This is a genomic window from Halopseudomonas sp. L-58, assembly GCF_056859475.1.
Genome location: NZ_JBSXON010000084.1, coordinates 1 through 57,671, shown reverse-complemented (window position 1 = coordinate 57,671; position 57,671 = coordinate 1). Strand labels below are relative to the sequence as shown.

Here is a 57,671-nt window from a genome sequence, read left to right as displayed (position 1 = left end):
AACAACAATGGCGACAGCTTCTCACCCGTCGGCCCCATCGCCCTAAAGAACGCGTTAGGCTTGGAAGTAAACTGGTTTGGTGGCGGCTACGAAGGGCCCGGACCACTTGCCGGCGTCATCAACGGGGCGATGGCCATTACGAGCGGCCTTTGCAAACACGTGTTGGTATTTCGAACCATCACCGAGTCATCCTCGCGCCTCATAAATAAACAGGCTTCGGCGCTCACCAACAAGACTGCTGGTCGCGACAGCAGCTTTGCCTGGCAGTGGTATACCCCCTTCAACGTCCTATCTGCAGTGAACTTGATGGCGATATATGCCCAGCGCCATTTCCATGAGTACGGAACTAAGCCGGAGCAGCTTGCACAGATAGCATTGACCTGTCGCAAGCATGCGCAGCTGAATCCAAAAGCGGTTTATCGCTCGCCCATGAGCATGGACGACTACATGCAATCAAGGATGATTTCATCGCCCTTACGCATGTTTGACTGCGACGTACACTGTGACGCTTCCACTGCAATTATTCTGTCTCACAAGGACGCTGCCCGGGATACAAAAAACCCTCCCATTCGTATCGAGGCAATAGGTGCCGCGCTGCACCAGCCTTGGTCATGGGACCAAATATCACTCACTGAGGGCGCAGCATTCGATGTGAGTAAAATGATGTGGAGCCGCACAGACCTAAAACCCAAGGACGTGAAGTCTGCACAGCTTTATGACGGCTTCTCCATTTTGACCATGATCTGGCTTGAAGCTCTTGGACTATGCCCACGAGGAGAAAGTGGTAACTTCATCGAGGGGGGGCAACGGATTTCGCTGACCGGCCAGCTGCCGCTCAATACTAACGGCGGCCAACTCTCAGGAGGGCGTACCCACGGGCTCGGCTACTTGCATGAGGCCTGTCTGCAATTATGGGGAAAGGCGGGAGAGCGACAGATTGCAGACCATCAGGTCGCAGTCACTGCCGCCGGCGGTGGCCCGCTCGGTGGCAGCCTACTGCTGGTAAAAGAGTGACTCATGAAAGCCTAGAAAAGGACAGACTCCAGTTCACTACACAGGCCTCCCAACATGCTGCCAAGTTCGGCAATACCGGCCTCATCACGCTGCCCACGGAACATCACCGCCGAAACAGTAAACTCGATACTATTACTCGGCGAAAATACTGGAGCTGCGACTGCAAGGATACCTATAGAGAAATAGCCATCATCCAGCGCCCAGCCGCGTTGCGAGGCATCGCTGACCTGCTTTTTGTAATCGTCGTAAGACAACGGAGCTCCCCAGCGAATTTTCTCGAAAATTTCCCGCGAGCTCTCGGACTCCAGATCTAGCTGCGAGGCGAAAAGTCTTCCGCTCGCCCCCATCATTATGGGCAGGCGCTGCCCCTCACTCATATCGATTCGCACGTCCGTCGGGCAGGCCGCGGAGCTGACAATAACGATGCGATCATTACCGATACGTCGCCAGAGCGTTACCGTTACGCGGACCTTGGCAGCAAAGCTTTCAAGCAACGGCTTGGCCAACTGAATCTTCTGACCTTGAGTAACAAACTGCTCCACGAGCCTAGCCAAACCCAGCCCAGCAGAATATCGCTTGGACATAGCATTGAACTCAACCATATCTTCCGCCGCCAGCGTGCGCAGAATATTGAAACAGGTGCTTGGGTTGATATCCAGCTGCCGCGCAATGTCCACTGCGCGCTCAGGCCTACCCGCCTGACTCAAGAGCCGCAATATACGTATGGCATTAACAACGGGTTTAACGGTTACCGGGGCATTTCCATGAGCGACGTCTGCTGGCATCTGATCATATTTCCTGAGCTAACTAAATTATGGGCCGCACTCTATGCGGCCCAATAATTTATTCTATATCAAGAATATGTTTTTTGAATACGCCTTTAACTGGAAAACTTTGCCCAGAATCAAGCCAAGTCACTTATCCGAAGTGTCCTGCGCACTCTGGGAGATATAGCGCCGGGTCGACACCACTCCCGGATCAATATAACCGCTCAGCCCGAGCTCAATCTGCCTATCTGCCTGCGTCACTCGTTCGCGTTGACGAAGATAGTCCAACCAGGATTCGACAATGAAACGCTCCACATAGCGATCCGGATCAGCCAAGTCGCGATACAGGCGCCAGTTTCTGGCACCGTTACGGCGGCGTGACTTACCAACCGCGTAGGCGATACGGAGGAAGTCAGCACGCATCGAAGGGACCGCACGGTAGACAGTCTCTACTGAAACCGGACCATCCGAATGCGCCACCGCGGTTGCGACCATCACCTTGTCCGCCTGCGCAATGACTCGATAGTCTGCTTCACTGCCCAACACGAAGACACCCCGTCGGGTTACCCACAGCCCTGCTAGCATCGCGACGGAGGAAACCAGTAGGCTCATCTGCAGGCCGGCAACCTCCGCGACAACACCCCACAAGAAGCCGCCAAGTGCCATCGCCCCCATATACATCAACAGGTAAACGGAGGCCACCCGCGCGCGCACCCAATCGGCAGCACAAGTCTGGACGATCGTTGAGGCTGTAGCATTCACTGCCATCCAGGCCATACCTGCCGCCACCAAAACTGGCCATACCGCCCAAACCGATTCCAGCAGTGCTGCTCCAGCCGTAGCTAACGCAAAAAACGCCACCCCGCCAGCTATCAGTTTACGCAGCGTAAAGTCACGATAAAGCCGCGGCAAATTGAGCGCAGCCAAAACAGCGCCCAAACCCAACGCGCCCATCAACAAGCCGTATCCATCGGCCGCCATTGAGAGGCGCTCCTTCGCTATTAACGGCAAGAGAGCCCAAAGCGAACTAGCACAACTGGTGAATACGAATACCTGGGTGAGCGAGCTGGTCAACTCTCGCGAGTGGCGTATATATCGCAGGCCACTGCGCATTCCGCCGAACAAGGTCTCCGGAGGCAAGGTGACAACCGGTTGCTGCTCCTGCCAGCGCAGCAAAAAGAGCGTAACACCGAAGAAACACAAGGCAATAACGAAAAACACAGCCGACTGCCCAACCGCCGCAATCAACAGCCCTGCAATCGCAGGCCCTACCGCCCTGGCCACATTGGTTGACACCGCATTCAAGGCGACCGCAGAGGGAACCACATCGCGGGGAATCAGGGTTAAAGTTGCAGCCATCCAAGCCGGCATATTAAGGGCGCTGCCAATGCCGAGCAGAAAGGTCAAACCAAGTAGCGCCCAAGGCGTCAAATACCCTGACACCATAAGAGCAAATAGACTGAAAGCCGCAAATAGCATCAATGACTGAGTAAAAAGGAGCCATCGACGCCGATCAACAAGATCTGCAATCACCCCTCCTGGCAAGCCGCACAAAAAAACCGGTAAGGTAATTGCGGTCTGCACTAGAGAGACCATCCAGGCGCTATCCGATAAGCCCGCCATGATCCAGGCAGCCCCCACCGTCTGCATCCAGATTGCGAGATTGGTTACCGCCCCTGCAGTCCAGAAGGGCCGAAACCTTGCTAGCGTCAGCGGATACCAGGGAGACTTCCGATTGATCAAACCACCCCCTCAGGACGCAGCACGACATTTACAAACACGCGATTTTTTTCACCCACGATCTGAGGGGAACCCCAAGCGACCCCGACGCCTGGACGCCGCTAATTGCCTGCGTGGACCGACCTGGTTTATTAGCGTGCCTATACCCTGAATCGTTGCCTCGATTCGGTCTCCCGGTTGAAGAAAAATACCCGACTCCAGACCTACCCCATGGGTAGAGCCGGTAAAAACAACATCTCCCGCACGCAGCTTCACACGGGCATCCAGGTAGTTCAGAATCTCGGCCAGGGAAAAGATCATCTCTCTTGTGTTGTCCTGCTGCCGGACTTCACCATTTACTGAGAGCTGCATGTCCAGTTCCGGCTGCCTATCCCCACCAGCCTCGGCTCTCAAGGTTAACCAGGGTCCGAGAGGTGTTGTCTGATCCAGCGCTTTTTGAGTAAAAAGATCTAGTCTCCCCAGCGCCCTGCCAGCGTCTCGCGCACTCACATCATTGCCAATGGTGTAACCCAATAGACATGACACCGCGTTTGCTTCATCCTCAAGCGGTCTACCCACTACCGCGACCAGTTCTATTTCGTAGTCAAGCTCTTGTGTCACCGCGGGATAAAGAATTTCACCCAGATGCGGGACCAGTGCGGACTCGGGTTTGATATAAGACAGCGGATGAGTTGGCTCAGAGCTACCAAGTCGCTCAAGATGCGTCCGGTAATTCAGGCCTACGCCAAAAACGCGAGCTCCTGATTCAGCAGGCGCCAAAAGCGTATAGCGTCCTGGTTGAACAGGCATCTCATCCACCGCGGGCGCTCTGGCTTGGCACCGCGTCAGCTTCTCAGCCCACTCGGTAAAACATCCAAGTATCCACCAAGCCTGTCCTGTCTCAAGGTCGAGTGAGGCCCAGCCGGTACGCCCGTACAGGTCTTGAATACGAGCGAGATGCAAGCGGCTTAGCCTTTCTTCTTGCTAAAAGCCGGATCACGAACCTCTTCAGGTGTTTTGACACTTGGCCCAAGTATCGGGCCTACAATTTCATGCCCCCAAACACTCATCACCTCAGGATTTAGCTCAAAGCCATCATCGTGCCACGGCTCAATCTCGCCTATGCACTCAAAAGCAAAACCTGAGGGCGTGAAGTGGTAGAAAGATACATGGGGATCTTGCGCATGTTGCCCCAGCGTCATCATCATTGGCAGCTCACGCTTTTTGACGAGATCGTAGGTTTCACCTACATCCCTGATACTGCTTACGAATAAACCAATGTGCTGTATTCCCATACGGCCCGGCGCGTGACCATACGCAATGTCATGGCTGGTGTAAGTGTTCAGTTTGGAGCGGAAAAAGCCCGTGCGCCCCTTACCTGCGCCAGATCCGTACCAATGAAAGCCCATGATATTGATAAGAAAGTGCTCCAACTCATCAGAGTACTCAGGGGCCATTAACACGACATGACCCAACCCCCGATGGTTGGCGAGGAATCCACCATGTCGCCGACCAGGCACAAAGGAGTCCGGCGTCCACTTTTGTCCATAGAATAATTCGTGCTGAAACCCGACTGGATCAAAAAATCGAATTAACTCTTTGACGCCGCGCATTTCACACAGCGCCTGATCGCCAACTTCAAAATCGACCCCTTCCTCACGGAAACGCGCCAAGGCTTGCTTGTACTCCATACGACCTTTCGCTTCCCAGCCGATATAGGCCAGACGGTCCACATCACCTGGGTGAAAGGCAAAGCGATGACGCCGGTCATCTATACGGAAATAAACCGAATCGGGATCGCCATCAGGATTTTTGCTCATCCCGAACCCCATCACTGACGGACCATAGTCACGCCATGCATCCAAGTCCGTAGCTTCAAAGCCCAGATAGCCAATGCCAATAATATCCATGCTCTTTACCTCATGTTTTGTGTCGGCAGCGATCGTAATGGTTATCGCATAGCGCGATTGACTGATCAGATTGCCAGCAAACCACCGTCAATAACGATATCTGACCCGGTGATGAAGGATGCTTCTTCCGAGGCAATAAACAGAGCCATTGCGACAACCTCTTCCGGCTCACCAGGGCGATCCATCAGCACACCATCAAGCAGTGCGGCTCTGGCCTGAGGGTTTTCCATGAAAGCCGCCGTTCCCGGGGTGGCAATAAATCCAGGGCTGAGACAGACGGCTCGAATCCCCAAGGGCGCACCTTCCACAGCGATCTGACGAGTGAAAGACACCACTGCACCCTTAGCCGCAGAATGGGCGGAGATACCCGCCACTTTAGATCCTCCCCAGGCCGCGGTTGAAGACACGTTGATAATCACGCCTTTCTGCTTGGCCAAGTGGTTCCATGCATACTTGGTTGCATAGAAAATAAGGTCGACCTCGTTGCGGATGGTGAAATGCCAGTCTTCTATACTCATGTCCTGCACTGGAGCGAAACGCGCTGCCGAAGCGTTGTTGTATAGGACGTCGATCTTGCCGTGAGCGGCAACCGCACTTTCCACCCAACCGCGCACTTGCTCGTGGTCGCCCAGATCGATTGGCGCACTGCCATGCAGTGAATAGCCCTCCGCTTCCATCAATTGAGCGGTCTTGGCGTGCTCCTCACTGTTTGTGTCACAACCGACGACGATAGCGCCTTCACGTGCAAACCTCAGCGCAGCTACCCGGCCCTGCCCGCCGCCAGTACCGCTGATCAATACGACCTTACCTTCGAAGCGTTTCATAATGCTTGACTCCATGGTATTCAGGTGAGCGGTTGTTAGCTCTGGATTTCTTCCAACCAGATTGCCTCGGCAGGACAAGCTTCTGCGCCTTCTCGGGCCGCCTCTTCCAACTCCGGCGGGACTTTGTCGTCGTCGAAGTAAACCAACCCATCACCGTCCAATTTGTATACTTCCGGGCAAATGGAAGCACACAAACCATAGCCACAGCAGCGGCCACGATCCGCTACAGCGCGAAAAATAACCTTATCTGAACTCATATTTTTTCCTCTTGTCAGGCTCAGCGAAGACAAATAATGAACAAATTTTTCTCTTTTGTAAATTTTTGAGTTTTACCATTAGTAAAAAAGCCTAAAATATCGCTTAACCTTCGCAAAATAATTAAAATTAATCCTTTATTTTCAGATAGATACAGTCAACCCCGTTGAATAGCCGAACCATGAAATTAATGTGCAACTTTTACCGCGCACTCACTACCCAGACCAAACAACTGGTTTTTTCGGCCTTCAGGTTCTGAAGTGCCTCACTGATAGAGCAAGTTCTTCTGCGATCACACGCAGCGAAGCAACAGAAGCGGAGACCTGGTGCGAAATCTGGTCCCCCTCCTCAGCCATCTTCGCGATACGCTCAATACCCAGGGAAATGTCCTTGCTACCCTCATTCTGGACCTGCACCGCAGCGGCAATCTCACTGACGCCGGTGCTCGAGGCACCCACCAGTCGCGTGGCTTCCAGCAGCACCTTTTCCAGCTCTTCTAGTAACTCCTGACTGCTATCAAGGGCAGAAGCACCCTCGCCCAGAACCACACTAACGCTGGCAGACTGCCCTTCCAGTGCCCCCGTCAGCTCATTAATCGAGTTGGCCGCGACCGCAGAGCGCTGGGCTAGATTCCTTACTTCATCGGCCACCACGCTGAATCCACGACCGCTCTCCCCTGCACGCGCCGCCTCTATCGCCGCATTGAGCGCCAGCAAATTCGTTTGTGCCGAAAGCTCCTTGACCCGGTTGATACTGTCAGTAATGGCGGTGGTGCTGGCGACAAAGTCCCCTACCGAGGCCGTAATCGCATGGAATGCTTGCCTGACTCGCAGAATCTCATCAAGCAACCGATTGAGTGCGGACCGCCCCTCTTCCGCACCTTTCAAACTATCCGCTGCTGAATTGCGCAAACCTTCCGCGTGGGAGGAAATAGATTCGATGCCCTGGCTCATCTGCTCGACGGTGGAGGATGCTTGAACGGCGGCACTGGCCTGTTCATTCGCACCAACGGCGACATGGTTGGAAGTAACCACCAACTCCTCTGCCGAGGCTCTCACAGAGTCGGCAACACGCTTAACCTGCTCTACAGCCGTCTGCAAACTGGTAATCAGCGCATTGAAAGCCACCGCTGTCTGTGCGATTTCATCACGTCCTATCACTTCCACTCTATGAGTCAGATCGCCATCCTTGAGCTTCACCGCCGCTCGCTCTATGGCTTTGATCGAGCGCAGCAGCTGATAGCGCATCAACAACCCAACCAGCAGAGCCAAGACAATGGCAATAACAACGGCGATCGCAAGCGCCCTGGTCACCGATGCAGCTGTCATGTTTGCTGTAGCAAAAGCCTGCGCAGACAACTCTTCCTGGAGTACAAGCATGCGAGAAAGCAGGCCTTGCAGACGGGTATAATCCGCACGCACATAACCCAACAATGAGGGCGCCTGGTAAGGTGACGTCAACGCCGCTTCAGCCAGATCGTCGACTCCTTGCGCAAAGACCTTGGCCTGCTCTCCCATGGTTTGGTAAAGCGTCTGCTCTTCTTCACTAAAAGCCGCACTGTCAGCCATGCCACGCTCGATTCCAGTACTCATGTCATGAACACTGGCTCGCATATCCTCTACATAAAACTGCATTTCCTCCTGCGACGCGCCGCCTTCGGTCTGGATCAACTGAACCACCGCCGCGTAGGAACCCACCATAGCCGCCTGAGAAGCCGCCGCGATTTCTAGTGCGCGCTGGTACTGGTGGAAGCGAACCTCTTCGACCTCACGCAGCACTCCCTGCTGACGGGCGACACCGTCGTACGCAATCGCAGAGACAGCAATGAGTAAAACCACAATGAGGGCAGGAGCAAAAAGGAGCTTGGCACCCATGGAAAAGCTACTGAGCCATCGCATACAACGTTTTCCTTTAGTCACTTATTGTTTTTGTGTTCAAATCTTACAATGATCGGATAGACACAGCAGACTAGATCAAATATTCTGACATCAGCAACACATTCTTTATGCAGAACAGAAACTCAGAATTTTCTTAAGCAGCACTCATAAAAACAATGAAAGGCCGTCCCATGCATGCACCCAACAGCGAAGCAGCGATTGATCTAGCGGAGTTCCGCAGCGGATGGCGAGTCTTGATTCTTTCGTTAATCGGCATCGCCATCAGTATCAATGCGTCTCTTCTATACGGCTTCGGCACCCTGGTCATCCCTCTTCAAGAAGCCTTTGGCTGGGAGCGTGGAGCAATGCAAGCGGCTATTACGTTCTTGTTCGGCGGCGCGGTTATATCGCTGCAATTGGTCGGCTGGTTCAACCTCCGTTTCGGCATGAAGCGCGTTACCATTATCTCGCTTGTAGCCATTGCTTTCGGGTACCTGGCGACCACACAGATCGGCGGCTCTGTTTGGACTCTCTATCTAGCCTTCGCACTACTCCCCTTGTTGGGCATGGGCTGTCTCGCGGTCACCTGGACCCAGCTCTTGAACATGTGGTTCGACAAGAATCGCGGCCTCGCGCTCGCCATCGGACTTTCAGGTACCGGCCTCACTGCTGCTGTGGTTCCACCTTTAATGTCCTGGGGTATTGGCTTATGGGACTGGCGCGCAGCCTTCGTCATTCTCGCCCTGCTGAACTTGGCGGTGCTGTTACCGATAACGCTTTTTTGGTTTTCTCTGCCGCAAGGCTTGAAGGTAAGCGCAGAAGAAAAGGCGGGCCGTCTGGATACGAATCAATTGCCGGGCCTGACATTTGCTGAAGGTTTAGCATCTAGAAAGTTCTGGATCTGCAATCTCGCGTTGAGCCTAGTTATATCTGCCATCGTCGGATTGGTTACCAGCACTGTTCCCATGCTTCGTGACAAGGGTATTTCGGCAGAGAACGCCGGCCTGATATTTGGCTGCTTTGGCGTATCACTGACGGCCGGCCGGATACTTATCGGGTATCTGCTGGACCGTGTATGGCCGCCGCTGGTATCCGCCATCAGCCTATCCATGCCAGCCGTTGGCTGCCTACTGTTTCTCGGCGAAAGCAATGACTTTTGGCTGATGGCATTTGCCGCTGTACTAGTGGGTTTCGGTGCAGGTGCCGAGTTTGATATCGCCGCATTTCTAGTCGCCCGTTATTTCGGCATGAAGGAGTACGGGCGCCTGTTTGGCGTTCATCAAGGGCTGAATACCGTCGCCGCAGCACTAGCGCCCTTGCTATTTGCAGCATTCCTGAGCGCAACAGGCTCCTACTCATCGATGCTGATTTACAGCGTAGCTTGTACTGTCCTCGGCCCCTTATTAATTCTCACACTGGGTCGCGCACCCAACTTCAGGACTACCGGGGCTTTTTCCCGATAACTGCAAAAAAATAACAGGAGAGCACTCATGCCCACCATCACGCTCATTGAACACAATGGTACAGAGCATCAAGTAAACGCTGAGATAGGACAGTCTGTTATGCAGGCGGCGCTGGCTGCCATGGTTCCCGGTATTCAAGGCGACTGCGGCGGTGCCTGCAGTTGCGCTACTTGCCATGCGTTTGTGGATGATGCTTGGCTATCGGGCATGCCAGAGCTACAGGAGTCAGAGTCGGACATGCTTGAGTACGCAAGCGAGCGTAAGGCAAATAGCCGACTCACCTGCCAACTGACGGTGAGCGCCAATATGGAAGGGATGATCCTGCGGCTCCCAGAATCTCAATACTGAGCAGCGAGAGCAAACATGTCGATTTCTTCAGTAGTGATTGTCGGCGCAGGCCAGGCCGGCTTTCAGGTCGCAGCTTCTCTGCGACAAGGCGGGTACACCGGAGCCATCACTCTTATAGGCGATGAACCCGGCCTGCCTTACCAGCGCCCGCCACTATCAAAAGCCTACCTGCTGGGCAAGATAAAGGCGGACAATCTGGCATTTCGCCCGGCCACCTTTTTCAGCGAGCAGAATATCGAGCTGTTGCATACGCGTGCGGTCGAGATAGACCGCCAGAACCAAAATGTGGTGCTGGCCAATGGCAACAGCGTTGATTACGATCATTTGATTCTTGCCACGGGCGGTCACAACAGGTTGTTATCCATCCCCGGGGATGATGTTGAGGGGGTGTATGGAATAAAAACCCTGGCTGATGCCGATGCGCTCTCCCCCCGAATGAGCGCGGCGAGTAACGTAGTTGTAGTGGGCTGCGGATTTATCGGACTGGAGTTTGCCGCTGTCGCTGCGGCATTGGGAAAATCAGTCCAACTGGTTGACCGCGGAGACCGCCTCATGGCGCGCGCAATCTCCCATGAAATGTCGGCATTGTTCCTCAATGCGCACCAAAGCTGGGGGGTAAAATTTCACTTCAATCAAGGCGTCAGCCGAATAACCCATGCCAACGGAAAAGTAACCGGCGTGGTGAAGGAGAACGGCGAAGAGTTGCCGGCTGACCTTGTGGTGTATGGCATCGGCATCATCCCGAACATCACCTTGGCAGCCGAGGCTGGCCTTGAGATTGACAATGGTATTAAGGTCGATGCCAACCTCTTAACCAACGATCCCCATATTTCCGCTATTGGCGATGTGGCATGCTTCCCGTGCATACACAACAACGGCGAACACACCCGCATAGAATCCGTGCCCAACGCTATGGATCAGGCCCGGAGCGTTGCAGCAAGACTGCTCGGGAAACCGTCGCCGTTCATCGCCACGCCTTGGTTCTGGACCGATCAGGGGAATCTCAAGCTGCAGATCGTTGGTTTGTCTACCGGCTTCGACACCACCGTCACGTTAGGCGACCCGAGTTCGCAACAGTTTTCCGTGCTCTGCTTCCGCAAGGATCACCTGATTGCGGTTGAGTCCTGCAACCGGCCAAGTGATCACATGGCCGGGAAGAAACTGCTTTCTCGTCCAGCCGAACTCACCATCAGTGAGGCCAGCACCCCGGGCTTCGATCTCAAAGCCTGGGAAATAGCACACCGTACATAACAAGTTGATCGTGTAGCCCCCGATAGTCTGCTGGGCTTGAGGGGGCTTTTTTAACGTCCCCCACCAGCTGTCTCGCTAGCAAAAAACAATACCCACTCTTGAAACCGACACGGCGCCTGACTGAACGCCGCTTGCACGTGTCATTCGATAGGACTCTCCGCTATGACGCTTCCTGAGAAGGTACCGCTGCTCCCCGGCTGGCTATTTTTACTCGCCATGCTGACGGCCCTTTCGCCGCTCTCCGTCGACCTTTACTTGCCAGCCTTCCCGGTAATTGCGAGCCAACTGCAAGTCAGCTCGTCGGAGGTGCAAATCACCTTGGCCGTATTTCTTCTGGGAATGGCATTTGGGCAGTTGCTCTACGGCCCGCTCAGCGACCTCTACGGCCGCAAGCCACCGCTCTATGCAGGGTTAACCTTATTCTTCATCGCATCAATTGGCTGTGCCTTCGCAGCGGATCTGACAACGCTGACCGCCGCACGCTTTTGCCAGGCGCTGGGCGGGGGAGCTGGCGTAGTCATCAGCAGGGCTGTCATCCGCGACCGAACCTCCAACGTACAGGCCGCGAGAGCCTTTTCGATGCTAATGTTGATGTTGGGCCTCGGGCCTATTCTGGCACCGCTTGCAGGCGGAGCTTTGCTGCAGGTAGTCGGCTGGCGCGGTATTTTCATGACGCTGGCTGCCTGTGGACTGGCGCTGCTGCTGGGTGTCCATTTTTGCATGCGGGAAACCTCACCGAGTCTCGGCAACGGCAGCAAGCCGAAACTACGTTCCGCATTCAATCAATACCTGAGCCTGGCCTGTGACTGGAAGTTTATGCGGTTTGTCCTGGTAGGTGCGTTACCTTTTGGCGGGATGTTCGCGTATGTATCCGGATCCCCCAAGATCATCATCGACCTCTATGGTATCCAACCTAACCACTTTGGCTGGTTCTTCGGCCTCAACGCTTTTGGCATGATTGTTGGCTCACAACTGAACGCGAAACTGGTCGCTCGCTACGGCCCTGCCACTTTGCTCAAATATGTGCTTCTTGCGCCAGCAATCGCAACCCTAATGGCGACGCTGTCCACTTGGGCAGGCACTATCAACCTGTCGCAGCTTATGCTGTGCTTTTTTATCTACATGACCTCCATGGGCCTGTTGACACCCAACGCGGTAGCCTTGGCAATGGCAAGTCAGGGCCACCGCGCCGGCTCTGCCTCATCAGTCATTGGGTTCATACAGTTCTTGTTCGGCACTTTGGCCGTGGGCATCGTCAGCCTGTGGATGAGCCCAAGTGCATTGCCGGTTATCACTGTAATGCTTGGCCTCAGCGCCGCCAGTTTGCTATTGCATCGTATCAGCCAGCCAAACGCGCCCGGTCAAATCACCGAGCAATTTGGCAAAAGTTGAAGCCTCGCCAAAGCGTGAGTATGGCCCACAAAAAACCGCTGCCAGGGCAGCGGTTTTTTGCGGCTCAGTAGAGCAGGCACTATTGTTTTATAAAATAACGCACGCTCACTGTATCTTCCTCGAACCGGTACAGCTCAATCGTCTCAATTGAGCCACTGCCGTCCCGCATCACATTACGATGGTGACAGGCGGCTTCATTCGAGCCGAGAATACTCACCTCTACCTCCACCGAAAAGCGGCTATTTTGCTGGTCCCACATAGCTTCAAGTACAGGCCAGCCATCCGCCGCCGGGCGCCCGACGTACTCAATGCTCAAGCCCTTTGGGGCAACCTGCCGATAATGCTCGAAGAAGCCTTCACGGTTACCTGAATTCCAACAGGCGATTTGGCCGTGTAAAAAGGCGTCTATGTCTTTTTGGTTTAAGCCTGGCATCACATTCCGCTCCTGTTTTTGCCCTCGAACAGTCGGGCGATTGAGACTGTCATAGATCCGCACCGCGCACGTTACGCGCTGAGCCATTACGGCGATCGGACTCTCCCCACGCCAGCCAGTGGTCTGGTTCGCGTGTATCCCCTACTCTGCGCCAGCGACCTTCCTGCTGGGCTGTAATCGGAAAGCCGCCAACAAAGTCCGCCATTTCACCCTTTTCGTCCGGCAGAAACTCCCACTCTTCGCTGCCGTCCAAAACAATTCGCGCATTGTCCAGGAAGTAACTACCGTCCTTATGCACTGCCAAGCCCTCGATATCGGTGGTAGTACGCACCTCGCCTTTTTCATTGTTTAAGATGGCGTAACCAAGGTTGTCATGGCCGACCATGAAAGATCCCGAGTCGAATGTACCGTCCTTGTATACCGTGGCAAAAGACCACCAGATGACGTGCATTTTGTTGTTTACCACCAAGTCTTTCTTGAAATGTATGGCTCCACCTTCTGCCATATACACTTGGTCCAGTGCCATCAGGCCTTTCACTTTCCGCCCTTCGCACACGCCGGAAAGGCTCCACAGTTGCGAGACATAAAACGTGCCCCACTCAACACCAGGCAAATACCATTGCATACCGCAGCCAACCGGCTTCCCCTGCAGCTCATACAGCCCCTCTTCCACCCACTTGATATGCTCAGCAGAGGCTTCCAGTAACCAGGGGTTGCCCTCTTCTCCGGGTAGGCTGGTCCAGCGCACCGTATCCCCATCCAGTGTCTGCGTTGGCATTGGCGTCAACGCCTGCTTTGCCATTCGCTCGGTATCCATACGAATATGCTGGCCGTCAATCCGCGTAGACTGATAAAAAAACCGCGTCGGGTTGGGCGTACCTGTAGGGGCCATTACCGAGCGAACAAATGAGTAGATGTGCCCTTCATCATCACGTACAGAGCCAAAAGGCATGCTCTTGCTCAGCAACAGGCCGAAGAATGAGCGCGTTTCATTCAACGCCGGCCCAGTGGTTTTGCATGGGCCAACTAGCTGCTGGTAAACAAAGTCGCCACGCTCGGGGATGTTTTTGTAAGATTTCATACTGGTATTCCTCCGCTAAGGTTGCATCAATCCCAAATCACATGAATGGATTTCGCACCTCGCAGTTGAGCCCCTGCGATGACAGGCGCAGGCATACTTGGGTCCAATCGGATGTTTGGAAACAGATCCAGAATTGCGTTGATCGCGCAATTGATTTCGACCTTGGCAACAAACTGACCGATGCACATGTGCGCCCCCCAGCCGAAGCCGAAGGAAGGCTTCACCTTTCGATCAATATCAAACTGATCTGCGTTGTCGAAGACATCTTCGTCTCGGTTGGCGGATATCACCATGCACTGAACCAAGCCCCCCTTGGGAACCAGAACGCCACCCACCTCGACGTCTCTCGAAGCCTGACGAACCTTGAAAGTTGCTACAGGCTCATAACGCACAGTTTCGTCGATCAACTTGCCAATCAAACCCCGATCTCTTTTCACTCGTTCCAGCAGCTCTGGCCGCTCAAGCAACAGTGTCATGATCGAACTGAAGGTGCGTGTGGTTGTTTCTCCAGCGGCGGGTAACAAAGAGCGCACGAAGGTAGTTACCTCATGGTTATCCAGCGCACGGCCTTCATATTCAGCGTTGATCATTCGACTGATCAAGTCATCGCCCTTTGCGCCAGCAGCCCGTTTTGTCACCACAATTTCCATTATCGCGTCATACAGGTTCTTAACCGCTTTACCGGCAAAGGCACCATAGATACGCGCTTTCTCCGGATCGATCTGGTTGGCGGCCACCAGCGCGAGAGCCCAAGTAGCGTATTGTTTGAATTTATCTGGGTCGTCGCTTGGAAAGCCCATCAGCGCGTACATCTCACGGATGGGGAAATACAACCCGAAATCCATCAGGTTGGCTTTCTTGTCTGCCTGCATTGGCTGCAGAAACTCTTCCCGAATCACCCTGTCGATTTCCGGTCGCCACTTGTTGACCGTTTCCGGCATGAACACTGGCTGCAACAGGGCACGTGTACGACGATGCTGTTCACCGTCCATGGCTAACACAATCAAACCGTCGAAGAACGCGCCCAGCCCTTCGGCAATAAAACCGTTGGTGAAGGTTTCTGCGTCGCGCAGCACCGCCATCACGTCTTTGTGCTTGAACAGCGTGACAACGCATTTGGCCGCCTTGGCACCAGCATTGGTTGGCACACCCAGGTAACTATCTACGAAGTCGCCACGCATAACTGGGTCGTTAATCCGCTTATCCCTGCACAGCCCGTGGATATCGACTGCTGAGCCAAGATAGGTATCTGAAACCGCGTGATAAGCCTGCTCGATATCAAGCTCGTTCATTTCCGCTGACATTAGTGGTTCTCCCTGTGACCTTCAGGTCTTTTGTTATAGTCACGCTTGTAATCGCGGGTAAGCGATACAGCCGACTTAGGAATTATTCGACAAAAACTTGGACGCCCGCTTGGCTGCAAGCTTGCCGGCCATACCATTGACTCCTCCGCCCGGGTGGCTGCCTGCGCTACCCAGATACAGCCCGGAAACCGGGAGAGTATCGCCACCCAGCCCATAGGCTGGCCGCATAGTGCTCGAACGCATGGTGGTGGTGTCGATATGGACTACACAGCCATTCACTGTATTTAGCCGTTCTGTGAAGTCCGGTGCTGCCTCGATACGGCGGCCAATGACATGACCATCGATGCCATCCACGTAGTCAGCCAATTGGCGCAACACCTGGTCTGCCACAGTCTCCCTTAGCGCATCCCAGCCTGCTCTGGGGTTGACAGGCATGACTGGCGGATAGACATATACGATGTCCTGGCCGGCGGGCGCTTGAGCCGGATCCGCCGCACTAGGGACCGCAAGCGTAATGTAGGGGTACCTGGGAACTTCGCCACGCTCACAGGCGGCGAAGCTTTCAAGTACTGCGTCTTCCGTACCGATCAACATGACCGTCTTGCGCAAATCAATTCCGTCGCCGCGGATGGCCTCATAGCGTGGAACCGACAACAAACCGTCAAGCGCGACATCCACTTTCAGTGGGCCCGAGCCCTTCGCGTTGGCAGGAGCCATGGCTACCCGTGTGAGCAGGTGGGCAGGCATTTCGCCCGGGGTTACCATTTCCAGCGCTACCTTGGGGTGACAACCTGCTATCACCGCGGGCGCAGTGAAAGTGCGCCCATCAGCAAGCCGTACGCCTTCGATTTTGCCCTGCGAAGAGATGATTTCAGTCACAGTGGCAGACGTAATCACCTTGCCACCCAGCTCCTCGAGACGTGAGCACATTGCGTTACTCAATTGCTGCATACCGCCCCTGACCCGTCCCACGCCAAAGCGGTGCAGAAACCCAAGTAGCGCATAATAGATACCGCCGCCATCAGCCCGAATATCACCTGCCAGTCCCGTCAGCGCGCACATCGCGGAAACGGTCACCGGGTGCTCGAAACGTTCCTTGGCAGCCTGATGAGCGGACCCTGTCATCAGCGCCATGAGTTCAGGCTTAAGGCGCCGGTTCTTCAGCGCCACGCCTAGAACTTTAAGCTTACTTGTCAAGTTGAACCGCGCGGGATCTACCCGCATCATAGGCAGGGCTATATCCATGAACATGTCGATAACATCCATGAACTCAAGAAATGCAGCAGCATCCTTGTGGCTAAACCGCCGAATTTCATCTGCTGTTTTTTGCCGATCTCGCCAAAAGATCAACGAGCTTCCATCGGGGTGTAAATAGACATAACCCGGCGACAACTCGATAGAGTCAAAGCCGTGGTCGGCCAAGCCTAGCTCCTCCGGTACATGGGAGTGCACGCGCATCGACATCATGTCGAGCGCACAAGGATGCACCAGATGCTCCGGCGCCTCAGGGATGAGATAGCCGGACGACGCCATCCCACCCACCTTGTCCAACGCCTCGAGAACAAGAACACGCTTGCCCTCAAGGCCAAGATAGCAACCCGCTGAAAGGCCATTGCTTCCCCCGCCCACGACAATCACGTCGAAATCGGTATTTTTGTTATTCATCAAAGTATCTCCCTACTGGGCTGACTCAGGTTTTCCTCTACCAAACACCTGCCGACAGAGTCCTTGCTACGCCCAATAAACAATGCGTCCGATACCCACTGGCATCACCACGCATGAACATTCGCCGTCCGCTGTATACGGCAATCGGGAACGTAACAAGAAAGAACCGGAGGCGCTGGCTATCCGTTTTACCGGGCGTAAAACGGATAACCAGCGCCCTGACGTGCGAGCAAAGAGCAAAACAACCCTTCCTCTCGCTTCAAGCATCCCGACAGAATAATTCCAATTGTAGAATTTCAATCTGCATATGGAATTATTTTCAATGCTCTGCTAGGGTCTTAGGCAGGCAATCAGATTCGGCTGTACAGCCCATCCAGACTGGGCTGGGAGCACGATGAAAGCCTTTGAAAAATAAAAATAAAAGGACATAAAGTGAAAGCATCTCTGGTTTACATCCAGGGTGAAGCCGGTTCCGGTCAGCTCTGCCTACCGGAAGGCGTTCCTGCGCAGGGAAATCGGGATGCACGTCCCGCACCTTCATTGTTCTACTACCTAACCTCGAACTCGTTGCCTGGCAGCAGTGCCGGACAGCGATTTTTCGCGCTCTCTTTATAAAAACAAAAACGGAGAAAGATCATGAAACTGAAAATTGCTATTGGCTTGCTAGTTGGCGGCCTGTCCGCCACATCTCTGGCCGCAGTGAGCCCGGATGAAGCCAGCGCTATCGGCGATACCCTCACACCATTGGGCGCTATTCAGGCCGCGAACGCCGATGGCAGCATTCCGGCCTATGAGGGGGGTCTGCGAACCGCTCCCCCGGGATTCGAGCCAGGTACTGGGTTTTGGAAAGACCCCTATGCTGCGGACAAACCCCTGTATCGGATAACTGCGGCCAATCTAAGCGAGCACGAGCACCTGCTTAGCGCGGGGCAGATAGAGGTATTGAAGCGCAACCCTGATTACTACATGGACATTTACCCCAGCCACAGATCTGCTGCCTACCCGCAGGAAGTGCTGGACGCAACGGTGCGTAACGCAACTACCTGCCACACCCTGAAGGACGGCTTGGCGATTGAGCCAAATTGTCGTGGCGGCTTACCCTTTCCGATCCCCCAAACAGGCAATGAAGTAATCTGGAACCTGCTCGTGCGTTATAACGACGGCAAGTTTGGTACCACTACCTCTTCGTCCAACACCTGGGTCGTTGATAGAAACGGGTCAGTAACCCAGTCTGCCAACCAAGCTACGTTCGTTGAGCGCCCTTACTACCAGACAGATGTACCAGGCCGACCGGAGGATCTTTTTTACCGGGTTTACTCGTTGACCAAGCAACCCGCACGCAAAGCTGGAGAGCTCACTGGCCTGATGGACTTTATCGATCCGACCGACAAGCCGCGCCGTGCCTGGAGCTATACCCCTGGACAGCGGCGCATCAAACTCGCCCCCGAGTTCAATTATGACACTCCGGTGGGAAGCATGGGCGGCTTGGAGCTGTTCGACGAACTATTCATGTTCTCAGGCGTGCAGGATAGGTTTGATTTCAAGCTTGTTGGACGCAAAGAGATGCTGATTCCATACAACACTTACAAGTTCTACTTCGATTGTGAGGACCAGTTCCGCACCTCTCATGTAAACCCCGAATGCGAGCGCTGGGAGCTGCACCGTGTATGGGAGGTTGAAGCAACCTTGAAACCAGGTATGCGTCACGTTTACAGCAAGCGCACCTACTATCTCGATGAAGATACCTATGGTGCCGGCCTGTACGATGCCTGGGATCAGAACGGCCAGCTGTATCGCTCGATGATGCTTGGAGGTGTCCAATTCTATGACCACGACATCCCCTACATCGTGAAGCACTCCATGTACGACTTTAATAAAGGCATGTACGGCATCGTCAACGACGGGATGGATGGCGGCTATCAGGTTCTCACCGAAGCTCGCACTGAACGTGAGCTAAACCCCGAAGCCATCGTGATGCGCGAATCTCAACGCTAAAACCAACTCACCAATCCCCTTGAGCTTCGCGGCCAAGGGGAATTGCTAAGGCGTAACGGATGCGAACGATCAATCTATCCTGGGACGTAACTCACCTTACCCCCTTCATATCCAAAGTTGACCTATGCGGCTCTCTGTTCCTGCCGGACAAGTTTGGCGACAACGTACCAGCGTCACTGACCCTTGTTGTTTGCCTGCATGGCGGCAGCTGCTCACGCAGCTACTTCCATCCGCCATACCTTGACCCGAGTTACAGCTTTGCCGAGTTTATGACCGATAGAGGCTACCTGGTTCTAGCGCTCGACAATCTGGGCATGGGTGAAAGCAGCAGGCCTGAGCCCGAATCCAAGCTGACATTGAATGTGATAGCAGAGGCCAATCACCTTGCCACTCAACAGTGTGTTCAAGCCTTAATGTCGAACCAGTGGGGCACGTTGGCAGAATCAACAAGCCTGACAGTCGCCGGCTTGGGCCACTCCATGGGCGGTATGCTGGTCACCTATCAGCAAGCTCATTACAAGAGCTTTGATCGCCTTATCGTCGCAGGCTGGAGCAACCTGCCTCTGGAACTGGCCGGTGCCAAAGTAGAAGCGATGAAGGCGGCACTACCCCCCAGCGGCTACATACCCACGGATCGATCGCAGATGCGCGCTCTTTTCCACCTGCCGGATGTTGCTGAAGCCGTAATAACTGCCGATAACCAGCACTCGAGCCTGACGCCCGTCACTCTGGCCACCGCAGCACTCACTCCAAACGTGGTTGTCACCAGTGCCGCCAACATTTTCTGTCCGGTATTGCTGGCATACGGTGAAGTTGATGTCAGTCCTGCACCAGAGAAGGAACCTGAGTTTTTTTCCAATGCGTGCGACAAGACACTCTTATGTGTTGCCGGGAATGCTCACTTGCACAACTTTGCAAACGCACGGTCTGATATCTGGGAAGGGATCGCCGAATGGACTAAAACAGGCCAGCTTCCCCTGTCTTTAAGCTCCAAAATAAACTCCAGATCCAGCGATAAAGTCTAGGGCTTTGACTCCTCCACCTGCAGAACACAGAGAGAGCTTCTGGCATGATCACCAGCATGGATCATTTCACGATCGTAACCGATCAGCTTGAGTTAACGCGTCGTTTTTATACTGACCTGCTTGGACTCCGGGTAGGGCAACGACCGGATTTCCCGGTCCCCGGGATTTGGCTATATTTAAAGGATGAGCCGGTGCTGCATGTTATCGAAGTTAAAGAAATGCCCGTTCCACGCCGTGGCGTTCTAGATCACATGGCTTTTTCCGCCAATGATTTGATCAGGACCTTGGGGGCTCTGCAAAAGCACCAAGTAACCTTTCGCATCATACGTAGCCCCGACACCCTTACATGGCAGGTTTTCTTTTACGACCCGAATGGAGTAGAAGTCGAGTTGGACTTTGCACCGCACGAAGCCCCCCCTGCTAACTGGAAGACGCTGTCGTCTCGATGACCTATCAGATCAGCCCCGAATAGGCGCCACCATCTAGTTGTAGGTTCTGTCCTGTTATATAGCCTGCCTGCTGCGAGCAAAGAAAAATGCAGGCCGCGGCAAGCTCTTCGGGCCGACCAAAACGACCAGCAGGAATGGGGCAAAGCATCTCCTCACGTGCCTGCGCCAAACTAATCCCCTTGTGCTTCGCCAATTTGTCTGTCATGTAGCGCAGGCGGTCTGTCTCAATCCTTTCCGGCAGCAGGTTGTTGATCGTCACATTGTCCCGGATTACCTCCGCAGAGAGCGCCTTGGAGAACGCGGTAAGCCCGGCACGGGCAGCCGTTGACAGTCCCATGGCCAAGCGCGGAGTCTTCACCATTGCGGAGGTGATATTGACAATCCGACCAAACTTGCGCGTGCGCATGCCCGGAACAACGTCTTGAATAAGCGACACCGCAGACAACATGTTTGCTTCGAGGGCGGCATGCCAGCGCGCGTTGTCCCAATCAGCCATGTCGCCCGGTGGGGGACCACCATTGTTGGTCACCAGGATATCCGCACTGGCCAGCGGTTCAGCGAGTTTTTCTCGACCCTCTTCGGTGGCAATGTCAGCCACCACCTGCAACGGCCTTACGCCTGTGATCTGCGCAATTTGCCTGGCAGCGCACGCTAGGGATGCCTCATCACGACCATTGATCACTATGGCGCAACCTTCGAGTGCGAGCGCCTGTGCACAGGCAAAACCAAGCCCGCGGGAGGAAGCGCAAATTAGCGCTTTGCGCCCTTGAAGCCCTGTTTCCATAACTATACTCCCGTTGCTTTTCTCGACTAGCAAAGCGCTTGATTTCAGGGTGCCCAGTGCGCGTGCAATGCTTTATCCTGATTACCCAAAAGCGTCATGTATCAAGAGTGTGACATGCCTACTGATGACCTCCAGTCTTTCTCGGCTCGCGCCGAACCCAGCAAGCGAGATACCCTTGAGCGCCTGCTTTCAGCGGCCAAGAAGATCTTTGCCCAAAAAGGTCTGGCCGGGGCGCGAATGGAGGATATAGCGCGGCAGGCAGGAGTAACCAAGCAACTGGTTTACCATTACTACGGCTCCAAGGAATCCCTGTTTACAACAGTGCTGGATGACTCGTCACGGCAAATAATGGATGAGCTCGTCGCACTGAATGTAGAAAACCTGCCGCCACAACAGGCCCTCTTGACACTGCTCGACTGTACCTTCGAGCAGTACATGAACGACCCACTACTTGGCTCATTGGCGCTTGAAGGTATCCGCTATCATGAGTCAGCTCACGACGATCAGGTCAACAGTTTCTCCGGTCAATCGCCGGCGCTAAAAGCCAAGTTTGCCTCGCTACTGCAGCGTGGGATATCCGACGGAATTTTCCGTGCGGATGTAGATGCCCGTTTTCTGCTAGCCACATCAGCGCTATTGATGTCTGGCGGCTTTACCAACCATTACACCCTCTCGGTTCTGGTGGGTTTCGATACCAGGTCCACAGAGGGTATGAAAATTTGGCGAGAGCATGCGGCGAATTTCATTCTCGCCGCAATTATCAAACCTTGCTAAAACAAACCCTTTACAAGGTTTACATGCCCTTACGGTCGGACTGACTGAAGAACGCCTGCATCGCCACCAGCGAAGGCGTATGGCTTGAAAAGCCGCCATCAGCGACTAACGTTGTGCCCGTAACAAAAGACGATTCATCACTGGCAAGAAAGGCAACCACGTCGGCAATTTGTCTTGGCGTGCCGAGTTCAGGAGTCATGTGATTATCCCGCAGAATATCCAGCAGCTCTTTCGGCATGGATGAATGTGCGTTTTCTGCCGGAGCGAGCCCAATCTGTACCGCGTTACCCCGAACCCCCTGCTTCCCATACTGCGCCGCGACCAGTTTCGGCATCATGTTCAACGCCGCCTTGGAACAGGCATAACCCGTTAGCGAAAGGTCACCCTGAGCGCCCAGACCAGAGGTCGCAAAAATCACCGAGCCCTTTCCCTGTTTCACCATCACTGGTACGACGTGCTTGGTACATAGCACCGAACCGCGCAGGTTGACAGCAATGGCACGGTCCCACGCAGCAATGTCCAGGTTGCAGATGTCTCGATCATTCTGACGCTGGGCGACGTCAAGCACTGCAGCATTGTTGTGCAGTACATCGATACGGCCGAATCGCTCCATGACCGCACTGACCATCGCCTCAACACTTTCCTCGGATGAGACATCGGTCGCGACGCTCATCGCCGAGCCGCCTGACGCCTCAATCTCCGTTGCCACGCGCGCGGCAGCAGCTTCATTGATATCCACAATAGCCAGACTGGCACCATGCGCCGCCAGCACTCGCGCACATTCCGCGCCCAGACCACCGCCAGCACCGGTGACTATCGCTACGCGCCCATCAAGTTTTCCCGTCGTCATCTTGTAACTCCGTACGTTAAGGTCAGTATCACTCACCGGTAAAAACAGGCTGACGCCGCTCGCCAAATGCAAGCGCAGCCTCCTTGGCGTCTTTTGTGGTCGCCAACAAAGAAAACAGGTCGCGCTCCAGGCTCAGCCCGGCACCAAGCTCCATTTCCAGGGATGCGCGAGCAGCACGCTTGACAAAGGCCGATGCCATTGGCGGCTTTGCGGCGATCTTGTGCGCTAGTGCACTCACCTCATCAAGCAAGCTGTCGCTGCTCAAGGAGACTCTGGATACCAACCCGATACTCAAGGCCTTTGCGGCGTCCAGGCGGTCGCCAGTCAAAAGCATGTCCATTGCATGGCCTGGTGAAACAACCCGGCTAAGCCGCTGTGTTCCCCCACCACCTGGAATCAGACCGAGGCCCGTTTCGGGCAACGCGAGGATGGCGTCGGGTGCAGCAACGCGGATATCCGCAGCCAAGGCGAACTCCAAACCGCCGCCCATACAGTAACCGTGAATGGCCACTACCACCGGTTTGCTGACTCGATCGAGATAGTCTATCCAGCTCGATAACTCAATGCGTTTGCGCACATCAAGCGATGTCTCAACGCCGCGCTTCTCTTTGATGTCCGCTCCAGCGCAAAAACCCCGTTCACCTTCACCGCGAATGGCGATAGCACGCACCGCGCAGTCGCCTTCCAGCAAAGCCAGCGCGGCAGGTACTCCCTGACGGATATCATCATTAATCGCATTGATCTGGCCAGGCCTGGTCAGGACGACCCAGCCAACCGCACCATCACGAACAATCTTGACTGCGCCATTGATCGCGACCGCCGTGGCTTCTACGTCAACACTCATATCAGCACTCCTCAAACTCAAACAGCTGACCATTTAGATCGTTTGGATCGACGCGAATGAGTGCCTTGCCGGCTACAGCGTCGCTGGCCTCAATCCAGGTGAACTTGGTACCGCGAGCTCGCAGATCCTCTGCCTTAGCTGCTAGATCGTTGACTGCAATACGAATGTAGTAAGGTCCTGGCCCCCAGCTGTTCAGGTACAAGCCTGCTTCACTGTCCCACCGGGTTGCCTCGATCAAGTCTAAAGTGGCGCTATTGGGCAGGGTAAAGCCCATTCGAGCGCGACGGTAACCCTCGCTCTGAATGGTCTCGACAGGGCCACTCGGCTCCCAATCAAGATTTGTTGAGACACGGCGCAGCGTCTCGTTCAGATCGCGTACCAAGTACCCTCTTGCTGAAACCCGAACCATGTCACCTGGCTTGACATCACGCGGTTGTACCGGCGGCTGTGCGAAAGTCTCTGGCGGCATTTGAAGCGGCTCCACCGGCATTATCTCGATACACAACCCGCCATCTACTATAGGATCATAAATGGGCTTTTCCGGGGTCGCTCCCAACCATAGCCGGTCAAAGGGCATGTCAGGCGTGCGCTGAGCCATGCGAAATGGCAAACCTCGACGCATGAGCTTGCTGACCAGCGCATCAAACTTGTCACCATGCAAAGCAAGCACGATAGAGTGCGTCAGCATCGGTCTATGTTTGCCTTGAAACGCTTTCAGACTTTCCAGGAAATCATGAAACATCGGATCGCCTGGGTTCGGGCGATCAAGATGCCATTGCGGCTCAACCCGCGTCGGGGACACAGCAAGAGACTTGTGCACCCGGAGAAAATGAGCAATGTATGGGTGATCATCAAAAGCCTGGCGCCAGCGCTCGTGTTTATATATGCCCAACTTGTCGACCAGCAACTCGGTCATACCATCGGGGTCCGGCACCATCATGTCGGCACTCATCAAAAGCTCAAACATAGTCTTCTCCGTCTGTCGTTCTTGCCAGCCGAAACAACGGCGGCCATTCAATTCAAGGCGGTGACCTCAAACGCCACCCAGCTGGTACTTCAAAAACTTGCTACCTCTTCGCGCTTGTCAGATGACGGGGCCGCATGGCGCACTTGCCCAGAGGATAGCGAGACGTTTGCCTCGTCTGAGCTATCGCCTTGGCCATCTGAGCTTTGCTTTGGGTTGAGCAGAAAGTGCGATAGGGCTGGAATCAAAATCAACGCACCGAGCATGTTCCAGAGGAACATAAAGGTCAGCAGGATGCCCATGTCAGCCTGAAACTTGATAGGGGACCAAGCCCAGGTTATTACGCCGGCGGCCATGGTCAGGCCAATAAGCGCAACTACACGCCCGGTAAAGTCGAGTGACCTGCGATAAGCTACCGCCAGGCTTTCACCACGCTCCTGTACAGCCACCTGCACACTCAATAAATAAAGCGCGTAATCCACCCCGACCCCAACACCAACGGCTATCACTGGCAGGGTCGCCACCTTCAGTCCAATACCAAGCACGACCATCAGCGCCTTGCAGATAATCGTCGTCATGATCAGGGGAATAAGTGCAACGATGGTGGCACGGATACTTCTGAAAGTGAGCAGGCAAAGCAGCGCAGTTGCTCCATATACCGCGAAGTACATGGTGATAATACCCTTCTCTACTTCGATGTTGGTTGCCGCCTCGATACCCGCATTGCCGGCTGCAAGCAAGAACTCTACCGGACGCTCGGCATCCGGCGCAGTGTTGTACTGTTCAGCAAAGTCTTCTACCACCCCCATCACACGGTTAAGCGTCTCGGCCTTGTGGTCTGCCAAGTAAGCTACCAACGGCGTTACTGAGCAGTTCTGATTGGTGATGCCAGGTGATGAAATCATGGCTGCATCGACCGAGGCATTGGTGATCGCCTGGTCACGACTGATGGTCAGCCACTTTGCGCTGCCTTCAGCCATGCCTGAGGACACAACACGAACAGTGTCTGCCAATGAACTTGTCGTCTGCACACCCTCGGTCTGTCTAAGCTTCCATGCCAACTGATCCATAGTCTGCAACGGCCGGTAAAAGCGGCAGCCGTCCACGCCAGTTTTCATGATCACCGCAAACTGATCACTGGAAAGTCCATAGTGAGAGGTTATATAGGCATTGTCTTGGTTATAGCGCGAGTTCGGGCGCAACTCCGGTGCGCCCGGGTCGAGATCCCCAATCTGTAAATCCATCATCAAGACTGTGCTGATTGCCGTGACGAGAACAGAAGCACTGATTGCCATCAGAGCCCATTTTCGCTCGGTAAAGTAATCCAGCCTTTGCCATACTCTGCCCAGCCAGTTCTTGTTGGCCTGTCCAGCCTGGTCTTTATCGATGGCAATTTGCGCCGCTTTCTTACTCACTCCAATGTAAGAGAGCGCAACCGGAATAAGAATAAGCTTGGTAAAGATCAGGACCGCGACACCAATACTGGTAGTCAACGCCAAGTCGCGGATTACCGGAATGTCGATAATTGCCAGTACTGCAAAACCAACAATATTGGTCAGCAACGCGGTGAGCCCGGTCAGAAAAAGACGTCGGAACGTGTAGCGCGCAGCGACATACTTGTGAGTGCCGCGGCCGATGTCCTGCAGGATGCCATTCATTTTTTGCGTGCCGTGCGATAGGCCAATCGCAAAAATCAGGAAGGGTACCAATATCGAGTAAGGGTCGAGTTCGTAACCGAGTATCTGCATTAGCCCCAAAAGCCAGATCACACCGGTTACCGCAATTCCCACCAGCAACAGCGTGCTGCGTAAGCAGTGGGTGTACAGGTAGACAAATATTGATGCGATCACCACCGATATGGCGAAGAACAGCATCACTACTTTCAAGCCATCGATCAGATCCCCAACAAGCTTGCTGAAGCCAACAATGTGGATGCCAATGGAGTCACTTTCGTAGGCACGGATTTTCTGTTCCAGCTGATCGGAAAAATCGCCGTAATGCAGCGGCTCCCCCGTTTGCGGATTGGTATCCTGCAGTGGCGCAACAATCATGCTGGACTGACCGTCGTTGGCAACCAGACTGCCGGATATAGCGGCGCGCGAAATATTCCGGCGCAGCGCCTGTATACTGCTTTCGCTGCCATCATAGTTCGCCGGCATCACGGCCCCGCCGCTGATGCCATCCTCAGTCACTTCCCGCCAGCGCACAATGGGCATCCAGAGCGACCTCATCCAGGAGCGGTCGACACCCGGTATCAAATACAGAGTGTCGTTCACTTGGCGAAGCACCTCTAGGTATTCAGGGTCGTAGATATCTCCGTTCTTGTTTTCAACGACAACGCGAATGCTATTGCCCAGCCCCGGCAGCTCGGTCTTGTGATCCAGATAATTTTGAATATAGGGATTGTTGACCGGAATCATCCGCTCAAAGCTGGCGTTCACCTCAATGCGAGATGCAAAAAAACCAAGCACCAGCGTAGCAGCCAGACAGCACAGAATAACCAGGACTCGGTGACTGAAAATTAAGCGCTCAAACAGACCGCCAGACTTCTTGTCGAAATCCTCAACATTTTGGACGACAGGCATCCCATTAGTATTATTCTGATTGACCATCTCTATCTCCGAGGATCGACGCGTAGCGACACGCTATGCATGCCCTTCCACCTCGCCAACCTGACTATTGCTATCCGGGTCAGCCACGCAAGCAGCTAACCAGCGTCGATCGCACGTTAAATTAAGGCTTGAGTTGCGTGGTACGCACGCCGGAAAACTGAGCCAGCAGCAACTGATCCGGCGAGTTAAGTAACGCAGCGGAGAAAACCGTGCCACGGTAATCACCAACCAGTTGCGTGAGCTCCAGTGACTTGGTGTCTATCTGCATGACTCCGCCCCGTTGACTGATCAGCAGGGCCCTGCCCTTGCTCAGAGGCAGGCTTTGCACAATGGAAGATTCCTGGCCAGTCTCCACCTTGGTCCAGGTTTCGCCCTGGTCCTTACTCGCGTAGAGGTTGCCCCGCAGCCCATAGACCAGAACCGCGTCAGCCGAAGCCTGAACGCCAAAAAAGGTCCCTGTATAAGGCGTAGGCGTTCTAATAAAGCGCTGTGCCTCATCGTCCAGACGCATTACCAGCCCCTGCTCACCACTGATAAAGGTTTCCGCGCCCGACATGCTCACGGAATATAGATGCATCCGCCGGTCGTTATCTGTCCGCTGTATCCAGGGCTCCCAGTGAAGACCGTTATCGATTGTACGAAGGATCATCCCGAAAGCGCCTACGACATAACCTTCACCTTGCGCATTAATGTAGGCATCCAGGAAAGGTGTAGCCATCACGTCGGGGTCGGACGAGGTACTCATCGCCAGCTCGAATTCACGTAGCATGCTTTCAGATTCGAACTCTTCCAGATCATTAGCACTGGAGTAGTAGTTTTTCAGCAGCGTCAGGAGACTACGGCCATCCAGCACTACGGACCAAGTTTGTCCGCCATCCTCTGTGGCCAGAAAAACCGAGTCATGGCCAACGATCCAGCCATGTTGGTCATCACGAAAGCGAACCTGCACAAGATCACTACCCACCGGGCTAACAACTTGCTGCCAGGATTTACCCTCATCATTGGACAGCATGATCAACCCGCGCAGTCCTACACCGACAAGCCGGCTACCCGCTCGGGCAACACTCAGCGTCGGTTGGGATTGTGGAATCAACTGTTTGGCACCGGCATTGCTGAGCGGATCAAACAACCCCGTCTTGTCCGACTCAACCGTCTCCGATTCCGCTGCCATCGCTGAGATGGCAACTGAATAGGATGCAATGGAGCCAACATAAAACAGGCACATCAGCAGCCGCGGCAACCTGCATGGCAGGCACCCTCTCATCAGGTCGATCAAAGTCATTGTTTTTATCCTCTACGCAGCTCGCTCAAAACGCCGAGTACTGCGATTACATCGCCTGTCACGGTCCAACACGCAAGCGCCACCCATCGTCGGTGGCGCCAAACTGGTGCAATTACCGGGTGGTCTCGCGTGCCACCACTGCTTCTGGGTTCAAATCACGTTCGGAGCGCGGTGCGTCCAGCACTTTGTAACCGCCGCTGAGCGCATCATTGATCAGCCCGTACATACCCTTGTTAAAGTCGTAGATAGAGTGTTTTACGATGTAGGGAATGTCATGGTCGTAAAACTGCACGCCGCCCAGCATCATCGAACGATAGAGTTGGCCGCTTTGATCCCAAGCATCGTAAAGCCCCGCACCAAAGGTATCCTCATCAAGATAATAGGTGCGTTTGCTGTAAACATGCCGACGGTCTTCCTTGAGGGTGGCCTCAACGACCCATACACGGTGCAGCTCCCAGCGCTCGCACTCGGGATTAACGTGGTTTTCCATCAGTTGAGTTTTAGGATCACAGTCGAAGTACAGCTCATAGCTGTTATACGGGATGTACATCTCTTTTTTGCCGACCAGCTTGAACTCGAAGCGGTCCTGCATACCTGAGAACATGAAAAGCTCATCGAACAATTCCAGACCGCCCATACTGGCAACTGGCGTGTCGTAGGCAAACTCAGGGGCCAACTTGACGCGGCGCTGACCAGGCGTGTAGCTCCAGGCGCGTCGGGGCTGCTGGGTAGGGTCAAGGTAGTCCATATACCCGGTAAGCTCGCCTGCTCGGCGCGCGGGTTCCTTGGTGACCGAGTAAACGCGGGAATACATTTGCGGATCGCGACCCTCTACATCATCCTGATAATAGGGACGTTCAACAAAAGTAGCCTGTTCTGATGCCTTGGTTACAGCCCCATTCGACGCCACCAACCAGCTGTTGGATGAACTGGTGGTAGTGCCGTATTTACCGTCGTTGTAACGAACCTGTTGGTTCCACATGACCTCATGGCCGGTCTTAGGGATCGGGAATGGAACGCCACCACGGCATTCAGGCGACAACGTCAGGCCGTTGTTCAGCGTTTCACAGGTAGTTGCATTACGGACTGTAGCATCCAGCACATCCTGTGGTAGCGCGGCGGTACGATGACTTGGAAAGATATCCAGATAGTAATCGGGGTTACGCTTCAACAGCTCCAACTGACCAGCACTCAGCTTATCTGCATGCTCCTGATAGTTGCTGCTGTCGATGCGGAACAGCGGCTCTTCATCCTTGTAGGGATTCACCCAGTAGCCGCTGCCGGGCTCAAAACCGGCAGGGGCGGTCCGGAGTCCCCCTTCATAGGGAGGGATAGTACCCGCCTCATTGCCGGCTTGTTCAGCTCCAAACAAGGTAAGTGCTTTACCGAGCTGGGCAGCCTCCTCGGAAGAAACTGCTGCTACCGCATTGGCTGAAATACCACTTAAAGCCAGGCTGAAAGCGAGTGCATATCTCATAACAATCTCCGTTCTTGTGTTTATTAACTGGGAGCCAGTACTGCTCTATTAAAACGATGTCTTATAGGTGAGCGACAACCAACCACGGTCGGTACCACCAACAGCACCGTTACCATTTACCATGGTCTGGCCGTTGACCGGGTTGATGGTGTTTTTCTCCTGGGCCATCGTATCTGCATAACGCAAGCTGAACTCGTGCTGTTGCTGGTAGGTCATCTTGGCGCCGACCGACCATGACACGGCACCCTCCGACCCACCGCCGGCGTTAGCCGCGTTACCAGAAATACCGTAGTTCACGGTTAAAGGCACAGACAGATCCCACGACGGCAAAATCGCCAGATACTGGGGGGTATAGTTCACTGCCGCCGCCAGGTAATTACGAGTAGAGCAGCCGTCGGACTTATCGCCCTCGCCACCGCTGCGCAGGTCTCTGCAGGCAGCGGTGCCTTCACCCTTATACAACTCTTCATGTTCGGTCACCTTATCCAGGTGGCTGTATACCAGCTCGGCAACCAGCGTCGAACTTTCGGCCAGCCAAAAGCGAGGCACACCGTAAACAGCGTTTACCAATGCATGGTAGGTGTTACCGCGAGGACCTTCATCATCCACGTTGCTGACGCCAGTGGCGTTAAGTGCGCCACCTTTGCGGTAAGACACCTCTGCGCCAATGGAGGCCGAGCCAACGTTACCCGCATAGCTCAAGCCAACCAACTTCACGCCTCGCGGATAAACCAACCGATACCGGCCGGTTGCCATATCGATTTGCGGCGACAGCCAAGCTTGATAGTCGTCGAATTCGCGGTAATAGGCACCCAGCGTGGCGCCTACGCTTTGCAGGTCATAGCGGGCCATCACACCCCAGTTAGCAGAGTCACGACCAAATTTGGAATCGGCGTGTTGTAGGTTGAACCCCGGCGCCGCAGGCAAACGGTCGGGCCCCTCGAAGAAGGGGTCAGCAGCACCAAAATAGGTACCACCATAGGGGAAGCGAGTGTGATCCCACTCATAGAAATACTGTGCAGAAACGGAGAGTGCATTGGTCAACTGCGCTTTGGCAGATACCTGACCAATCGGCAAAAAGACCTCCTTGGTCTCAATCCCTGGACTGGTTACCGCCTTAACCGCGTCGGTAGGAGCCTGCGAATAGGAAATCGCGTGAGCACCAAACAGCAGGCCCTCCCCCCAATACAGGGTGTGCCGACCGACCTTCACGTTCACCGGTACCTGCCCGACATCAAAGTTAGCCCACACGAAGGCATCGAGAATTTCGCCAGAAGGGCCATAGACGTAACGCTCTACTTCGGAGCTGTATTTATCATTGTTATAGCTGGTGGAATAACCAGGCACATTGCTATCGACCGAACGGTCACTGTAGGCATCGTCATACCAGCCGGCGGCACTGACCCTCGCACCAAAGTGCCACTTGTAGGCCAAGTCAACCTCTGTCAGCAGGTCAAGACGATTGGTGACGATATCCCCACGGTCAAATTTGCCATCAGACTCGTCGAAATTAGGGTTGTTCATGATCGCGCTGTCCTGGCTTTCCGCCCGGATGCCGAGGTTGTAGCGAACAGTGTTATCCCAACGCATCCGAATATCTGGGTTACCCAGATCTATCTGCATCGCAGAGGCGCTGCCACTGGCGATCAGAACGGCAATAGCCAAGGCGCTGCGCGCCGCATTCATGTGACCAGTATTGTCGATAGTGTTCATCATTATTCCTTTTGTTTTTATTTTCAGTGACTTATAGAAATCATCCGATTACTGGCCTGACGTAACACTCTGACAAAGCCGCCTAAAAACAGTGACATTCGCCTAGCGCCTCTAAACCAGCGTCTCGCCATCCTAGCGGAGCGCTCCAGATAATTCCATATCAAGATTTAAATTCTACATACAGATTTTAAATCCAGCGCGCTGTCACTTTGCTCAGAGCTGTTACCGGGCACCGCCGCGTGCCCGTCCTTTTGGTTGCGAACCGTATACAGCCAGAATTAAACATAATTTTATACTTTGTTCAATTTATGATTTACTTTTTGTAATACCCTTATCAGCAAAATCGGCAAAAAAGTCGTTTATGCCTTGTAGAACGGGCTATAGCACTAGTTACAGATGAAGCATTCTGAAAACAAAATAACCGAGGAAAATGTATGAATATCGACTTAAAGGGCAAGCGTGTCATCGTGACTGGTGCGTCACGCGGCATTGGAAGAGCGATAGCTACCGCCTTCGCCAACGATGGGGCGAAGGTAGCCATCTGCTCGCGCAATTTCGCAGACATCGCAAAGGTGGGAGAAGCTCTAGCCGAGCGCGCGGACGCAGTCATAGCACGTGCCGTTGACGTTACTGACAGTCATAACGTGCGTACCTTTGTTGCCGAGGTAGCCGAAGCCTGGGGCGGCGTTGACGTACTGGTCAACAACGCCGGCCAAGGGAAAGGCGGCGACCTGGATACCCTCACACCCGAGGACATTCTTGAACACGCTAACGTGCTGCAAATGGGCCACTTTAGATTCACCCAGGCGGTTGTGCCTCACATGCGCAAGCAGCGCTGGGGGCGCATTATAGAAATCAACGCATTGGCCGGGACCATACCTACTCCCGAAGGCATCCCATCGGTCATCAATAGAGCCTCCTGTATCGCCCTTTCACGCTCCCTAGGCATGTCGCTACCGAAAGACAACATTCTGGTTAACACATTGAATATGGGCTGGATCGACACTGGTCAATGGGACCGCCACTTCAAAGAAATGGGTGAAGGCGTTACTCGGCAGGAATTCGATGCCATGGTAATGAAAGTGGTTCCAGCGGGCCGTTACGGCAAGCCCGAGGACGTAACGGGGATGGTTCTGTTTCTGGCAAGCGAATACGCCAGTTTCATCAGCGGTGCATCGATCGACATCGCGGGAGGGATGGGCGGTCAAATAGCCTACTACCCCACACTCAAGCGCGACTTTGCAGAGAGCATTCGACAACGGCGCGAGATGCAGAGCAGCATTTAATGAATTCGCCAGGCTCCCTGCGACAGCGACTGTTCCTATGCCAGGCTCACTCACGAGCCACAGGCATGAATCATGAACTGTTGAAAAGCGCTGCCTGGCTCGCTCATTTCTCGGCCTTGCGCCCAAATCAAGCCCAACTCCATCGAGGGCACAGCGTCGTTCAAAGGACGCACCTCAATTTTGCGGCCCTCAAGCGACCAGGCTCGGTACAGCATGTCCGACAACACGGTCACACCAAACCCGTGCGCCACCAGACCACGCAAAGACTCCACGGAGGAGGTTCGAAATGCGATCTTAGGCTCCAGCCCCTGCGCTTGCCAATAGCGCTGAACCGACTCCTCCCCCTCATCGACGGTGGGCAGAATGTAGGCATGCTCAGCAACGTCCTTCAGGGTGATCGACGCCAGCCCCATGAGCGGATGGCCGGACGCCAGCCACAACTGACGACGCGAGCGTATCAGCACGCTGGCATCCAGACCGGACAAGTCGGTCGCGTTCGAAACAACCGTCAAACCTACATCAAGCTCTCCTTGTCTGACCGAGCTCTCGATACTGACCCTGTCCATGTCGATCAAATCGATTTCCACATCGGGGTAACTGCGCTTGAAGCGCGCAAGCAGGTTGGGCAGGAAGTAACCAAGCACCGTGTAGGAGGCGCCGACGCGAACAACACCGGATACCGAGTGACTCATGAAAAATGGCTCGCTGATCGCATCCTGCAGCGTATCCAGAATGTGGCGAGCATGCTGAAAGAACTTGTTTCCTTCCGCCGTCAGGTTTACTCCGTTCGGCAAGCGCTCGAAAAGTTTCACGCCCAGTCGCTGCTCCAGCTGCATCACTGCAGTGGTCACGGCGGACTGCGAAACATGAACTGCAGCAGCGGCCTGCGAGAACTGACCGGTCTCAGACGCCGCAACGAAATAGCGCAATTGGCGCATGGAAATATCGGACCTAGACATAAATTTTTCAGATACCTGGCAGCAATTTTTAACAATTTACGATACCAAACCCAATTCATATACTCCAGCCCATCGTGTATTGCGCGCGCTGCGATACCCAATATCAGAATAAAAAGGTGTGAGTAGCCATGGGCAAATCTATCTCGCTGGATGACAAGTACACAGAGAATAGCGGTCTGCAGTTGATGACTGGTATTCAAGCACTGGTTCGGCTTCCGCTAATGCAGAAGCAGCGCGATCAGGCCAACGGGCTGAACACTGCTGGCTTTATTTCCGGCTACCGCGGCTCCCCTCTCGGCGGCCTGGACCAAGCTTTATGGCGTGCACGTAAGTATCTGGAGAAAGGCAGCACTCACTTCCAACCTGGCGTCAACGAGGAGCTAGCCGCTACCGCCCTCTGGGGAACGCAGCAGGTAAACATCTTCGAAGGGGCAACCTACGACGGTGTTTTCGGCATGTGGTACGGAAAAGGTCCCGGTGTTGATCGCTCCGGTGATGTATTCCGACATGCAAACGCTGCCGGTACCTCGCAATTCGGTGGAGTGCTTGCAGTTGCCGGCGATGATCACGGTGCCCGCTCTTCATCACTCCCGCACCAGACCGAGCACATTTTCAAGGCAGTAATGATGCCCGTACTGGCACCTTCGGGGGTGCAGGAGTATCTGGACTACGGTATCCATGGCTGGGCCATGTCACGCTACTCCGGTTGCTGGGTAGCACTTAAGGCAGTAGCGGACACTGTAGAAAGCGCTGCCATTGTCGATATTGACCCCTTTCGTGTGGAAAGCGTAATTCCTGATTTCGACATCCCCGAGGGCGGCCTGAACATTCGTTGGCCAGACCCACCGCTTGCTCAAGAGCAGCGACTACTCGAACACAAACTTTACGCCGCGCTCGCCTATGCCAAGGCAAACCGCATTGACCGCGTGGTCATGGACTCGCCCAAGGCGCGTATCGGCATTATCACGGCGGGCAAATCCTACCTGGACGTTTGTCAGGCTCTGAACATGCTTGGTATTGACGATGCCAAAGCGCAGGAGATTGGCTTGCGCGTTTACAAGGTCGGTATGGTCTGGCCGCTTGAAGCTGATGGCGTCAGGCACTTTGCCGAAGGTCTCGAAGAAATTGTGGTGGTTGAAGAAAAGCGCCACATGATCGAGTACCAAATGAAGGAGGAACTCTACAACTGGCGGGAGGACGTACGTCCGCGCATCGTCGGCAAGTTTGACGACAAAGGTGAGTGGACTATGCCGCACACCGATTGGCTACTGCCGGCGATCAACGACCTGACACCAGCGCACATTGCTCGCGCGCTGGCCAAACGAATTCTTCGTCTGCATGCAGACACCTCCCTGCAACTGCATCTAGATGATCTAGAGGCGCAGCTCACCACCAAGAGCGTACTGGGCTCGTTGATGGACCGAGTGCCGCATTACTGCTCCGGCTGCCCGCACAATATTTCGACCAAGGTGCCCGAAGGCAGTCGCGCCCTTGCCGGTATCGGCTGCCACTACATGGCTGCTTGGATCTACCCCCAAACCCAGACTTTCAGCCAGATGGGTGGCGAGGGTGTCGCCTGGATTGGGCAGGCCCCCTTCACCAAGACCAAACACGTGTTTGCCAACCTTGGGGATGGCACCTATTTTCACTCCGGTACCTTAGCGATTCGCGCTGCGGTTGCAGCGAATGTGCCGATTACCTACAAGATTCTTTACAACGATGCTGTTGCCATGACCGGCGGCCAGCCCGTGGACGGCACTCTGACAGTACCGCAAATCTCTCAGCAACTCGCTGCGGAGGGTGTCAAGCGCATTGCTGTGGTGACTGACGAGCCCGAGAAGTACAAAGCAATTCAAGGACTCGCTCCCGGCGTACCGGTGTTGCACCGAGAGAAAATGGAGGAGCTGCAGACTCAACTTCGAGAGTATCCCGGCGTCTCAGCCATCATTTACGATCAGACCTGCGCGGCCGAAAAGCGCAGACGCCGCAAGCGGGGGCAGTTTCCCGATCCAGCACGGCGGGTGATGATCAACCAGGCAGTTTGCGAAGGCTGTGGCGACTGCAGTAGTAAGTCGAACTGCATGTCCGTGGTGACGGTGAATACCGAGTTTGGTCAGAAACGCAGTATTGACCAGTCATCATGCAACAAGGATTTTTCATGCCTCTCCGGCTTCTGCCCAAGCTTCGTCACCATCGAAGGTGGCTCGCTACGTAAAGCCAAAGCGCTTACCGACCAAGCGGTTGACGAATGGAATCTGACCACGCCTAACACAGTGGCGCTCGATCAGCCTTACAGCATTCTAGTGACCGGCGTAGGTGGTACCGGTGTTGTAACAATTGGTGCCCTGCTCGGCATGGCCGCCTTCATGGAGAACAAAGGTACGCTCAACCTAGACATGGCCGGCATGGCCCAGAAAGGTGGTGCGGTCTGGTCGCATATCCGCATCGCAGCTGACCAGTCCCAACTGCATGCACCGCGTATAGCCGAAGGAGAAACCAGCTTGCTGCTCGGCTGCGACCTGGTGGTAAGTGCCAATCACGAGACCCTGGCCAAGTTGCGGCATGGGCACACTCATGCGTTGGTCAACTCGGAAGAAAGCATCACCAGCGAGTTTGTTCGTACTTTCGCAATGCAAGCTGAGAGTGGCGATCTGAAGGCGCACCCTGACCCCAAATTTCGCACACAAGGCATGTCTGCACAAATTGCAGAAGCTGTCGGCAACGACCACGCCATTTTCGTGGATGCCAGCAAAATAGCCACGGCGCTGATGGGCGACTCCATCGCGACCAATACCTTCATGCTCGGTTTTGCCTATCAGAAAGGCTGGTTGCCGGTTGGCGCTGAAGCGCTGATAGCCGCTATTGAACTGAATGGCACGGCCGTCGAGTTCAACCTCAAGGCCTTCACCTGGGGGCGCCGTACTGCGGTCGATCCCCTGCGCGTTCAAGGAATGATCGACAGCCAGGGCAAGCGCCCAGCCGAGGCGTTGTCACAGACTATTGAAGAGGTTATTCATAAACGCGTCGCTGCCCTCACCGAGTATCAGGATGCCAATCTCGCAGCACGCTATCGTGCCCGAGTGCAACAATTCCAGAGCGCTGAATCGGCCATTTCTGGTAATACCGGCGCCTTGGCTGATGCCGTCGCCCGCAACTACTACAAAGTATTGGCAATCAAGGATGAGTATGAAGTAGCTCGTCTTTATACCAATGGCGACTTCATCAAAAAAGTACAGGACAGTTTTGAGGGTGACTACAAACTCAAGTTTCACCTGGCGCCACCTGTGCTCAATAGTGCCAAGCCGGGGAAAGAACCTAAAAAGCGCAGCTACGGCCCATGGATGCTAACTGGTTTTAAACTCCTCGCTCGGATGAAGTTCCTCCGCAATTCGGTTCTGGATCCATTTGGCTACACCGCAGAACGCAAGCTCGAGCGGCAATGGCTGGAAAGCTACGAACAGCTTCTCGATCAAATCTTGGAATCACTCGACAGCGACAAGTTGCCGATTGCCATCCAGCTCGCGAGCCTTCCCGACATCGTACGCGGCTACGGCCCTGTGAAAGAGCGCTTCCTAGCGCAGGCCGAAAAACAACGCGAGAACCTTCTAAAACAATGGCGAGGAGAGCACCAAGCGCTATTCCGTGACGCCACGACACAAGAGCCAGCAGAGCGCATCAACGTCACTCAGCTGTAACGCCAATAACAAAAGGAGATAAACGTATGAGTGCAATACCTGGATTGGACTTTTTCCTCGGCGAAGAAATAGACATGCTGCGCGAATCAGTCGCTGGTTTTGCTGGCAAGGAAATCGCGCCCCGTGCGGCCGAGGCAGACCGCACTGATGAGTTCCCCATGGATTTGTGGCGCAAGTTCGGCGACATGGGGCTGCTAGGCCTAACCGTGGCCGAAGAGTACGGTGGCTCCGGAATGGGCTACCTCGCACACATGATTGCCATGGAAGAAATTTCCCGGGCGGCTGGTGGTATCGGACTGTCCTATGGTGCTCACTCAAACCTCTGCGTAAACCAGATCCACCGCAATGGTAGCGAAGCACAAAAAGCCAAGTTTCTACCCAAGCTGGTATCGGGGGAGCATATCGGCGCTTTGGCAATGAGCGAGCCAAACGCCGGTTCTGACGTCGTCAGTATGAAGCTGCGTGCCGACAAGCAGGGCGACCGCTACATCCTCAACGGCACCAAGATGTGGATCACCAACGGTCCAGACTGCGACGTCCTGGTGGTCTACGCCAAAACTGATGTTGCTGCCGGCGCCAAGGGCATGACGGCCTTCATCCTCGAAACGGACACTCCCGGTTTCTCCGTTGCGCAGAAGCTGGACAAGCTTGGCATGCGCGGATCACACACCGGCGAACTGGTTTTCGACAATGTTGAAGTTCCGGAAGAGAACATTCTGGGCGGCGTTGGTGAAGGTGCCCGTGTACTCATGAGTGGCCTTGACTACGAGCGCGCGGTACTCAGCGGTGGCCCACTGGGCCTGATGCAAGCAGCGATGGACATCGTCACGCCTTACATCCACGACCGAAAACAGTTCGGTCAAAGCATCGGCGAGTTTCAGCTCATTCAGGGCAAGGTTGCAGATATGTATACCACCCTGCAAGCCTGCCGCGCCTATCAGTACAGCGTCGGCAAGCACCTAGACGCCATGGGCAGTGGACATGTGCGGCAGGTGCGCAAGGACTGTGCCGGGGTGATCCTGTATACCGCCGAAAAAGCGACCTGGATGGCTGGCGAGGCAATCCAGATTCTTGGCGGTAACGGCTATATCAACGAATACCCGGCAGGTCGCCTGTGGCGTGACGCCAAACTCTATGAAATCGGTGCCGGTACCAGCGAGGTCCGCCGTATGTTGATTGGCCGGGAGCTGTTCAATGAAACACGTTAAACAGGTACGCGTCCCGACCTTCAGAAGCCAGCTTGCAACCCAAGGAGCGCCGGCATGAGTTCACTTAAAAGCCAGGTCAATACTCGCTCGCCGGAGTTCAGCACCAATGTGGCAGCGATGCAGGAGCTCGTGGGTAATCTTCGAGAGTTGCTAGGAAAAGTAGCAGAAGGCGGTGGCCCAGCGGCTCAAGCTCGGCATCTTTCTCGCGGCAAGCTGCTACCCAGGCAGCGCGTTGACGCCCTACTGGACCAAGGCTCACCATTTCTCGAAATCGGTCAGCTAGCCGCCCATGAGGTCTACAGCGAACAGGTGCCGGCAGCAGGGATAATTGCAGGCATTGGTCGGGTTGAAGGGGTTGAGTGCATGATCGTCGCCAACGACGCGACCGTGAAAGGCGGCTCCTACTACCCCCTTAGCGTAAAGAAACACCTAAGAGCACAGGCCATAGCACAACAAAACCGCCTCCCCTGCATTTATCTGGTCGACTCGGGCGGCGCCAACCTCCCGCGCCAGGATGAGGTATTTCCTGATCGTGAGCACTTCGGCCGCATCTTTTTCAACCAAGCCAACATGAGTGCCCAAGGCATTCCCCAGATCGCTGTGGTCATGGGGTCATGCACGGCAGGTGGAGCATACGTACCAGCGATGGCAGATGAGGCCATCATGGTGAGAGAGCAAGCAACCATCTTTCTTGCCGGCCCGCCTCTGGTCAGGGCAGCCACTGGCGAAGTGGTCAGTGCCGAAGACCTTGGCGGAGCCGATGTCCATTGCAAAACCTCGGGAGTGGCCGACCACTACGCGGAAAATGACGAACATGCGCTAGCACTGGCCCGGCGCAGTATCGCCAACCTTAACTGGCGCAAACAGGGCCAACTAAACCTCCGCGAGTCGGTGGCGCCACGTTATGCCGCGAGTGACTTGTACGGCATCATTCCTGCCGACCCGAAGCAGCCGTTTGATGTGCGCGAAATCATCGCGCGACTAGTTGACGACAGCGCTTTCGATGAATTCAAAGCCCTCTACGGAACAACCCTGGTGTGCGGCTTCGCCCACTTGCATGGGCATCCTGTCGCGATTCTGGCCAATAACGGCATCCTGTTTGCCGAGTCTGCGCAAAAAGGCGCGCACTTCATTGAACTTGCCTGTCAGCGAGGTATTCCTCTGCTGTTTCTGCAGAATATAACTGGCTTCATGGTAGGCCAAAAATATGAAGCTGGAGGCATTGCCAAGCACGGCGCCAAACTGGTGACTGCTGTGGCCTGTGCGCAGGTTCCAAAGTTCACGGTGATCATCGGTGGAAGCTTCGGCGCCGGCAACTACGGCATGTGCGGCCGTGCGTACGACCCCCGCTTCCTTTGGATGTGGCCAAACGCGCGTATTTCGGTCATGGGCGGCGAGCAAGCTGCAGGCGTTCTGGTCCAGGTCAAGCAAGAGCAGGCGGAGCGCAGCGGCGAAACCTTCAGCGCCGAGCAAGCCAATCACCTGCGCAAACCCATCCTCGAGCAGTACGAAGAGCAGGGCCACCCCTACTACTCAAGTGCCCGCCTATGGGATGACGGAGTCATCGACCCAGCGCAAACGCGCGACATTCTCGGCTTGGCAATTTCCGCAGCATTGAATGCGCCAATCAACCAGACACGCTTCGGCGTGTTCCGGATGTGAGACCAGCCATGCCAACGGAGGAGCCAATAAGCGTGAGTGCATTTAACACCCTAGAACTTGAGATCAACGCAGGCGGCATAGCTACCGTGTGGCTAAACCGCCCCGAAAAGAACAACGCGTTCAACGCTGAAATGATCGCCGAGCTTCTGAGGGCACTTAGCGAGATTCAGATGAACGACGAACTGCGCTTCTTGATTTTGCGCGGCCGCGGCAAACATTTCTCTGCAGGTGCAGACCTTTCATGGATGCAGGCCTGCGCGCAATTGGACTACGACGCTAACCTCAATGACGCCCGCGAGCTGAGCAAACTGATGGCCAGTCTGGCCCAGCTTAAAGTTCCAACCTTGGCCGTGGTGCAGGGTGCAGCCTTCGGGGGCGCGCTGGGCCTGATCAGTTGTTGCGATATCGCCATTGGCACCGAAGACAGCCTGTTCAGCTTGTCCGAAGTGCGCATAGGTTTATTGCCGGCCGTCATAAGCCCCTATGTTGCCCAGGCGATTGGGCCACGCGCCGCCAGGCGTTACGCCCTTACGGCTGAGCGCTTTGATGGCAAGCGCGCTCAGCAGCTGGGCTTGTTGGCAGAGGCCTATCCCGCAGCTGATCTGGAAAGCGAGTTGCATGGGTGGGTTGCCAACCTGCTACTCAACAGCCCGCAAGCGATGCGCGCCACCAAGGCGCTAATGCAGCAGGTAAAGCACGGCGATCTAACGCCCGATCTGCGCAGCTACACCGAGTCGGCAATAGCCAGTATTCGCGTCAGCAAAGAGGGTCAGGAGGGACTTTCGGCCTTCCTCGACAAACGCAAGCCACAGTGGCTGCTGACCTGACTGCGCTGCCCGAGGCAAACCAAGCAATCATGTGGATAGAAGAACAATGATCAATACTCTGCTAATCGCCAACCGAGGAGAAATCGCCTGTCGCATCATGCGGACAGCTCAGCGGCTGGGCATCAAAACGGTTGCCGTACACAGCGACATCGACCAGCACGCATCACACGCCAAGCTCGCCGACATCGCAGTCAACCTGGGCGGAACCAAACCCGCAGACAGCTATCTGCGTGCCGACCGCATCATTCAGGCCGCCAAGGCCAGTGGCGCGCAAGCAATCCACCCAGGCTACGGTTTTCTTTCTGAGAACGCTGACTTCGCTCGTTCTATTGAAGCTAGTGGCCTGATTTTTGTCGGCCCACCCGCCTCGGCGATTGATGCTATGGGCAGCAAGTCCGCCGCCAAGGCCTTGATGGAAAAAGCCGGAGTACCACTGGTACCCGGTTACCATGGCGACGATCAGCAACTCGATACTTTCCGGGCTGCATCTCAGGAAATTGGCTACCCGGTACTATTGAAAGCCACCGCCGGCGGGGGTGGCAAAGGTATGAAGGTCGTTGAAAGCGAACGAGATCTGGCAGATGCGCTGGCCTCCGCTCAACGCGAAGCCCAGTCTTCCTTCGGCGACGCCCGCATGCTGGTGGAAAAGTACGTACTGCAACCCCGCCACGTCGAAATTCAGGTTTTCGCAGACCAGCACGGTAATGCCGTTTACCTGCATGAACGCGATTGTTCCATTCAAAGACGGCATCAGAAGGTGGTTGAAGAGGCGCCCGCACCAGGACTGTCGGAACAACTGCGTAAAGCGATGGGCGAAGCAGCAGTCAAGGCCGCACAGGCTATCGGCTACGTCGGCGCTGGTACCGTGGAGTTTTTGCTGGATGCACGTGGCGAGTTTTTCTTTATGGAGATGAACACCCGCCTGCAGGTAGAGCACCCGGTTACCGAAGCCATTACCGGTCAGGATCTTGTAGCTTGGCAACTGCGCGTCGCTCAAGGCGAGCCACTGCCAATGACTCAAGAGCAAATTCCACTACACGGCCACGCCATTGAAGTTCGGCTGTACGCCGAAGACCCTGATCAGGATTTTCTACCTGCCAGCGGCACCCTCACCCTTTATCGTGAACCGAGTACCGGCCGTGGCCGCAGAGTCGATAGCGGCGTCAGTGAAGGCGATAGCATCTCTCCTTTTTATGACCCAATGCTCGCGAAGTTAGTTGCTTGGGGCGAGACCCGTGAGCAGGCGCGTCTCGAGTTGCTGGATATGTTGCGCAATACCTCAGTAGCCGGGGTAAAAACCAACCTGCGCTTTCTGGAAAAAATCTTAGCCCATCCGGCCTTCGCCGCGCAGGAGCTGGATACCGGATTCATTGTAAAACACACTGCGCAGCTACTGCCCAAGCCTGCAGAGTTGGACAGTAGCTTCTGGTACCTAGCAGCCAAAGCTTGGTTGCTTACCCGCCCAGCGGGTGACGACTGCCCGACACCTCCCGCCCTTTGGCAAAAACTGCCTGGCTGGCGCGCAGGCTTGCCAACGCAAAGTCGGCTACATTTGCGCTGCGCCGAGTTAGATCAGGTTTTCTCTAGCGTTAGCCTCAACAACGCCAGCTATTGTCCCAACAGTGAGCTACTGACGATTGATGAAGGAACGCAGAAGGTTCGCTACCGTGCGGTGCGCAAAGGTGCAGACCTTTACCTCAACTGGCATGGCGTTTGGCAACAGATCAACACCTATGACCCAATCGAGGAAGCCGGTCACGCTCAGCAAAGTGCGGGCGGCCTACAAGCGCCTATGAACGGCAGCGTGGTTCGAGTAATGGCGACAGTTGGGCAGCAAGTGGAAGCAGGCGCGCCGTTGCTAGTTCTTGAAGCAATGAAGATGGAGCACAGTATCCGTGCCCCAACTAACGGGCGGGTAAAAGCTGTGTTTTGCGGTGAGGGCGATCTGATCTCGGAAGGCACCATGCTGGTGGAGATGGAGGAGTCGGAATGAGACTACCTGCTAAGGTCAAGCTGGTGGAGGTAGGCCCCCGCGATGGTCTGCAGAATGAGTCTCACCCGGTCAGCAGCGCTGACCGCATCCGACTGATCAACGACCTTGGTGCTGCCGGCCTACCCGTGATCGAAGTCGGCAGTTTTGTATCGCCAAAGTGGGTACCCCAGATGGCGGGATCAGAGCAGGTTTTCGCCGGAATCAACCGTTATGCAGGCACTACCTACACCGCGTTAACACCCAATATGAAAGGCTTTGAACAGGCGCTGGCTGCTGGCGCTCAAGAGGTAGCAGTGTTTGCTGCTGCATCCGAGGGCTTCTCACAGAAAAACATCAACTGCTCAATCAGCGAAAGTCTCCAACGATTCGAGCCTGTCCTTGCCGCAGCAGCGCAAGCCGGCATTCGCGTGCGTGGATATGTTTCCTGTGTGCTCGGCTGTCCTTACGACGGAGACGTGCCAGCTTCACAAGTGGCAGCAGTGGCTCGTGAGCTTTATACCATGGGCTGCTATGAAGTTTCCCTGGGCGACACCATTGGCACCGGCACCCCTGGCGCCACCCGCAAGCTGATTGCCAGCGTATCCAAGGCGGTGCCCAATTCTGCGCTCGCTGGCCATTTCCACGACACCTACGGCCAAGCTCTGGCGAATATCTACGCCAGCCTGCTTGAGGGTGTGCAGGTATTCGACAGTTCGGTAGCGGGCCTAGGCGGTTGCCCCTATGCCGAGGGTGCGACCGGAAATGTTGCCAGTGAAGACGTCTTGTACCTCTTGAATGGCCTTGGGATTGAAACAGGTGTGGATCTCGGCTCCTTGATAGAAGCCGGCAATCGGATTAGCGAGACTCTGAAACGCCCCAATGGATCAAGGGTTGCCAGGGCGAAAAACAAGCAACACGCATAGCGCAATTTCAAGTTTCAACGGCACGAGGAGTAGCGACAACAATGAACAAAATTTATCCCAATGCCCATCACGCCCTAGAGGGGCTGATAGACGATGGAATGACCTTGGCAGTTGGCGGGTTTGGCCTCTGCGGCATACCGGAGGCACTCATTGAAGCCTTGCGCGATTCCGGCAAGAAAGACCTTACCGTCATTAGTAACAACGCTGGTGTAGACGGCTTTGGCTTGGGCCTGCTACTTGAAACGCGCCAGATTCGCAAAATGGTTTCGTCCTACGTTGGCGAGAACAAGGAGTTTGAGCGTCAGTACCTTTCTAAGGAACTTGAGCTTGAGTTCACACCACAAGGTACCTTGGCTGAAAAGTTGCGCGCCGGAGGTGCTGGCATACCAGCCTTTTACACAAAGACTGGCTACGGCACGCTCATCGCTGAAGGCAAGGAAACTCGTCAGTTCAACGGAGAGTGGTATGTCATGGAGACCTCACTGACCGCAGACGTTGCACTGATCAAGGCCTGGAAAGCCGATAAGTCGGGCAACCTTGTATTTAGAAAAACCGCTCGCAATTTCAACCCACTTGCCGCGACTGCCGGCAAAGTGTGCATCGTTGAGGTAGAAGAAATTGTTGAAATTGGCGAACTGGACGCCGACCAAATTCACCTTCCAGGTATCTACGTCCAGCGCATGGTATTGAATACCTCACCCGAAAAACGCATCGAAAAACGCACTACACGGAGCGCCTGATCATGGCTTGGACACGTGAACAAATGGCACAGCGCGCTGCGCAAGAACTGTCAGATGGCTTCTATGTCAACCTGGGTATTGGCTTGCCAACGCTGGTCGCCAACTACATTCCCACAGGTATGGACGTTTGGCTACAAAGTGAAAATGGTCTACTCGGCATTGGCCCCTTCCCTCTGGAGAACGAGGTAGATCCGGACCTGATCAACGCGGGCAAGCAAACGGTCACCAGCTTGCCGGGCAGCAGCTTCTTCGACAACGCAGAATCCTTTGCAATGATTCGGGGTGGGCACATCAACCTAGCCATCCTTGGCGCGATGCAGGTATCGCAGCAAGGCGATCTTGCCAACTGGATGATTCCCGGCAAGATGGTCAAGGGCATGGGCGGCGCCATGGACCTGGTCGCTGGCGTCAAACGTGTTGTGGTGCTCATGGAACATTGCGCAAAAGACGGGAGCCCTAAGATCCTCGAGAACTGTGACCTTCCCCTTACCGGGTTGGGCGTGGTCAATCGGATCATTACCGACCTTGCTGTCTTGGACATCACAGAGACGGGAGTGGAGCTTGTAGAGCTTGCGCCGGATATATCAATAGAGCATCTACAAAACGTTACCGGCTGCGCTCTTCAGGTAGACCGTTTCCAAAGCAAATACTGACCTGCGCTGACAGGTAATCCGGATTTGCCTTGCTGCTGCCCCCTTGCTGCGAGGCAAATGCTGCCCGTTGGAACATTTACGTGGCTCAACCTTCGGGAGGCCACGTTTTTTTTGGAGAATCAACATGCATGAGGTTGTAATCGTTGCTGCCAAACGTACCGCTATTGGCAGCTTTCAAGGATCACTGGCGAATATCTCCGCAGTGGAACTGGGCAGCACTGTCATTCGCGCCTTGCTCAGCACAAGTGGCGTTGATGCTGCCGACATTGACGAGGTCATCATGGGACAAGTGCTCAGTGCCGGATGCGGACAGAATCCCGCTCGTCAGTCGGCCATTAACGCAGGGCTGCCGTTTTCAACGCCAGCAATGACGCTGAATAAACTATGCGGTTCCGGCTTGAAAGCGGTGCATATGGCGGTGCAAGCGATTCGCTGCGGCGATGCAGCAGCCGTCATTGCAGGCGGCATGGAAAACATGAGCCTGGCGCCCTATGTGCTACCCAAGGCCCGCACCGGCTTGCGGATGGGCCATGCCGAACTACAAGACAGCCTACTCAAAGACGGTTTGATTGATGCCTTTAATGACTACCACATGGGCATCACTGCGGAAAACCTAGCTGACCAGTACCAACTGAGCCGGGCGGACCAGGATGCCTACGCACTGATATCCCAGCAGCGCGCTGCTGCGGCTATCAAGGCGGGGCGCTTCAAGAGTGAGATTGCCCCCGTACCAATCCCTCAACGCAAAGGCGACCCTATTCTCTTTGAAATCGATGAGCAGCCCCGCTCAGCAACCACTGCGGACAGCCTTGCCGGGTTGCGTCCTGCCTTCAAAAAAGAAGGCAGCGTAACGGCAGGCAATGCCTCGACCCTCAATGACGGTGCGGCAGCTGTGCTACTGATGTCTGCCGAGCGCGCAGAAGCATTGGGGCTGCCTGTTCTGGCCCGAGTCAAAGGCTATGCTAGTGCCGGCGTGGATCCGGCGATCATGGGCATTGGACCGGTACCGGCCAGCAAACGCTGTTTAGCGAAAGCCGGCTGGACCCTTGACCAACTGGACCTGATTGAAGCCAACGAGGCTTTCGCCGCCCAGTGCCTCTCGGTAGGCAAGGAGCTGCAGTGGGATATCGACAAGGTCAATGTGAACGGTGGCGCTATCGCCTTAGGGCATCCGATCGGCGCATCGGGCTGTCGAGTGCTAGTAACGCTGCTGCATGAAATGGCGCTACGGGGCGCCAAGAAAGGGCTGGCCACCTTGTGCATAGGTGGTGGCCAGGGAGTGGCACTAGCCGTAGAGCGCGACTAGATAAAAGTCCCGCTATGCTCCGCTGGAGGCCAGCGGAGCATCACCTTGGGACGGCTCCACCCTAATAGGGATGTACTTCGACACCGGCGTACTGCTCCCAACACCGCAACTATCCAACGGCACCAAGGGGTTCACTTCCGGGTAGTAGGCCGCTGCCTGTCCTGGAGGAATATCGTATGGCAGTACTCGAAAACCTCGCACGCGCCTTTCGACGCCATCATTCCAGATCGACACTATGTCGACTTTGGCACCAGCAATTAAACCTAGTCTATCGATGTCGTGTTGGTTGATGAAAACAATCTCTCGCTGCCCCGTCACGCCTCGGTAGCGATCATCGAGCCCGTAAATAGTGGTGTTATATTGATCGTGCGAGCGCAGGCTCTGCAAGACCAGGTCATGTTTCTGACCGGACGACCTGACCGCTTCCGGTAGCAAATCTGCTGGCAAGTCACTGGCAATGAACCTCGCCTTACCGCTATCCGTGCGCCAACAACGTGTTGCCGCCGTATTAGTAAGGTGGAACCCACCCGGGTTTTGGAGCCGCTGCTCAAAATGCTCGAAGCCTGGAACACAGGCGCCAATCGCTGCACGGATAGTCCGATAGTCGTCCCGCATGGCTTGCCAATCAACAATGTGATCACCGACTGTTGCTCTCGCCATTCCAGCAATAATCCATGGTTCAGACTTCATACCCTCAGAGAGCGGCTCTAGCTGGCCAAAAGATGCATGCACCATGCTGAACGAGTCTTCCACGGTAACGCATTGGTGGCCGGAGGCTTGACGGTCAATATCCGTTCGGCCCAGGCACGGCAAGATCAGCGCATCATTGCTCACCATTAAATGGCTGCGGTTGAGCTTGGTACTAATCTGTACATTAAGCGCGCAGCGGGACAAAGCGGCATGAGTCACCTTGCTGTCCGGTGTTGCCTGGGCAAAATTCCCACCCAACCCGATAAAGACTTTTGCCCTCCCCTCCAGCATCGCCTTGATTGCTTCTACTGTGTTATGGCCTGGCTTGCGCGGAGGGCTGAAACCAAAGTATGTCTGCAAGCGATCCAAAAACGCAGGGCTAGGTCGCTCATCGATGCCCATTGTTCTATCGCCTTGCACGTTACTGTGGCCCCGAACAGGACACACGCCGGAACCAGCGCGGCCAATGTTTCCTCGCAATAGCTGCAGGTTCACAATTTCCTGGATTGTCGCTACACCGTGATGGTGTTGGGTTATTCCCATTGCCCAGCAGAAAATAGCGTTTCCGGCATCGCAAAAAAGCCGCGCCGCCTGCTCTATCTCGTCTAGGCGGAGACCGGATTGAGCAACTACATCAGCCCAATCAGTTGTATCCAGCACGGCGATATAATCCTGAAAGCCACTGGTCTGAGAAAGTATGAACGCCTCATCAAATACACCCTCCAGACGATACCGCTGAGCTTCACGCTGCCACTGCAGCATGTACTTGGCCATCCCGCGCAGTACCGAGAGATCACCACCCAGAGCTGGCCGAAAATAAGCGGTGTGCATCGCGTCGGCGCTATTACTCAGCATTTTCGCCATGCTTTGCGGATGCTGAAAGCGTTCTAGCCCGCGCTCTTTCAGCGGATTGAAGCAAACCACCTGTGCTCCGCGGCGTACTGCATCGCGTAAGGGCTCTAGCATTCTTGGATGGTTGGTTCCCGGATTCTGGCCCAGCACAAAAATTGCGTCAGCTTGCTCAAAGTCGGTAAAGGTGACCGTGCCTTTGCCGGTGCCAAGACTCGCCCCCAAGGCAACTCCACTCGCCTCATGACACATGTTGGAGCAGTCAGGAAAGTTGTTGGTACCAAATATGCGAACGAATAACTGATATAGGAAAGCCGCCTCATTACTGGCGCGCCCAGAGGTATAAAACTCTGCCTCGCTTGGTGAATCCAAGGCGTTCAGATGCTGCCCGATAAGCGCAAAGGCATCGTCCCAACTGATAGGCACATAATGATCGCTATCTCGGTCATAGCGCATCGGCTCGGTCAACCGACCTTGATACTCTAACCAGTAATCTGTTTGCCGGCGCAGTTGCGCAACACTATGCCGTGCAAAGAAATCAGCATCAACTTTTCGGGAGGTTGCCTCCCAGTTCACAGCCTTGGCGCCATTCTCACAAAACTTCACTCGTCCCGTGCCGGGCTCTTCTCCCCAGGCGCACCCTGGACAATCAAAACCTCCGTGCTGATTAGTCTTCAACAGCGCACGAATATTCTTGACTGGTTGACTACTGCCCAGCCATGCACTGGTAACGCTGCGCAACGCCCCCCAACCTGCCGCCGGTCCCGTATAACGTTTAAATTTTTCCCGGCCGGCTTTTGGCGTACTCATACTGGCTCCGGACTATAGACTCTGGGGGCGCTGGAACGCGGTATGTGCACAAGGTTCAAATTGCAGTAGCGAGCCCAGGAAACACTAATGTCGGTTGGAGCTGACAAGGTGGCAAGAGTAGAAAACCCTGCGCGCACCGCCTTCTGTATCAGTTCAAGGCTGCAGCGACTGGTGACCACCACAAAACCATTGTTTGGAAGGAGCTGATCGTTTATCAGCGCGCCAATCAACTTGTCCATAGCGTTGTGCCGCCCCACATCCTCACGACACAGCGTGATCTCGCCCCTCTCATCCACATATATCGCGGCGTGCAACGCACCAGTCTGTTTGGCCAGTAATTGGTGGCTGGCCAGACAAGAACGTAACTTGCTCAGGTGCTGCGCTGGAGGTAACGCTCGTGCGGGATGAGCCGGCAAGTCCGGTAGCGCGTTGGCAAGTGACTCTACACCACACAGGCCGCAGCCGGTCGACCCTGCCTGCGTCCTGCGTAGCTGCTTGATCTTGGTGAAAGCGCGCTGACTTACACTTATCTGCAACTGAATACCAACAAGGCCCTGGGTAATCTCTATACCGTAGATACAAGCGGCATCCGTTATCAAGCCGCTGCCAATGCTATAACCGATCGCCAAGTCTTCAAGGTCAAAAGGGCTTGCCATCATGACAGCCTGACTGATGCCGTTATAGACGAAAGCAACAGGCACCTCTTCAGGTAAAAAAACCGAGGCAATCCCTTTTTGACCACCTAGTTCAGTGTACGAATGAAGCTGCGGATGGGCTGTTTGAAAACCTGATTGGTTATTGGATGAATAATGCAAGGGGGCACCTCTAGCTCAATACGAGCATGACGGGACTCTTAATCATTCTTTTGACAGAATTGAAATCTTATTTCAGAATGATAACCCATTACAGAACACACAAACACCCTGAAAAGCAAAAGCTATTGCCTCGTGTTTTAGACCCACGGTTACAGCCAAGCTATCGCTCCAAGGAAAACAATCATGAAAGCAGCTGTTATTAATGAACGCGGCGCACTGCCCGTCATTCAAGACTTCACAGAGCCTGCACCACAAGAAGGCTCTGTACTTATCAGTGTAGACACTGCCGGCCTGGGCGGCTGGGATGTGCTTGGCGCCTACCGCTTGGGTGTTGAGTACCCCTGCGTCATTCGAGGCGAAGGTGTTGGCCGTAACGCTGAAGGCACGCGCGTTTACTTTGGCGAACGGTCGGTATTACCTTTTGGTGCTTGGGCGGAAAAAACTCTGGTTCCAGCAGAAGAAGTTTGGGAGGTACCCGACCACATCGATGACCGTACCGCTATCACCATGGGCATAGCGGCCACAGGCGCCCTCGTTCCTCTCGAAACGGCGAACATCAAACCGGGTGAGACCGTTCTAATACTTGGCGGGACAGGAACGCTGGGGCAGATAGCTCTGCAACTTGCGCGTTACCTCGGCGCAGGAAAAGTGGTTGCTGCCGGACGCAGCGCCGAAGCTCTAGCAAGACTCACCGAGCGAGGCATTGCTGATAGCGTCGTCTGCCTTAAAGGCGATGAAAGCGATGTACAAGCTCTGAAGAGCGAGGCCGGTGAAGGCTACGACGTAGTCTTGGATTTAGTATGTGGCCAGCCATTACTTTACGCATTAAAGGCCTGTCGCTGGGGCGCACGAATAATGACGATAGGAACAGGTGCCGGACGCCAGATCAATTTGGATATCGCTGACCTGTTATTCAAAACCCTGTCATGCATCGGCACCGGGCAAAGGCCGCCTGCAGACCGCCAGAAAATTTGGCAACGGCTGCTGAAAATCTCTCAAGAGCAAAGCATCACCGTGGACTACTCGGAGTTTTCTTTCTCCGATACGTCAGAAGCTTGGCAAGCTCAGCAGAACGGCCCCCACGCAAAAATTTACGCGAAGCTCAATTAGCCTGTTTTCTCATCTCGAACTGACAACCCTTTCTCCTAGGGAGTAATCGCTTCGCAGCGTGCGCTCCCTTTTTTTAAAAAAGGGTAGAACCGCCTCTAGCTCGATTTCCTACAGAATTCGGCAGCTTAGGCATCTAATCAAAATGTTGTTTGAACGGTGATTACTCACGGTTCATGCAGAATGCGACGCTATATACGCTCTTCAATATTTTCCGATCCATCGTCGACGAAGAAACATTGGGGGAGGCCACTGTCGGTCTGCCATGGCCACCGACTGCGACCCACTTTCGGCCAGTTTCTGAGGAACCCTGGTGTACACAACATGGCAGCCCGGACTTGGCAATCCGATTCAAAATTTCAGTGGTCGACCGGCCCCTTGAGACTGCCGATCCCAACCTGTACAAACGCATTTGTAGTGCTGGCGATGAGGAATTGATCAAATTGTCGGGGAGTGTCAGCACGAAGGTGCGCCACCTAATCCATCTGGCCGAGCCTGAGTGGCCAACACTGATGGACACTGCGAAAGCCCTGGGGCTGTCGCGCCGGACGCTGGCGCGCAGACTCGAAAGCGAAGGCAAACAATTCCAAGACATGCTGGATGAAGCCTGCAACGAACTTGCCTGTTGGTACCTGCGCCAGACGTCGCGCAGTGTGAGTGAAATTGCCGAGTTGATCGGTTTCAGCGATCAAGGCAACTTTTCTCGAGGATTTCGCAAATGGCAAGGCGTCACACCCAGCGAATACCGCCGATACTTCAGACCTTAAAGCTCATAGGCTGCAACTCAGGGATACGACACGGCTGGACTCCCCCCGCTCTGGTAGATATGCACGCCTAGCTAATGAGTTGCCACACCGGGTACTCCACGCCGTATCAGCCAAGAGAAATCATCTATCTCCCCAGCCGCCTTCGCTCGGTCGGTAAAGCGTCCTCGCTGACTTAGCTCGTCCAGCGAGTAGCCCTCTTGCAAACCGCCCACTGACATTACGTAGGCCGGAAGATAGCCGGTCAGCAGAAGGCGATAGTCTGCGGGCAGGCCTCCAATGATCGTACGCACCATATCGAATACGATTGTCGTGCAATTGGCCGTGATGGTGTTGTAGAAGCGTGGCTGTTCGATCAGGGCATTGGCCTGCTGCACATACGAAACAAGTAAGGTCCGCATCGCCTGGGGTGGCATGGCAATGCGGTATAGATAGCTGTCTTCGCCACGCACATTTGTACGAACGCGCAGTGCGTCGCGCTCATCTGTGGCAACGATGCTCAGTTCGAACTGTTTGAAGAACCCGCCAATCTCCGAATAGGCCTCGGCTTGCTCTTTGCGCACCTCGACAGTGAAGGTCAGAAAGCGCCCGTCGTTAAAGCCGAACGAGACGAGTACATGGGCAATGGCTGGCATGCCCCAGTAGGACGTAATCAGATCGACCGACGCGAGCTGATCAAGGTCGTAACTCCGGGTTTCCCAAACAGCATCGAAATCGTCGTCACTGCGCCAGGTGAAGTTCCGAACGTTGTGCAAAGTCAGTTTGCTACCAGTGATCTCACCGTGGCTCATCTGCGCGACATCGCTTGCCCAAGAGCGCTGGTTAGATGGTTCAAGGCTTGTCCACCAGAAAAGCAGGACTGCAAAAGACAGAACGCTGCTCGAGATTGCCGAGATCACTCGTCCACGCCAGAGCACGACTTGCAGGACTATGCCAAGTAAACACCAAGCCGTAATCGCAATAGCGCCAGTGACACCCAGTGTCTGGTAAACCAGCGCCAACGTGCCCCACGCGGTGAGCAGCAGCAAAACTAGCGATATGCCGCTTTGCATCAGAATCCGCAGCACCCAATTCATGGCGACCCCGTATCATTCGCGGGGCTGGGTTTCAGCCCCTTGAGGTGCTCATGTAACACCCTGCGTATCTCGACAATGGCCTGTGGTGTCTCCTGCACACTGTGCCAAGAAGGAACGACCAGCTCCGACTCCGCCCCTGGCAGATGAGAGCTGGCGTACGGCACAACACCGTCGCTCGAAAGCAAAACTTCGAGGTTTGGTGTGTGGTTGCCAATGATCGAGTGGTAGCGCACGTAGAGAGAGATCGGTAGATCAGCTGCAGCTTTGACGAAAGGATCCTGGTTGCTGAGGTTATCAATGCTGTTAAGCGGCCGCCGCAGCGCCACCGGAGCCGCAGAGTTAGGATCAACCAGAGCCTGGGTGACTTCCTTGAAGCGGGTCAGCATGGACACGGGCATCCTTACAAGCCCGGCAGCCCAGCGCGATATGCGATTCTCGGCGAACGGGGTGCCGCGATGCGGCGCGGCGGCAAATACCGCCCGACTAACCTGGGGCAGCGGCTCGAAATACAAATAAGGGCCTAGGCTAGCTTTGACCTTTTGAACGCGCGCGCCCTTGATGTCGAAATCGCTAAGCATGGCATCCCACAAGCGCTCGCCCGACGAAGACACCATCAAGCGCGACAACACGCCGCCCATACTGTGACCGACCAACACCATGTCATGGCTGGCTTTGGCCTCGCCCTGTGGGTCAAAGTTTCTCAGCGTCTGTTCGATGGCCTGTCGAATAGCTTGGTTATTAACGGCAATCGGCAGATTGGTCGGATAGTAGACCTGCCATATCTGGAAGTTGCGCCGCAGCTCCTCATCACCCAGCACCTCGTTGGCCACATTGATCCAGGCCTCCGGGCTGCTCGCGAGACCGTGCAACATGACAATGATGCGCCGATCCGGATCGAACGGCTGCAACATGTAAACATGTGGCCGCTCCAGCACCTCACCGCGGCCCACCAAAGTCAGCAGCGACTGCCTGGCGAATCCTGATCGAGCCAGCCATAAGCCATAGCCCGACGTAAAATTCGCCGCCAGTGGCACCTCTACCCCATGAATCTCTACCGAGTCATGTCGGTAGGGATCGTATCCGATCACCTCAACCTCGTAGGTGCTGAGCACCTCTTCCAGCGTTTTGCCGGGGAAGTGCGCCAATGCGGTGATTGCGGGAAAGGGTGTTTCACTCCATGGCAGCTCGTCACTGTCCTTGCTCACCACCCGTTTAGCCGTCACGGCCACCAGCTCAGCGCCCACCCCATCACGGCGGTACTGGTTGCGCAGACCACCAAAAGATAATGAAGCAGCAGGTATAAGCTCCTTGGGCAGTTGGCGATCATCCGCTAAACGCACATCCTTCATTTGTCCGGTTACAGTCCAGCGTCCGGTTACGATCCGGAAGTTCCCTTGAGGATGCTCGGGCGAAGGCGGATGTCCGTGATACCGCTCAAAGACTTCAGTAAGTGCCTGCTGAACCGAAAAGTTGTAATAGTCACGAACTTGGGTTTGTCGATCCTCAAGCGCGCGCTGCCCCGGTAACCGAGCGGTCAGAAAAAGATAGGCATAAGCGTAACGGGCGCTCTCAAGGTACGCATCAGTCCTGGATTGCGGAGCCATACTGTTGCGTCCATCTTGGGCTTCTTTGAGCCATAGCTCAGCCAACGCCGAGAGCCGTTGTTCATCATCTAGTCCTGTCGTGTTTTCCAGCGCATTGCGGCAAGCCAGAAACTGCGCAAGACAACCTTTCTCGTCGCTACCGACCACTTGTAGAGCAGCAATGGACGACGTACCGAGGTTGCCTGTTGTCAGCACATCGCCGCGGCGTAGGGTCAGGTAATCATCGTTACTGACCGCAGTTACTTTGACTCCAGCACAACCGGCCAGCACTGCTGCGAATGAAGCAAAGGATACAAGACGCCAAGCCAGGCGCAGAGAAGGGAAAAAGCTGAGCGGGTTCAAAATAGAGACATCACGTCAAGGATGGAAGAGTCGGGTTGGTGGCAACAGCAGAGCAAGTTCGGATCTAACAATCATGCTCAGAATCACCAGCTAGAGCACTTAGGGCTGTCACTCTACGCCAAAAAGGCCTACCGAATATCCATCAAGTAGAACAAGGTGTCTAGTTTTGAAGTGAGCTAATGAGGGGTTCTACCCCACTCCCACGGGCGGTTTTAGATGAGCAACACGCTCCCGCTTGAGTTGGCCGAAGAACCCTTCGCAAGCCGCGTTATCGCCACAACGCCCAACGGCACTCATGCTGGAAACCAGTGTATTTCTACTCAGAAAGCGCTGATAATCGGCGCTGGTAAATTGGATTCCTATGTCAAAATGCAGAACTACCGACCAGTCGCCCTGACGCTGCTAAATCGCCATTTCCACTGCGCGGATCACCATCTGCCTGTCCTGACGACGATGCATAGACCAGCCAACGATTAACTTGGTATACAGATCTAGCACAACGCAAAGGAACAGCTTGCCCTCCAGCGTGGCGATCTCTGTGATATCAGTGCCCCACTTGCGCTCCGGCTCCAAAGCATTAAAGTCGCGCTCCAGCAAATTTTTCACACCTGCTGCGCGGCCAGAAGCTGCTCGGCCAAAGCCGCGTCTCTTCCTGCGCGGCCAACCTTGAATTTTCTCTGCGGCCATCAAGCGAGCAACGCGGTTCAGGCTGGCGGTTTCACCTTCGAAGAGTAGATCTTCGTGCATGCGAGGCGCACCTATTGCATCGCGACTATCCTCATGAAGCTCACGAATACGTTTTATCAAGCGCGCATTCTCCTAAGCGCGTGGACTTGGCTCGCGACCTTGCCAGTCGTCGTAATAGCCACTGGCAGACACCTTCAAACAACGGCACATTAATCGGACTGGGTACACGTTGCGGCAGCGCTGGATCATCAAGTACCGTTCGATGATTACCTGGCAAAGTACGCTGCCGCGTCTTTTAAAAAATCACGTTCCTTCGTCACTCTGGCGAGCTCACGCTTGTAGCTGGCGTGGGGAACCCCGAAGACTATGACGGCCTCTTTAATACCCCCGACGACCTGGCGACGGAGCTGCCTAGAAAGACGCTATCGGGGGTCGGATCCACGGTGCGGACGGAGACCGGCGAACGCATCCAGTGCCTGTTGATTACCGGCCAGCGAGGACTCAGACGATAACCTCTCTGGCGTCAGCGAAGCGCTTGACAGCCGGTCAAGATTACATAATATTAAGAGCAACTTTGTGCAATATAACAAGTCCGGAATTCGCATCAAAAATCCGTTGAAACCAGCGGAATAGAGCCTTCGGAGGCCAATAGGTCAGTTCCCCCCGGCTCCACCAAAAAAGCATCTAAAGACGTCTCCGGACGTCTTTTTTTGTGCCTGAAACACTTAAAAATCAATGACTTACAGCCCAACAACGTCCAATAGCGTCTCATGGAAGCCAGCACATCTGGTATTCCAAATGGTATTCCAAGTATTCCTCTGGTATTTTTTGGAATACCAAACCCAGCTGTGGAATACCAGAATGAGCGGCAAAGCCATACGTCTCACTGAAACCAAGGTCAAAAACTCTGCCCCCAAAGCGACTGACTATGTCCTCGGCGATGGGGATGGCCTGCAGTTGCGAGTGAGAAGCAATGGCTCTAAGTTATGGAATTTCAACTACTACCATCCCGTCACCAAAAAGCGCCTGAACATGGGGCTTGGCACTTACCCCGAGGTTTCGCTCTCTCAGGCACGAAAGCTGACAATCGACGCTCGGCAACTGGTTATTCAAGGCATTGACCCAAAGGAACAGCGCGACAACAACCGCCAGCAGCAGAAGGCTGCCAGCGAGCACACCTTGGAGAAAGTCGCAGAGGCTTGGTTTGAGCTCAAAAAGGAGCATGTGACGCCTGCGTACTCAGAAGATATCTGGCGCTCCCTGACACTACATGTCTTCCCTGACTTGGGGGCCACCCAGGTTTGAGGGTGTGCAGAATTCTGTGTAACCGGGGATGGGGTTACTACTGTGGCAGCCTGCCTTCGTAGCTGATCGTAAAGCGTGTCAGTGCCGCTTTCCAGTCACGGATCGGCATCGTCCATTTCTTGCTGATGTTGCGTAGCGCCAGATAGAACAGTTTCAGCAGCGCCTCGTCGCTGGGGAACGAGCCGCGGTTCTTGGTTATCTTGCGCAAACTCATGTTCACCGACTCAATGGCGTTGGTGGTATAGATCACTTTGCGGATCTCCGGTGGGAAGTCGAAGAACGGCGTGATCCGAGCCCAGTTGCGCCGCCAGGACTGACC

46 protein-coding genes and 2 pseudogenes (1 of these 48 running past the window's edge) are annotated in these 57,671 nt (G+C 54.8%); 22 read left to right on the top strand and 26 right to left on the bottom strand.

Going from position 1 to position 57,671, the window contains the following annotated elements; genetic code table 11:
* Positions 1 to 1,014: the 3' portion of a thiolase family protein gene (locus AC13EY_RS16555; protein ID WP_228247549.1), read on the top strand. It extends 177 nt beyond the left edge of the window; 1,014 of the gene's 1,191 nt are visible here — the last part of the coding sequence; its start codon lies beyond the left edge, outside the window; it ends in the stop codon at positions 1,012 to 1,014.
* Between the two features lie 11 nt (positions 1,015 to 1,025).
* Here the strand turns inward: AC13EY_RS16555 and AC13EY_RS16550 are convergent, their stop codons facing one another.
* From AC13EY_RS16550 to AC13EY_RS16520, 7 genes are all read right to left on the bottom strand, one after another.
* A complete protein-coding gene (locus AC13EY_RS16550; RefSeq protein ID WP_096006157.1) occupies positions 1,026 to 1,799 on the bottom strand; it encodes an IclR family transcriptional regulator in 774 nt (257 codons plus the stop codon).
* Between the two features lie 129 nt (positions 1,800 to 1,928).
* Complete coding sequence (locus AC13EY_RS16545) at positions 1,929 to 3,524, bottom strand: MFS transporter (RefSeq protein WP_228247548.1); 1,596 nt, start codon at positions 3,522 to 3,524, stop codon at positions 1,929 to 1,931.
* Between the two features lie 48 nt (positions 3,525 to 3,572).
* On the bottom strand, positions 3,573 to 4,463 hold the full coding sequence (locus tag AC13EY_RS16540) for a fumarylacetoacetate hydrolase family protein (RefSeq protein ID WP_228247547.1): 891 nt from the start codon (positions 4,461 to 4,463) through the stop codon (positions 3,573 to 3,575).
* Positions 4,464 to 4,468: 5 nt separating this feature from the next.
* Positions 4,469 to 5,410: a VOC family protein gene (locus AC13EY_RS16535; protein ID WP_096006159.1), complete on the bottom strand. Its 942-nt coding sequence runs from the start codon at positions 5,408 to 5,410 to the stop codon at positions 4,469 to 4,471.
* A gap of 65 nt (positions 5,411 to 5,475) precedes the next feature.
* The gene (locus tag AC13EY_RS16530; protein ID WP_096006160.1) at positions 5,476 to 6,234 is read right to left on the bottom strand and encodes an SDR family NAD(P)-dependent oxidoreductase; all 759 of its coding nucleotides are present in this window, start codon (positions 6,232 to 6,234) and stop codon (positions 5,476 to 5,478) included.
* A gap of 35 nt (positions 6,235 to 6,269) precedes the next feature.
* Positions 6,270 to 6,491 carry a ferredoxin gene (locus AC13EY_RS16525; protein ID WP_092287646.1) on the bottom strand — a complete coding sequence of 74 codons (222 nt, stop codon included), beginning with the start codon at positions 6,489 to 6,491 and terminating at the stop codon, positions 6,270 to 6,272.
* A 246-nt stretch (positions 6,492 to 6,737) separates the two neighbouring features.
* Positions 6,738 to 8,387, bottom strand: coding sequence for a methyl-accepting chemotaxis protein (locus tag AC13EY_RS16520; RefSeq protein ID WP_482876315.1), 1,650 nt, complete (start codon positions 8,385 to 8,387; stop codon positions 6,738 to 6,740).
* A gap of 170 nt (positions 8,388 to 8,557) precedes the next feature.
* Between AC13EY_RS16520 and AC13EY_RS16515 the strand changes: the two genes are divergently transcribed.
* The 4 genes from AC13EY_RS16515 (at position 8,558) to AC13EY_RS16500 (ending at position 12,820) form a co-directional block, all read left to right on the top strand.
* Positions 8,558 to 9,829 carry an MFS transporter gene (locus tag AC13EY_RS16515; RefSeq protein WP_228247545.1) on the top strand — a complete coding sequence of 424 codons (1,272 nt, stop codon included), beginning with the start codon at positions 8,558 to 8,560 and terminating at the stop codon, positions 9,827 to 9,829.
* A 27-nt stretch (positions 9,830 to 9,856) separates the two neighbouring features.
* Positions 9,857 to 10,177: a 2Fe-2S iron-sulfur cluster-binding protein gene (locus AC13EY_RS16510; protein ID WP_228247544.1), complete on the top strand. Its 321-nt coding sequence runs from the start codon at positions 9,857 to 9,859 to the stop codon at positions 10,175 to 10,177.
* A 15-nt stretch (positions 10,178 to 10,192) separates the two neighbouring features.
* Complete coding sequence (locus AC13EY_RS16505) at positions 10,193 to 11,428, top strand: NAD(P)/FAD-dependent oxidoreductase (RefSeq protein WP_096006163.1); 1,236 nt, start codon at positions 10,193 to 10,195, stop codon at positions 11,426 to 11,428.
* A gap of 162 nt (positions 11,429 to 11,590) precedes the next feature.
* Positions 11,591 to 12,820 carry a multidrug effflux MFS transporter gene (locus AC13EY_RS16500; RefSeq protein WP_347427828.1) on the top strand — a complete coding sequence of 410 codons (1,230 nt, stop codon included), beginning with the start codon at positions 11,591 to 11,593 and terminating at the stop codon, positions 12,818 to 12,820.
* 79 nt (positions 12,821 to 12,899) lie between these two features.
* Here the strand turns inward: AC13EY_RS16500 and AC13EY_RS16495 are convergent, their stop codons facing one another.
* From AC13EY_RS16495 to AC13EY_RS16480, 4 genes are all read right to left on the bottom strand, one after another.
* On the bottom strand, positions 12,900 to 13,253 hold the full coding sequence (locus AC13EY_RS16495) for a hypothetical protein (RefSeq protein ID WP_096006165.1): 354 nt from the start codon (positions 13,251 to 13,253) through the stop codon (positions 12,900 to 12,902).
* 49 nt (positions 13,254 to 13,302) lie between these two features.
* Positions 13,303 to 14,334: a hypothetical protein gene (locus tag AC13EY_RS16490; protein WP_228247473.1), complete on the bottom strand. Its 1,032-nt coding sequence runs from the start codon at positions 14,332 to 14,334 to the stop codon at positions 13,303 to 13,305.
* Between the two features lie 26 nt (positions 14,335 to 14,360).
* Entirely contained in the window at positions 14,361 to 15,638 is a 1,278-nt protein-coding gene (locus tag AC13EY_RS16485; RefSeq protein ID WP_096006167.1) for a cytochrome P450, read from the bottom strand.
* A gap of 75 nt (positions 15,639 to 15,713) precedes the next feature.
* Positions 15,714 to 17,303, bottom strand: a complete 1,590-nt coding sequence (locus AC13EY_RS16480) for a phytoene desaturase family protein (protein ID WP_096006168.1) — start codon at positions 17,301 to 17,303, stop codon at positions 15,714 to 15,716.
* A gap of 636 nt (positions 17,304 to 17,939) precedes the next feature.
* Between AC13EY_RS16480 and AC13EY_RS16475 the strand changes: the two genes are divergently transcribed.
* From AC13EY_RS16475 to AC13EY_RS16465, 3 genes are read left to right on the top strand one after another with little or no spacing between them, the layout of a single operon-like run.
* Positions 17,940 to 19,298 carry a DUF1329 domain-containing protein gene (locus tag AC13EY_RS16475; protein ID WP_096006169.1) on the top strand — a complete coding sequence of 453 codons (1,359 nt, stop codon included), beginning with the start codon at positions 17,940 to 17,942 and terminating at the stop codon, positions 19,296 to 19,298.
* A gap of 59 nt (positions 19,299 to 19,357) precedes the next feature.
* Positions 19,358 to 20,323, top strand: a complete 966-nt coding sequence (locus AC13EY_RS16470; RefSeq protein WP_228247470.1) for an alpha/beta hydrolase — start codon at positions 19,358 to 19,360, stop codon at positions 20,321 to 20,323.
* Between the two features lie 44 nt (positions 20,324 to 20,367).
* Positions 20,368 to 20,772 carry a VOC family protein gene (locus AC13EY_RS16465; protein WP_096006171.1) on the top strand — a complete coding sequence of 135 codons (405 nt, stop codon included), beginning with the start codon at positions 20,368 to 20,370 and terminating at the stop codon, positions 20,770 to 20,772.
* Between the two features lie 4 nt (positions 20,773 to 20,776).
* Here AC13EY_RS16465 and AC13EY_RS16460 read toward each other — a convergent pair whose 3' ends face one another.
* On the bottom strand, positions 20,777 to 21,556 hold the full coding sequence (locus AC13EY_RS16460; RefSeq protein WP_096006172.1) for an SDR family oxidoreductase: 780 nt from the start codon (positions 21,554 to 21,556) through the stop codon (positions 20,777 to 20,779).
* 114 nt (positions 21,557 to 21,670) lie between these two features.
* Here AC13EY_RS16460 and AC13EY_RS16455 point away from each other — a divergent pair, with 114 nt between their 5' ends.
* A complete protein-coding gene (locus AC13EY_RS16455; RefSeq protein WP_096006173.1) occupies positions 21,671 to 22,330 on the top strand; it encodes a TetR/AcrR family transcriptional regulator in 660 nt (219 codons plus the stop codon).
* A gap of 19 nt (positions 22,331 to 22,349) precedes the next feature.
* Here AC13EY_RS16455 and AC13EY_RS16450 read toward each other — a convergent pair whose 3' ends face one another.
* From AC13EY_RS16450 to AC13EY_RS16420, 7 genes are all read right to left on the bottom strand, one after another.
* Complete coding sequence (locus tag AC13EY_RS16450; protein WP_096006174.1) at positions 22,350 to 23,180, bottom strand: SDR family NAD(P)-dependent oxidoreductase; 831 nt, start codon at positions 23,178 to 23,180, stop codon at positions 22,350 to 22,352.
* A gap of 28 nt (positions 23,181 to 23,208) precedes the next feature.
* Entirely contained in the window at positions 23,209 to 24,024 is an 816-nt protein-coding gene (locus tag AC13EY_RS16445; protein ID WP_096006175.1) for an enoyl-CoA hydratase/isomerase family protein, read from the bottom strand.
* 1 nt (position 24,025) lies between these two features.
* Positions 24,026 to 24,991 carry a VOC family protein gene (locus tag AC13EY_RS16440; RefSeq protein WP_092287629.1) on the bottom strand — a complete coding sequence of 322 codons (966 nt, stop codon included), beginning with the start codon at positions 24,989 to 24,991 and terminating at the stop codon, positions 24,026 to 24,028.
* Positions 24,992 to 25,080: 89 nt separating this feature from the next.
* Positions 25,081 to 27,600 carry an efflux RND transporter permease subunit gene (locus tag AC13EY_RS16435; protein WP_096006176.1) on the bottom strand — a complete coding sequence of 840 codons (2,520 nt, stop codon included), beginning with the start codon at positions 27,598 to 27,600 and terminating at the stop codon, positions 25,081 to 25,083.
* Between the two features lie 121 nt (positions 27,601 to 27,721).
* Positions 27,722 to 28,882, bottom strand: coding sequence for a WD40/YVTN/BNR-like repeat-containing protein (locus AC13EY_RS16430; protein ID WP_228247469.1), 1,161 nt, complete (start codon positions 28,880 to 28,882; stop codon positions 27,722 to 27,724).
* 112 nt (positions 28,883 to 28,994) lie between these two features.
* Positions 28,995 to 30,359, bottom strand: coding sequence for a DUF1329 domain-containing protein (locus tag AC13EY_RS16425; RefSeq protein WP_096006177.1), 1,365 nt, complete (start codon positions 30,357 to 30,359; stop codon positions 28,995 to 28,997).
* Positions 30,360 to 30,407: 48 nt separating this feature from the next.
* The gene (locus tag AC13EY_RS16420) at positions 30,408 to 32,072 is read right to left on the bottom strand and encodes a DUF1302 domain-containing protein (RefSeq protein WP_096006178.1); all 1,665 of its coding nucleotides are present in this window, start codon (positions 32,070 to 32,072) and stop codon (positions 30,408 to 30,410) included.
* A gap of 434 nt (positions 32,073 to 32,506) precedes the next feature.
* On the opposite strand from AC13EY_RS16420, the gene AC13EY_RS16415 reads away from it, so the two are divergent.
* Positions 32,507 to 33,358, top strand: coding sequence for an SDR family oxidoreductase (locus AC13EY_RS16415; RefSeq protein ID WP_096006179.1), 852 nt, complete (start codon positions 32,507 to 32,509; stop codon positions 33,356 to 33,358).
* Between the two features lie 50 nt (positions 33,359 to 33,408).
* Here AC13EY_RS16415 and AC13EY_RS16410 read toward each other — a convergent pair whose 3' ends face one another.
* The gene (locus tag AC13EY_RS16410; protein ID WP_096006180.1) at positions 33,409 to 34,296 is read right to left on the bottom strand and encodes a LysR family transcriptional regulator; all 888 of its coding nucleotides are present in this window, start codon (positions 34,294 to 34,296) and stop codon (positions 33,409 to 33,411) included.
* A gap of 149 nt (positions 34,297 to 34,445) precedes the next feature.
* Between AC13EY_RS16410 and AC13EY_RS16405 the strand changes: the two genes are divergently transcribed.
* From AC13EY_RS16405 to AC13EY_RS16365, 9 genes are all read left to right on the top strand, one after another.
* Positions 34,446 to 38,012, top strand: coding sequence for an indolepyruvate ferredoxin oxidoreductase family protein (locus AC13EY_RS16405; RefSeq protein WP_228247468.1), 3,567 nt, complete (start codon positions 34,446 to 34,448; stop codon positions 38,010 to 38,012).
* A gap of 26 nt (positions 38,013 to 38,038) precedes the next feature.
* Positions 38,039 to 39,220, top strand: coding sequence for an isovaleryl-CoA dehydrogenase (locus AC13EY_RS16400; protein ID WP_228247467.1), 1,182 nt, complete (start codon positions 38,039 to 38,041; stop codon positions 39,218 to 39,220).
* 54 nt (positions 39,221 to 39,274) lie between these two features.
* Positions 39,275 to 40,882: a carboxyl transferase domain-containing protein gene (locus AC13EY_RS16395; RefSeq protein WP_228247466.1), complete on the top strand. Its 1,608-nt coding sequence runs from the start codon at positions 39,275 to 39,277 to the stop codon at positions 40,880 to 40,882.
* 32 nt (positions 40,883 to 40,914) lie between these two features.
* Complete coding sequence (locus AC13EY_RS16390; protein WP_228247465.1) at positions 40,915 to 41,709, top strand: gamma-carboxygeranoyl-CoA hydratase; 795 nt, start codon at positions 40,915 to 40,917, stop codon at positions 41,707 to 41,709.
* A 46-nt stretch (positions 41,710 to 41,755) separates the two neighbouring features.
* A complete protein-coding gene (locus AC13EY_RS16385) occupies positions 41,756 to 43,702 on the top strand; it encodes an acetyl/propionyl/methylcrotonyl-CoA carboxylase subunit alpha (protein WP_228247464.1) in 1,947 nt (648 codons plus the stop codon).
* A complete protein-coding gene (locus AC13EY_RS16380; protein ID WP_228247463.1) occupies positions 43,699 to 44,604 on the top strand; it encodes a hydroxymethylglutaryl-CoA lyase in 906 nt (301 codons plus the stop codon). The genes AC13EY_RS16385 and AC13EY_RS16380 overlap by 4 nt, the downstream gene beginning before the upstream one ends.
* Positions 44,605 to 44,645: 41 nt before the next feature.
* Positions 44,646 to 45,344: a CoA transferase subunit A gene (locus AC13EY_RS16375; protein WP_092287617.1), complete on the top strand. Its 699-nt coding sequence runs from the start codon at positions 44,646 to 44,648 to the stop codon at positions 45,342 to 45,344.
* A 2-nt stretch (positions 45,345 to 45,346) separates the two neighbouring features.
* Entirely contained in the window at positions 45,347 to 45,997 is a 651-nt protein-coding gene (locus AC13EY_RS16370; protein ID WP_092287616.1) for a CoA transferase subunit B, read from the top strand.
* A gap of 124 nt (positions 45,998 to 46,121) precedes the next feature.
* Positions 46,122 to 47,303, top strand: a complete 1,182-nt coding sequence (locus AC13EY_RS16365; RefSeq protein ID WP_228247475.1) for an acetyl-CoA C-acetyltransferase — start codon at positions 46,122 to 46,124, stop codon at positions 47,301 to 47,303.
* A 12-nt stretch (positions 47,304 to 47,315) separates the two neighbouring features.
* Here the strand turns inward: AC13EY_RS16365 and AC13EY_RS16360 are convergent, their stop codons facing one another.
* The gene (locus AC13EY_RS16360) at positions 47,316 to 49,652 is read right to left on the bottom strand and encodes an FdhF/YdeP family oxidoreductase (RefSeq protein ID WP_482876303.1); all 2,337 of its coding nucleotides are present in this window, start codon (positions 49,650 to 49,652) and stop codon (positions 47,316 to 47,318) included.
* A complete protein-coding gene (gene fdhD / locus AC13EY_RS16355; RefSeq protein ID WP_228247461.1) occupies positions 49,649 to 50,467 on the bottom strand; it encodes a formate dehydrogenase accessory sulfurtransferase FdhD in 819 nt (272 codons plus the stop codon). Before fdhD ends, AC13EY_RS16360 begins: the two co-directional genes overlap by 4 nt.
* 183 nt (positions 50,468 to 50,650) lie before the next feature.
* On the opposite strand from fdhD, the gene AC13EY_RS16350 reads away from it, so the two are divergent.
* Together AC13EY_RS16350 and AC13EY_RS16345 are read left to right on the top strand one after the other, a co-directional pair.
* Positions 50,651 to 51,577, top strand: coding sequence for a quinone oxidoreductase family protein (locus tag AC13EY_RS16350; RefSeq protein ID WP_228247460.1), 927 nt, complete (start codon positions 50,651 to 50,653; stop codon positions 51,575 to 51,577).
* A gap of 173 nt (positions 51,578 to 51,750) precedes the next feature.
* Entirely contained in the window at positions 51,751 to 52,341 is a 591-nt protein-coding gene (locus AC13EY_RS16345; RefSeq protein WP_323133566.1) for a helix-turn-helix domain-containing protein, read from the top strand.
* A 71-nt stretch (positions 52,342 to 52,412) separates the two neighbouring features.
* Here AC13EY_RS16345 and AC13EY_RS16340 read toward each other — a convergent pair whose 3' ends face one another.
* The 3 genes and pseudogenes from AC13EY_RS16340 to AC13EY_RS16330 all read right to left on the bottom strand — a co-directional run.
* Positions 52,413 to 53,414: an Lnb N-terminal periplasmic domain-containing protein gene (locus AC13EY_RS16340; RefSeq protein ID WP_228247014.1), complete on the bottom strand. Its 1,002-nt coding sequence runs from the start codon at positions 53,412 to 53,414 to the stop codon at positions 52,413 to 52,415.
* A complete protein-coding gene (locus AC13EY_RS16335) occupies positions 53,411 to 55,360 on the bottom strand; it encodes an esterase/lipase family protein (protein ID WP_410172332.1) in 1,950 nt (649 codons plus the stop codon). The genes AC13EY_RS16340 and AC13EY_RS16335 overlap by 4 nt, the downstream gene beginning before the upstream one ends.
* Before the next feature lie 204 nt (positions 55,361 to 55,564).
* A pseudogene (locus AC13EY_RS16330) lies at positions 55,565 to 56,394 on the bottom strand (IS3 family transposase); the annotation flags it as partial.
* A gap of 514 nt (positions 56,395 to 56,908) precedes the next feature.
* Here AC13EY_RS16330 and AC13EY_RS16325 point away from each other — a divergent pair.
* Positions 56,909 to 57,349: pseudogene (locus AC13EY_RS16325) on the top strand (integrase arm-type DNA-binding domain-containing protein); the annotation flags it as partial.
* 40 nt (positions 57,350 to 57,389) lie between these two features.
* Here the strand turns inward: AC13EY_RS16325 and AC13EY_RS16320 are convergent.
* On the bottom strand, positions 57,390 to 57,671 hold a 282-nt coding region (locus tag AC13EY_RS16320), incomplete at its 5' end, for a transposase (protein ID WP_482876299.1).

Coding starts and splice junctions, on each gene's coding strand:
- AC13EY_RS16550 (WP_096006157.1), bottom strand. CDS start 1,799: ATGCCAGCAGACGTCGCTCATGGAAATGCCCCGGTAACCGTTAAACCC.
- AC13EY_RS16535 (WP_096006159.1), bottom strand. CDS start 5,410: ATGGATATTATTGGCATTGGCTATCTGGGCTTTGAAGCTACGGACTTG.
- AC13EY_RS16530 (WP_096006160.1), bottom strand. CDS start 6,234: ATGAAACGCTTCGAAGGTAAGGTCGTATTGATCAGCGGTACTGGCGGC.
- AC13EY_RS16525 (WP_092287646.1), bottom strand. CDS start 6,491: ATGAGTTCAGATAAGGTTATTTTTCGCGCTGTAGCGGATCGTGGCCGC.
- AC13EY_RS16520 (WP_482876315.1), bottom strand. CDS start 8,387: ATGCGATGGCTCAGTAGCTTTTCCATGGGTGCCAAGCTCCTTTTTGCT.
- AC13EY_RS16515 (WP_228247545.1), top strand. CDS start 8,558: ATGCATGCACCCAACAGCGAAGCAGCGATTGATCTAGCGGAGTTCCGC.
- AC13EY_RS16510 (WP_228247544.1), top strand. CDS start 9,857: ATGCCCACCATCACGCTCATTGAACACAATGGTACAGAGCATCAAGTA.
- AC13EY_RS16505 (WP_096006163.1), top strand. CDS start 10,193: ATGTCGATTTCTTCAGTAGTGATTGTCGGCGCAGGCCAGGCCGGCTTT.
- AC13EY_RS16500 (WP_347427828.1), top strand. CDS start 11,591: ATGACGCTTCCTGAGAAGGTACCGCTGCTCCCCGGCTGGCTATTTTTA.
- AC13EY_RS16495 (WP_096006165.1), bottom strand. CDS start 13,253: ATGCCAGGCTTAAACCAAAAAGACATAGACGCCTTTTTACACGGCCAA.
- AC13EY_RS16490 (WP_228247473.1), bottom strand. CDS start 14,334: ATGAAATCTTACAAAAACATCCCCGAGCGTGGCGACTTTGTTTACCAG.
- AC13EY_RS16485 (WP_096006167.1), bottom strand. CDS start 15,638: ATGTCAGCGGAAATGAACGAGCTTGATATCGAGCAGGCTTATCACGCG.
- AC13EY_RS16480 (WP_096006168.1), bottom strand. CDS start 17,303: ATGAATAACAAAAATACCGATTTCGACGTGATTGTCGTGGGCGGGGGA.
- AC13EY_RS16475 (WP_096006169.1), top strand. CDS start 17,940: ATGAAACTGAAAATTGCTATTGGCTTGCTAGTTGGCGGCCTGTCCGCC.
- AC13EY_RS16470 (WP_228247470.1), top strand. CDS start 19,358: ATGCGAACGATCAATCTATCCTGGGACGTAACTCACCTTACCCCCTTC.
- AC13EY_RS16465 (WP_096006171.1), top strand. CDS start 20,368: ATGATCACCAGCATGGATCATTTCACGATCGTAACCGATCAGCTTGAG.
- AC13EY_RS16460 (WP_096006172.1), bottom strand. CDS start 21,556: ATGGAAACAGGGCTTCAAGGGCGCAAAGCGCTAATTTGCGCTTCCTCC.
- AC13EY_RS16455 (WP_096006173.1), top strand. CDS start 21,671: ATGCCTACTGATGACCTCCAGTCTTTCTCGGCTCGCGCCGAACCCAGC.
- AC13EY_RS16450 (WP_096006174.1), bottom strand. CDS start 23,180: ATGACGACGGGAAAACTTGATGGGCGCGTAGCGATAGTCACCGGTGCT.
- AC13EY_RS16445 (WP_096006175.1), bottom strand. CDS start 24,024: ATGAGTGTTGACGTAGAAGCCACGGCGGTCGCGATCAATGGCGCAGTC.
- AC13EY_RS16440 (WP_092287629.1), bottom strand. CDS start 24,991: ATGTTTGAGCTTTTGATGAGTGCCGACATGATGGTGCCGGACCCCGAT.
- AC13EY_RS16435 (WP_096006176.1), bottom strand. CDS start 27,600: ATGGTCAATCAGAATAATACTAATGGGATGCCTGTCGTCCAAAATGTT.
- AC13EY_RS16430 (WP_228247469.1), bottom strand. CDS start 28,882: ATGACTTTGATCGACCTGATGAGAGGGTGCCTGCCATGCAGGTTGCCG.
- AC13EY_RS16425 (WP_096006177.1), bottom strand. CDS start 30,359: ATGAGATATGCACTCGCTTTCAGCCTGGCTTTAAGTGGTATTTCAGCC.
- AC13EY_RS16420 (WP_096006178.1), bottom strand. CDS start 32,072: ATGAACACTATCGACAATACTGGTCACATGAATGCGGCGCGCAGCGCC.
- AC13EY_RS16415 (WP_096006179.1), top strand. CDS start 32,507: ATGAATATCGACTTAAAGGGCAAGCGTGTCATCGTGACTGGTGCGTCA.
- AC13EY_RS16410 (WP_096006180.1), bottom strand. CDS start 34,296: ATGCGCCAATTGCGCTATTTCGTTGCGGCGTCTGAGACCGGTCAGTTC.
- AC13EY_RS16405 (WP_228247468.1), top strand. CDS start 34,446: ATGGGCAAATCTATCTCGCTGGATGACAAGTACACAGAGAATAGCGGT.
- AC13EY_RS16400 (WP_228247467.1), top strand. CDS start 38,039: ATGAGTGCAATACCTGGATTGGACTTTTTCCTCGGCGAAGAAATAGAC.
- AC13EY_RS16395 (WP_228247466.1), top strand. CDS start 39,275: ATGAGTTCACTTAAAAGCCAGGTCAATACTCGCTCGCCGGAGTTCAGC.
- AC13EY_RS16385 (WP_228247464.1), top strand. CDS start 41,756: ATGATCAATACTCTGCTAATCGCCAACCGAGGAGAAATCGCCTGTCGC.
- AC13EY_RS16380 (WP_228247463.1), top strand. CDS start 43,699: ATGAGACTACCTGCTAAGGTCAAGCTGGTGGAGGTAGGCCCCCGCGAT.
- AC13EY_RS16375 (WP_092287617.1), top strand. CDS start 44,646: ATGAACAAAATTTATCCCAATGCCCATCACGCCCTAGAGGGGCTGATA.
- AC13EY_RS16370 (WP_092287616.1), top strand. CDS start 45,347: ATGGCTTGGACACGTGAACAAATGGCACAGCGCGCTGCGCAAGAACTG.
- AC13EY_RS16365 (WP_228247475.1), top strand. CDS start 46,122: ATGCATGAGGTTGTAATCGTTGCTGCCAAACGTACCGCTATTGGCAGC.
- AC13EY_RS16360 (WP_482876303.1), bottom strand. CDS start 49,652: ATGAGTACGCCAAAAGCCGGCCGGGAAAAATTTAAACGTTATACGGGA.
- AC13EY_RS16350 (WP_228247460.1), top strand. CDS start 50,651: ATGAAAGCAGCTGTTATTAATGAACGCGGCGCACTGCCCGTCATTCAA.
- AC13EY_RS16345 (WP_323133566.1), top strand. CDS start 51,751: ATGCAGAATGCGACGCTATATACGCTCTTCAATATTTTCCGATCCATC.
- AC13EY_RS16340 (WP_228247014.1), bottom strand. CDS start 53,414: ATGAATTGGGTGCTGCGGATTCTGATGCAAAGCGGCATATCGCTAGTT.